This window comes from Sphingorhabdus sp. (assembly GCF_040079335.1).
In the GTDB taxonomy this organism is placed as follows: domain Bacteria; phylum Pseudomonadota; class Alphaproteobacteria; order Sphingomonadales; family Sphingomonadaceae; genus Sphingorhabdus_B.
In genome coordinates, this window is record NZ_JBEBKL010000003.1 from 1 (window position 1) to 55,427 (window position 55,427).

Sequence of the window (55,427 nt, forward strand, 5' to 3'; positions counted from 1 at the left end):
TGATGGATTTTGCCGCACCAGCCTACCTGACATCTACGCCATCGGCGATTGCGCAGCGCATGCCAACGGTTTTGCAGGCGGTGCGACGATCCGGCTGGAATCGGTGCAAAATGCCAATGATCAGGCGACTGTCGCCGCGAAAACCATCTGCGGTGCAGATGCCCAGCCTTATAAGGCAACGCCCTGGTTCTGGTCGAACCAATATGATCTCAAATTGCAGACCGTTGGCCTGTCGATCGGGCATGATTCGACCGTGCTGCGCGGTGATCCGGCAACGCGCAGTTTTTCGGTGATTTACCTGAAAGATGGCATGATCATCGCGCTCGATTGCGTGAATATGATGAAAGACTATGTGCAGGGTCGCAAGCTGGTCGAGGCGGGAGCAGTTCTCCCTGTAGTGCAACTGGCAGACACTTCGATACTGCTGAAAGACCTGATCATCGCTTAATCAACACTAGCTCTTTGGCGGCGATGGGAATTGTCCTAAGGCGACTATATTGAGTCCTATGAAAAGAGAGACGACATGCGTCAGATAGATCATTTCCTTGTGGGCGGTGCGCCTGCGGCTTCGCGGTTCAGCGACATCATGGACCCCAATAATGGCGGTGTGCAGGGGCGAGTGGCGCTCGGCGATGCGGCGGTTCTCGATCTGGCTGTGGCCGCCGCACAAAAGGCGCAACCGGGCTGGGCAGCTATGAACCCGCAACGCCGTGCGCGCGTGATGTTCGATTTCAAGGTGCTGATCGAAAAGCATATGGACGAACTGGCGCACATGCTCTCCGCCGAACATGGCAAGGTTATTGCCGACAGCAAGGGCGATATCCAGCGTGGGTTGGAGGTCGTCGAATTCTGCTGCGGCCTGCCGCATGTGCTGAAGGGTGAATATACGCAAGGTGCTGGCCCGGGCATCGATGTCTATTCGATGCGCCAGCCGCTCGGAATTGGAGCCGGCATCACACCGTTCAACTTCCCCGCAATGATTCCATTGTGGATGGGCGCGGTGTGCACCAGCGTCGGCAACGCCTTCATCCTGAAGCCATCTGAGCGAGATCCGAGCGTGCCCAATCGCATCGCTGAACTGTTCCTTGAGGCAGGCATGCCCGAAGGCATCTTTCAGGTCGTGCATGGCGACAAGGAAATGGTCGATGCGATCCTCGACCATCCGGCGATCAGCGCGATCAGCTTTGTGGGCTCCTCCGACATCGCGCACTATGTGTATAACCGCGGTGTCGCCGCCGGAAAGCGCGTGCAGGCGATGGGCGGGGCGAAGAACCACGGTATCGTGATGCCCGACGCAGATCTAGATCAGGTGGTGAATGATTTGACGGGGGCTGCCTTTGGTTCAGCGGGTGAACGCTGCATGGCGCTCCCTGTGGTCGTGCCGGTGGGTGAGGATACCGCCGAACGCCTCAAGGAAAAGCTGATCCCTGCGATCCATGCGCTCAAGCTTGGCATCTCGACCGATCCCGAGGCGCATTATGGCCCAGTGGTCACCGCACAGCACAAGGCAAAGGTCGAAGGCTGGATCCAGAAATGCGCCGATGAAGGCGCCGAACTGGTCATCGACGGGCGCGGCTATAAGCTGCAGGGGCATGAGGAAGGCTATTTCATCGGCCCGACCCTGTTTGACCATGTCACCACCGACATGGAAAGCTATAAGGAAGAGATTTTCGGCCCCGTGCTGCAGATGGTGCGTGCGAAGGATTTTGAGGAGGCGGTAAGCCTTCCCAGCAAGCATCAATATGGCAATGGCGTCGCGATCTTCACCCGCAATGGCCATGCGGCGCGCGAATTTGCCGCCCGTGTCAATGTCGGCATGGTCGGCATCAACGTGCCGATCCCGGTGCCGGTTGCCTATCACAGCTTTGGCGGCTGGAAACGCTCCGGCTTTGGCGACACCGACCAATATGGCATGGAAGGCATCAAATTCTGGACCAAGGTCAAGAAGGTCACGGCCCGCTGGCCCGATGGTTCGCCCGACGGGACCAATGCATTCATCATTCCGACGATGGGGTGAAGCCGTGCGGCTACTGCTCCTGCTTTGCGCAATATGGGCGTTAGCGGTTCCTGCCAGCGCGCAAAAACGCATTGCGCTGAGCTTTGACGACGTGCCTCGTGGGCGGGGCGCGTTTTTCTCGCCCGACGAACGCAGCAAGCGGCTGATTGCCCAGCTAAAAAAGGCAAAGGTCAAGCAGGCGGCATTCTTCCTCAATCCGGGAAAGCTGAGCGATCCGGACGGCCTGGGCGGAGAGGCACGTATCAAGGCCTATGTCCGGGCCGGGCATGTGATCGCCAACCACAGCTATTCGCACCCACAACTGACCGACTCCACCGTCGAAGCCTATCTCGCCGATATCGATCAGGCCGACGCTTGGCTGAAAGACCGCAAGGGTACCCGTCCTTGGTTCCGCTATCCTTATTTGAACGAAGGCCGCAGTGATAAGGAAAAGCGCGACGCCGTTCGGGCAGGCCTGAAAGCGCGAGGCCTTCGCAACGGCTACGTCACCGTTGATGGCTGCGACTGGCATATCGAAGCGCTGACAAGCAAGGCCAAGGCGGATGGCAAGCCAATGGATATGGAAGCGCTGCGAAATTTCTATGTCACAACGCATGTCGAAGCGGCCAATTTCTATGATCAGCTGGCCGTAAAGACGACTGGCAGGTCGCCTGCGCATATGCTTCTGCTGCACGAAACCGATATTGCTGCATTGTTTATCGGCGATCTTGTTTCCGCCTTGCGGGCAGACGGGTGGGCGATTGTTTCGGCCGATACTGCTTATGCCGATCCGATCGGCGACGTGCTGACCGACGTGCCTTCGCATCAGGGAACGTTGACTGAATTGATGGCATGGCAGAAAGGCTTGCCAGCTCCGCGCTGGTATGCGCGCAACGATACAAAATTGATGACGGCTCTGTTCAACGAACAGGTGCTGAAGGAAAAGTAGAGCAATGACCAACCAGTTCGACCTTACTGACGATCAGCGTGCCATTCAGGATATGGCGCGCAAATTCACCGCAGATCGCATCACGCCCTTTGCGGGGGAGTGGGACGAGAAAAGCCATTATCCGGTCGATGTCTGGAAAGCCGCCGGAGAGCTTGGCTTTGGGGCAATCTATATCTCGGAAGAGAATGGCGGTATTGGCCTTGGGCGGCTCGAGGCGGCGTTGATCATGGAAGCGATGGCCTATGGCTGTCCCGCGACCAGCGCCTATATCTCAATCCACAATATGGCCGCCTGGATGATCGACACTTTTGGTTCGGCGGAGTTGAAAGCGCGCTATCTTCCCGACTTGGTCAGCATGGAAAAGATTGCCAGCTATTGCCTCACCGAGCCTGGTTCTGGATCGGACGCAGCGGCGCTCAAAACGAGCGCCAAGCTCGATGGCGATCATTATGTCCTCAATGGCACCAAGCAGTTCATCAGTGGCGCGGGCTATAACGACATTTATGTCGTGATGGTGCGTACCGGTGATGAAAAGGCAAAAGGCATCAGTTGCCTACTCGTCGACAAGGATACGCCCGGCCTCAGCTTTGGCGCACCGGAAAAGAAGCTCGGCTGGAATGCATCGCCCACCGCGCAGGTGATTTTCGAGGATTGCCGCGTGCCGGTCGCCAACCGTGTAGGCGCCGAAGGCGATGGGTTCCGCTTTGCCATGGCGGGGCTCGATGGCGGACGGCTGAATATCGGCGCTTGCTCGCTCGGTGGGGCGCAACGCTGCCTCGACGAGGCGGTCAAATACACCAAGGAACGCCAGCAATTTGGTCAGCCGATTGCCGACTTCCAGAACACACAGTTCATGCTTGCCGACATGGCGACCGACCTCGAAGCGGCGCGCGCGCTGCTCTATATGGCGGCGTGCAAGGTCAACGCCAAAGCGCCCGATAAGAGCCGTTTCTCCGCAATGGCCAAACGCCTCGCGACCGACAATGGCAGCGAGATTGTCAACAAGGCGCTGCAGCTGTTCGGCGGCTATGGCTATTTGCGCGACTATCCGATCGAGCGTTTCTGGCGCGACCTGCGCGTCCACTCGATCCTCGAAGGCACCAATCAGGTGATGCGGATGATCGTCGGAAGGGATTTATTACGCCAATGAAAATAGCCTTTATCGGTCTCGGCAATATGGGCGGTGGGATGGCCGCGAACCTTGTGAAGGCGGGGCACAGCGTGAACGCGTTCGATCTGTCTGCAGAAGCGTTGGCGCGGGCGCAGGACAATGGCTGTGTGCCGTTCACCAGCGTGCGCGAGACTGTTGCCGATGCGGAAGCGGTGGTCTCAATGCTCCCCAACGGTAAGATTGTCGACGCCGTCTACGAAGGTGACGTCATCGGCCATGCACCCAAAGGTGCGATCCTGCTCGATTGCTCGACCATCGATGTCGATACCGCCCGCAAGGTAACCGCGGATGCGACGGCGGCAGGCTATGAAATGGTCGATGCGCCGGTATCGGGCGGTATAGCAGCTGCCAATGGCGGCACGCTGACCTTCATGGTTGGCGGCACCGAAAGCGCCTTTGCGCGCGCCGAACCCATCCTTGCCGCGATGGGCAAGGCTGTGATCCATGCAGGCGAATCGGGCGCAGGGCAGGCCGCGAAGATTTGCAACAATATGCTGCTCGGCGCATCGATGATCGCAACGTGCGAGGCGTTCATGCTGGCGGAGAAACTCGGTCTCGATCTGCAGACCTTCTACGACATCTCGTCCAAGGCATCGGGCCAGAACTGGTCGATGACCAGCTATTGCCCCGTCCCCGGCGTTGGCCCGCAATCGCCTGCGGACAATGACTATCGGGGCGGCTTTGCCACCGCATTGATGCTAAAGGATTTGAAGCTGGCGATGGAAGCTGCGGCCTCGGTCGATGCCGATGTGCCGATGGGAGCGAAAGCGGCTGCGCTCTACGACGCCTTTGAAAAGGCCGGGCAGGGCGGTCTCGACTTCTCGGCGATCATCAAGACGCTGTAAGCAAAAGGGGCGGCCAGTTACAGGCCGCCCCCTATTAAGACTTAAATCCGTTCGATGATGACCGCCGGGGCCATGCCACCAGCAGCGCACATCGTGATCAGGCCATAACGGCCGCCCGAACGCTCAAGTTCGTCAAGCGCCGTGCCGATCAGGATTGAACCGGTGGCGCCGATCGGGTGGCCCAATGCGCATGCACCGCCATTGATATTCACCTTGTCGCGATCAAGATGCAGGTCGCGGATGAATTTTTCGGCGACAACGGCAAAGGCTTCGTTGATTTCCCAGACGTCGATATCTTCGACCTTCAGACCTGCTTTTTCGAGTACCTTTTTCGCTGCCGGAACCGGTGCGTTGAGCATCAGCGTCGGGCAATCGCCAATATTGGCATAAGCGACGATTTTCCCACGCGGTTTTAGACCGTTTTTGTCGGCATAGTCCTTCGAGGTGATCAGCAATGCTGCCGCGCCGTCAACCACGCCCGAGCTGTTGCCTGCGTGGTGGAAATGCTCGATCTTCAGATCGGGATAGCGGCGGTTGATTTGATTGCGGAAGCTGTTGCCTCCGCCAAGATCGAAATCCGCTATGCCCGCAAAGCTGGGCTTCAATGCCGCAAGTCCCTCTGCGGTCGTTTCCGGACGGGGGAATTCTTCATGATCGAGCGCGACGGTACCGTCTTCGTTATACACCGTAACGACTGAATGGTCGAAGCGGCCTTCACGAATGGCGCGGGCGGCCTTTTCCTGGCTCGAAAGCGCGAGCGCGTCGAGTTCTTCGCGGGTGATACCTTCCATGCTGGCAATGGCATCGCCACAAATTCCCTGATGGCTCTGCGGATGGATGGCGTCGAGCGCGGCATTGCCCGAACCCATGCCGAGCGGCTTGATGCCCGCATTGGCGAGTTCTGCGCCATAGGCAGCGGTAAAGCTCATCATTTCGGTGCCGCCTGCGATCACGCAATCTTCCATACCCGACATGACGGTTGCTGCCGCGAGGTTCACCGAGGTGATGCCACCGCCGCAGAAGCGATCAAGCGTGGTGCCAGAGGCCGAAATGTCATAGCCTGCGGCCAGCGCCGCCATACGGCCCATATCGCCGCCCTGTTTGCCATTCTGGCTGGAGGTCGACCAGATGATGTCGTCGACGGTCGAGGTGTCGAGATTGTTACGATCCTTGATCGCCTTCAGCACGGTCGCGGCGAGGTGCTGCGGGTGGAGGTGCGAAAGCGCGCCTTTGCCGGGCTTGCCAACCCCGCGCGGGGTGCGGACGGCGTCAATGATATAGGCTTCTGCCATGGGAATATCCTTTCAGTTGAATTAGCGGGGGGCCATGCGACCACCCCGAGGTTTAACGAGGGGCCATGCGTATCGCGCCGTCGAGGCGGAGGCATTGGCCGTTGAAATAGGTGTTGCGGTTCAATTCAAGCACCAGACTGCCAAACTCCTCGGGCTTGCCAAGGCGCTTGGGGAAGGGCACCGATGCAGCGAGGCTGTCGAGCACATTTTGCGGAGCACCGAGCATCAGCGGGGTGGCGAAAATGCCGGGCATGATCGAGTTGCAGCGGATGCCAAGGTCCATCAGGTCACGGGCCAGCGGCAAGACAAGGCCGTTTACGCCCGCCTTGGCCGAACCATAAATCACCTGACCGATCTGCGCGTCTTGTGCGGCGACCGATGCAGTGAGTGTGATGCAGCCGCGTTCACCGTCTTCCATCGGCTCCAATTCGCTCATGCCGAGCGCGGAAAGCGACGCGAGGCGATAGGAGGCGACGAGAATACCGTGCACTCCAAATTCATAGTCAGCCGTCGAGGTTCGCTTGTACTTCCCCGTTTCCTTGTCGAACGACAGCGTCTTCCCGCGCTTGGACGTCATCGCGCAGTGGACAAGTACGCGTTCCTGCCCGTGCGCAGCGCGCGCCTTTGCAAAGCCCGCAACAACGCTTTCTTCGCTGGTGATATCCACCTTGCAGAATATGCCGCCAATCTTGGCTGCAACCTCTTCACCCTGCGCCTCGTTGATGTCGAAAATAGCCACTTTCGCGCCGGCGTAGGCAAGTGCTTCTGCGCTGGCCCGGCCAAGGCCCGATGCGCCGCCGGTAACGACCGCGGCGATACTGCTGTCGATCTTCACGTCCTTCTCCCGATTTCTGTCAATTATCGAACGGCAACAGAATAGCCGGGAAATTTAATCGCGCAATTAAATTGAGTCAAAAGGCGCAAGTTTTTTGCCGCATAGCGCGCAAATGCACGAGCTGCCACTAAGTCGATTGCAAGGGGATAGGTGGTGAGCCCTGCTGGATTCGAACCAGCGACCTACTGATTAAAAGTCAGTTGCTCTACCGACTGAGCTAAGGGCCCATCACGGCGCGGAAAAACCCGCGCGCTCAGGAGCGCTCCCCCTAATGCGGGCTTTGCAAACGGTCAAGCGGCTTGGGGCGGTTGAGGCGATGAAAAAGTTGACGAATGGTCAGGTTGGTCAACGGATCAACCCAATCATGTGCGATTTCGGTTGCCGGGCCAAGCACGAAGTTGCGTTCGCGCATCGCTGCATGCGGAATGGCCAGCGTGGGGCACTCACCTGACCAGATCCCGCCTGACCATAAGAGAATATCGAGATCGAGCGTACGCGCACGCCAGCGTTGCCCGATGCGCCGACGGCCAAAATGGGTTTCGACCGACTGCAGGCGGTGCAGCAAAGCGGGGGGATCAAGATCACTCGCGATGACCGCAACTGCGTTGGCATAGCGGCGCCTTGATGCGCCAATCGCTGCACTTTCGATGATCGAAGACTGCGCGAAAACGTCAACATCGGGCATTTCGAGGGCTTCTATGGCCTGCTCGATGATTTTTCGCGGATGGCCTGCGAGTTCGTGGCGCTGGTTTGAACCGAGCGCGATCAGATAGAGCGACTGGCTCAGATATCCTCCACCAGCCGCCCATAAAGCTGCGGCCTGCGATCGCGGAAGAAGCCCATGCTGGCGCGGTGCAGTTGCGCCTGATCCAGATCGAAGCTGGCGACGAGCACACCGGTTTCGCTGTCATCCAGATCGCAGACGATATCGCCCCATTCATTTGCGATGAAGCTCGTGCCGTAAAATTTTTGCGCTGTTCCGCCACGATCGGATTCCGCGCCAACGCGGTTGGCGGCGATCACCGGCATGCAATTGGATACCGCATGGCCAACCATCGCGCGGCGCCACATATGGTGGGTGTCCAGCGTTGCGTCCTGTGGCTCCGCGCCAATCGCTGTGGGATAGAAGAGCATTTCCGCCCCCATCAATGCCATCGCGCGGGCGCATTCGGGATACCACTGGTCCCAGCAGATGCCAACGCCGATGCGCGTGCCGAACACATCCCAAACCTTGAAGCCGGTGTTGCCGGGGCGGAAATAATATTTCTCCTGATAGCCGGGGCCATCGGGGATGTGGCTCTTGCGGTACTGCCCGATAATTTCGCCGTCGGCGCCGATCATCGCAACTGTGTTATAGAAATGCGAACCGTCGCGTTCGAAGAAGCTGGTTGGGATCGCGATCTTCAGCTTCTTGGCCAGTTTCGCCATAGCCTGCACCGATGGGTGCTCCAACGTGGGGCGAGCGAGCGCGAAATGCGCCTCTTCTTGTGTCTTGCAGAAATAGGGGCCAGAAAAAAGCTCTGGTGGCAGGATGATTTGCGCGCCGTCGCTTGCCGCTTTCTCGACCAGTCCGGAAACGGCTTCGATATTCTCGCTCTCACTGCCCTGTAGGGGCAGTTGGAGCGCGGCGACGGTAATAGTGCGTGTCATGTCTTGCCTATAGCCGCACGCCGAAACGCGCGGCAATCCCGATTGTCAGCAGATAGAGGATGAAGGTTAGGGCAATGCCGGCGGTCAGAGCCACCCAGAAATTCTGTCCGCCGCGCAGCATTGCCGGCACCAGCAGGAACATCGGTAGGCTGGGGAGCACATACCAGAAGGTCGCCTCTGCATGATCGGCGAGCAATTTCGCGTCACCGGTATCGCGCCACAGCCAGATCATTCCTAGGATCGAAATCAGAGGCAGCGATGCAACCAGCGCCGCCAGGGCAGGGGCTTTCCTGCCGATGACGGCGATGGCAGCAATGATCAGCCCCGAAAGCAGGGCGCGGATAAGAAACTCGCCGTTCAAGGACGCTTCTTGAAGAGCAAGGTCATGCGGTCACTTTCGCCGATCGCTTCATATTTGGCCTTGTCGACATCCTTCAGACGCAGCGCGGGGGGCAGCGTCCAGACGCCGTCGGGCCAGTTGGCGCTGTCCTTAGGGTTGGCATTGACTTCGCTTTTGGCGACCAATTCAAAACCGTTCACTTCCATAAACTTGATGACATCGGCTTCGCGTAGATAGCCCTTGTTGCCATCGGCATAGCTATAAGGCGCATCGGTCTTGGCACGATGCTGTTCGATGCCGAGCAGGCCATCGTCCTTTAGCAATTCACGCATGCGCTTGATTTCCTGATCGGCCATGTTCCAGCGCATCAGATTGTGCATCATACGCATGACGATGATCCGGTCGAAGGTGCCTTTGGCGCCCTCTGGAACGGCATCGAGTGTGAAGGCACGATAGTCGGTCGCAGGCTTGCCGGTGACTTTCGCGACGTCATCGGGGAATTTAGCGGCGCCGGCCTTTACGGCTTCACGGGTCTTTTCATCAGCAAAGACGGTGGTGCTGAAATATAGGCCGTTAAACGTGCCGCTGCCTTCCATATAGCGCCCGAGCGTCCGCGAGATCCATTCTCCGCCGGGGGCATATTCGCCGACGACATGGTCGGGATGAATGCGGAAAAACTCGAAGGTTTCGGCAGGGTGGCGATATTTGTCGCGCTTTGCATCTTCGGCACGCGAAGGATCCGCGAGGATTTTGACCATTCGTTGCTGATGCGCCTTGTGCATCGCGGCATGTGCCTTGTCGTGCTTATGGCCATGATTTTCCGCAATAGCGGGCGCGGAAAGGGCGGTGGCTGCCAAGGCAAGTAATAGCGTCATTTTCATAGGGGAGGTCCTCTCTCTCGAATTCATGTCAGCCTTATGCGTCAGCTTGCGTAACAAAGGAATACAGTCAAATTGGTATTTGCTGGCTGGAGCAATGGAAGCTGCCGCCACCGGTCAGCACCGCATCGGCGCGCAGGCCGATGATCTTTCTGCCGGGGAACAATGTTTCCAGTGCGGACAAAGCCGCATCGTCATAACGGCTGCCATATACTGGAACCACAACGGCGCTGTTGCCGATGTAGAAGTTCATATAGCTCGCTGGTACCGCTTCTCCATCCTGCTCGAAGCGACCGACCGAGGGCAGGGCGGTGACCTTGCAACCAAAGGCTTCAGCCAGGCGTTGGGCGTCGGCATAGACCGCCGCATTGGGGTCATCGGCATCGCGCGCTTCGGGGATGACCAGATGGCTTGCCGCCACAAAACGGGCGAGATTGTCGACATGGCCGTCAGTATGGTCGTTGGCGAGGCCATCACCAAGCCAGAGCAAGCGGTCGATACCAAGATCGCGGGCCAGCAGCGCTTCGATGGCTGGACGATCAAGCGCTGGATTGCGGTTGAGGTGGAGCAGGCAGTCGACCGTGGTGACAGCCAAGCCTTCGCCATCGACGTCGATAGACCCGCCTTCGAGCACCCAGTCGCAATCGGTCACCGGAAAGCCAGCTGCTTCCGCCAGCTCACGCCCGATTGTCTGGTCGCCCTCATAATCGAAGCGATTGCCCCAGCCGTTGAAGCCGAAATTGCGGGCAATGCGATCCGAGCCGCTGCCCGCCAGGATACATCCGGTGTCGCGCAGCCAGATGTCTCCGATCAGCCGGTCTTCGATGATAACGCCATCGTCGCACAGATCACGGGCGCGCGCCGTGGCTTCGGCTCCCTTGGCGATCAAGTGCACCGTCTCGCCCCTACCACCATCATGCACAGCGTTGGCGAACGCGGCTATCTGGCGTTGCGCCTCGGCCAAAGGCTCGCCCCACGCGACGGGATCGGATGGAAAGCCGATCCAGACGCGTTCATGCGGGTCCCATTCGGGCAACATGCGGAGCGACATATAGTGCTTACTTCGCTTCGCGGCTCTTGTCGCGGATTGCGCGGAACTCGTCGCCCTCGACCCAATTGGGCCATGCGCTGGTCATCGCGAGCATGCGACCGACGCGATAGTAGAGCCGCAGGTCAGACATTACGCCTGACCAATCCCAGCTTTCGTCAAATTCGTCGCCCGGGGCATGGTAGCGGTTTTCCTCATAGTCCTTGGCGGCCTTTTCGGCAGCTTCCTTGCCGCCATTGACCAGATCGTCGCCACCTTCAAAATAGACCATCGGCACGCCCAGCTTGGCGAAGCTGAAATGGTCTGAGCGGTAGTAGAAGCCCTTTTCCGGGGTCGGTTCGCGTTCAGGCGTGCGTCCCTCGATTTTTGCGGCTGCATTCAGATAGGTGTCGAGGTCTGACTTGCCCATGCCGATCACGGTCAGGTTCTTGGCCGGACCTGACATCGAAAAGGCATCCATATTGACCCCGCCGACGGTCTTGGAGAGTGGATAGATGGGGTTTTCCGCATAATATTTGGAACCGAGCAATCCCGATTCCTCAGCGGTCACAGCAAGGAAGACGATGCTGCGGTCTGGAGCGCCAGCTTTTTTGTGCGCTTCAGCCAAAGCGACCAGCGCTGCTGTGCCGGTGGCATTGTCGACCGCGCCATTGCAGATTTCATCGCCAGCAACCGGCGTGCAGCGGCCGAGGTGATCCCAGTGGCCGGTATAGAGCACATATTCATCCGGCCGCTTCGCACCCTTCAATATGCCGACAATGTTGCGGCTGTTTTTCTTCGAGATCGCATTTTCAAAGCTCACCCCGGCTTTCAGCCCGAGCGGAACGGCTTTGAAGCCCTTTTTCTTGGCAGCAGCCATCGCCTTGGTCAGATCCTGACCGCCTGCGGCCATGATCTTGGCAGCAACGTCCTTCTGCACCCAGCCATTGGCTTTGGTCTGGTCCGCACCGCTATTTTTCGATTGAGCGAGGAATTGCGGGCCGGTCCAACTCGAATTGACCACATTCCAGCCATAGGCTGCAGGTTCGGTGTCATGGACGATCAGCGCGGCGGCAGCACCCTGACGTGCAGCTTCCTCGAATTTGTAAGTCCAGCGGCCATAATAGGTCATCGCCTTGCCACCAAATGGCCCCTCAAGGCCGGAAGTTTCAAAGTCGGGATCGTTGACGAGGATGAGGACGGTTTTGCCCTTCACATCGACACCGGCATAGTCGTTCCAGCCCTTTTCAGGGGCATTGATGCCATAGCCGACGAAGACGACATCGCTATCCTTGATGTCGATCTTAGCCTGCTCCTGATAGCTGCCAGCGACATATTCGCTGCCATAGGCGAAGCTCATCGCCTTGCCGTCCTTGCCGGTAATCGTGAGCGGTGAGAAATTCTTTGCCGCGATCTCGACGAGCGGCACGTCCTGCGTCCAACCGCCATCCTTGGCGCTGGAGGGATTGCCGGGCTCAAGCCCCGCAGCCTTGAACTTTTCAACCATCAGGGCGACGGTCTTTTCCTCGCCAGCAGTTCCCGGCGCGCGGCCTTCAAATGCGTCGGAGGAGAGCGTGCGGGTGATGTCCTTCATCGTCGTTTCGGACAGTTCGGGGACGGGAACTTCGGGTAGTGCGGTTGCGTCGGGGCCATCGACTTTCTTGCAGCCCGCCAATGCGAGTGCCGAAACAAGGGTAAGCGTCAAAAGGCGCATGTCATTCTCCAGAAAACGAATGCCGCGCTTCTGCCAGAGGCGAGGCTGTTGCTCAAACGAAATTGAGCTTTGCCAAATCATATTGCCCGGCGCTTGCAAACTCGGCGTGGTTCATTTAATGAGTGATAACTCAGTGAGTCGTTAATCAGTTTAAGGCAGGCATCATGGTTGGTATAAGGGCAGTGCAGCGCGCCGCAACGCGGCAGCAGATTTTGGAGGCCGGGCTAGAGCTTGTCCGTCAGTCGGGCTTTGGGAAAACGACCACTGGCGAAATCGCAAAACTGATCGGGAAGGCGCACGGAACAATCTTTGTTCATTTTGCGACTCGCGATGCGCTTGTGATGGAGATCATAAAGGCGATCGGGAGCGGTCTGACCGATCATCTTGCCCGAATGTCGAGCGACAGCTTCGGCCTTGGCCAATTCCTCGATGCGCATCTTGCGGTGCTGCGGGAAGCTGAGGAGTTGCACAGTGCCCTGTTGCAAGAAATGTCGAGCTTGCCCGCAAGTGCGCGTGCTTATGTCATGGCCATGCAGTCCGGCGTGTCTGCGCGTCTAGGTCGCGCACTGCAGGTCGATATCGACAAGGGGTTGGCTCGCCCGTTCGATAAGGTGGCACTGGCGAATATCTGGATCGCGCTGACGAACCATTATCTGTTGAACAGCGATCTGTTTGCACCCGGCGAGAGTGTAATCGTGCGGCATGGTGCCGCACTCAAATCGCAACTTTTGGCTATCATTGAAAAGGAGCCAATCCATGTCTGATATTCACTGCCCGTCCTGTGGGTCGTGCGGCTTTCCCATGGAAAGCGAAGACGATTTTGCCGGCGGGAATCGCGATGCGTCTTATTGTTCGACCTGTGCCGACAGTAACGGTCATCTGAAACCGTTCGACACCGTTGTCGCACTTAATGCGGACTATTTTGTCCGGCATCAGGGTATTGATCTGAGTGCCGCTGTCGAACTCGCACGCACGCTTTTGCAATCGATGCCGGCCTGGGCCGGTAAGCAATCGACGCTGCAATAAGGGCGACACATGAAGCATCCCTACCTCTTTGTACCGAGCATCTTGCTGTCCGCGACTATGGTTTCTGCATCAGATGAAGCTGCGACGCAGCCCCAGGGCGAGGCTGCGATCACGATGTTGCACGCGATTAACCACCGCATGCTCGACTCACGCTATGGCCAACGCAGCGAATTTGCGGAACGCCTGGCTGCCGACGATTTTTTTGGCATCGGCCGTGACGGCGGCTGGATGGATAAATCAGCTTTTCTACAGCGATTGAACAATGATCAGCCGCCTGTCGAAATCTATTATGATAATGTACAGGTGCGCGTGTTCGATGGCGTCGCCCTGATCGAAGGTGTAGCCACAATTGCGCGCCAGGATGGCGATAGAACGCGCATTCGTTACACGGACAGCTATGTGTGGCGCCGCAACGCCTGGTGGCTGATCGCATCACAGGAGACTCGGCTGAACGCGACGGCGGGTGAGGATATTGTCACGCGGCGCAAGCCTGCCGGTCTGGATTGGGACGGAGTTGATCCGAAAGGGGAGGATATTTGGGTGTTGGAACAGCTCAATGGCCAATATGTCGATGCTTTCCGGCGGGCTGATGCAGGCTGGTTCGATGCACATTTGGCTGACGATTATGTTGTGACCTTCGGCGATGGCAGCTTTCATGATCGCGGTGATGCGCTGGCCGACTTTCAAATTCCCTATTTTGAACAGAATATCCGCAGTTTTCCAGTGGACGCGGTGCGCATCCGCCGTTTTGGCGACGTTGCGCTGATTCATGCGGAAAATGACTTTGAGCTGAAAGACGGGCGTAAAGGGATCAACCGCTACACCGATATATGGCGCAAAATCGGCGATGAATGGAAATGTCTGTCGGCGCACATTACGGTTTTCAAACCGCCTGCATGAAAAAAGGCGGCCCCATTGCTGGAGCCGCCCCGTCTTTTTCAGATGGTTGTGAAGCTTAGAACTTCACGCCGATGCCAACGCCTGCGGCGTTCAGATCGGTGCCGTTCAGGAAGTAACGGCGATATTCGACCTTGCCGAACACCTTGTCGTTGAAGCTGTGCTGATAGCCAACGCCTGCATTGATTTCTTCAATGTCGTTCACTTCATAGCCAGCTGCAATGTACAGCTTGCCCTTTTCGCCAACCTTGGCGCCCAGACGGCCGCCCAGATTGACCAGATCGGCACCGTCAAAGTTGGTGTCATATGAAACTTCGGGGCCAGCAAAGGCAGTCTCGCCGAGGTCAAAATCGTACCCAGCAGCGACGCCCGCGAAGAAATCATCGGAGCCACCGCCCCAGCCAATTGCACCACGGCCTTCGACGCGGCCTTCGCCTGCGGCCATCGCCGGCGTTGCAATCACGGCAGCAGCGGCCGAAGCAAGAATGAGAAGTTTCTTCATTTTTATATCCTTGATTTATTGGGAGATAAACCACGTCTGTGGTTGACCCTTATGTAGGAAGCCAATTCTTGCTGGCCAATGAATGTTACATACGAAAGTAAGATAAAACCCAGATAATGTTGTAATATTGCAACAGATTTGATGCGGTTTTCGACGAACGGCTCTCGTTCAAGGACAAAAAAAGAGCGGCCGAAGCCGCTCTTTCGAACATTTGCGATGGACCGCTGATTAACGCGAATAAAATTCGACGACCAGATTGGGTTCCATCTTCACCGGATAGGGCACTTCGTCGAGCGTCGGGACGCGCGCGAAGGTCACCTTGTCATTGCCATCGGGGCTGACATATTCGGGAATGTCGCGCTCGGCCAGACCCTGCGCTTCGATTACGAGCGCCATTTCCTTGGCCTTGTTGCCGAGGCTGATTACGCTGCCGACGTCAACCTGACGGCTGGCAATGTTGCACTTCACGCCATTGACGCGGATGTGGCCGTGGCTGACGATTTGGCGCGCGGCAAAGATGGTCGGAGCGAACTTGGCGCGATACACGATCATGTCCAGACGACGCTCGAGCAGACCGATAAGGTTCTGCGAGGTATCGCCTTTCATGCGGTTCGCTTCCTGATAGGCGCGCTTGAACTGCTTTTCGGTGATGTCGCCATAATAGCCCTTGAGCTTCTGCTTGGCGCGGAGTTGCAGGCCATAGTCGGAAATCTTGCCCTTGCGGCGCTGACCGTGCTGGCCGGGGCCATATTCGCGACGGTTGACGGGCGATTTGGGGCGGCCCCAGATATTTTCGCCAAGGCGACGGTCAATTTTATACTTCGAATTCTGACGCTTCGACATGTGTCAAAGTCCTTTCAACTTGCTAACATCAATGTTGTTTACCCTCCTTGATCCGAAAACCGGTTCCCACTTTTCGGGGAAGGTAAATAGTCCCGGATCGCACCACCAAGCCAATTTGCCAGATGCGGCCGCCACTTCACCGGGGTGTGGGGCCAATTGCGAAGGCGCGCCTATGGCGGGGAGTGTGGATAAAGTCAAGTATCGGCTCGACAGAAAGCCGACTGAACCCTAATGGCGCGGGCCATGACAATAGAAACTTCTCCCCAAGGTATAAAACACCCAGCGGATTGCACCGATATGGCCGAGGTTCGCGCGGGTGTCGACGATGTTGATGCGCAGCTCGTGCAGCTTCTTGCCCGGCGTTTCGGCTATATGGAAGCAGCAGCGCGAATCAAACGGGATCGCGACACGGTGCGTGATGAGGTTCGCAAGGCGCAGGTTATCGCAAATGCCCGCAAGGCGGCACTCGATCTACGTATCCCGCAGGATGTTATTGCAGACATGTGGGAAACGCTGGTCGAAGGCTCGATAGCCTATGAATATGGCCGCTGGGACGCTCTCCGCGGCTGAACGCTGCAGTCTCAGCGCTTGCGTTCCTTGAACGCACTCAGCACCCCCCGCAACGTGCGGATTTCGAGACTGTTCCAGCTGGGCTTGGTGAGTAGATTGCGCAGCGTTTGCTGGGTCACGCTGGTGCGCTCCGGCGGGAAAAAGAAACCGCGCTGATCGAGCATATCGAATAGCTGCAGGATCATCCCGTCGAGCTCCACTTGCGGGGCAGGGGGATCGAGCTCGACTTTGGGCGGGCTTTCGAGCGACTGGTGCTTCGACCATTCATAGGCGCACAATATCACGGCCTGCGCCAGATTGAGCGAACCGAATTCTGGATTGATCGGTACCGTGATGATGCTGCGCGCGATAGCAACTTCGTCGGTTTCCAGACCTGACCGTTCGGCACCGAACAGGATAGCACTGCGGCCCGGTGCACGAATTATTTCATTGGCGGCCGCTTCAGGTGTCAGCACAGGCTTGGTTACGCCACGCTTGCGGACGGTTGTGGCATAGACATGTCTGATGTCGGCAGTCGCCTCGGCCAGCGTATCGAAGACCTCAGCCTGCTCCAATACAATGTCCGCTCCCGACGCGGCAGGGCCAGCGGCAGGATTGGGCCAGCCATCGCGAGGATTGACTATCCGCAATTCTGTCAGCCCGAAATTGAGCATGGCGCGCGCAGCCTTGCCGATGTTTTCACCCAGCTGCGGCCGGGCGAGAATGATGATGGGGGCCTCGCTCACTTCTTCGCGGCTTCGGCGACGTTGCCGGCAAACTCCTCGAAATCCTTGGCCTCGGCAAATTCCTTGTAGACGCTGGCAAAGCGGATATAGGCGACGGTGTCGAGGCCCTTGAGGCCGTCCATCACAAATTGGCCGATACGCGCGGATTCGATTTCAGTTTCGCCCAGCGTTTCCAGCTGGCGCTGGATGCCGGACACCAGTTTTTCGATTTGCGCCTGCTCGATCGGGCGCTTGCGGCACGCAACAGAGACCGAACGCTCCAGCTTTTCGCGCTCGAAAGGCTCGCGTCGACCCTCGGTTTTCAAGACCGTCAGCTCGCGCAACTGAATGCGTTCAAAGGTCGTGAAGCGCGCGCCACAGCCTTCGCACTGCCGCCGTCTGCGAATGGCGGCACCATCCTCGGTCGGGCGACTGTCTTTTACCTGGCTGTCATCATGTCCGCAAAAGGGGCAGCGCATTATTTCTCTTTTTCTTGGTTCTTTTTCTTGTTCACATGGCGGTAGGCGACGATGCCCGCGCCGATGACTGCTCCAGTGGCTAAGCCAATGGGTGCTAGAATGCTGGCAGCGGCACCAATTGCGGCACCGCCCGCAACTTTTTTCACCGTATCCTGATCGGCCAAATGCTTTCCGGTATGGAATGCGTCCTTGGTTGCACCCCACAGCTCATCGGCTGCTTCGCCGACATAATGCTTCGCCTGGTTCGGTATGCTTTCTTCTGAGAGCTTTTCCGGCGTCTTCGCACCACAACTCGGGCAGAATTTCATGCCGTCGCTGATCTCGGTCGCACATTCATTGCACATCTGGGACATTATCCGTCTCCCTTCATCTCTGTATTAGATGAGTAAGTCACTTTCCCATTTCAAGTGCGAATATAACTCAGGACGGATAAATCGGGAAGCGGGCACATAGGGCCTCGGCTTCTTCCTTCACTCGCGCTTCAATCTGCCCATCGCCAGCTTCGCCATTTTTGCGCAAGCCTTCGACGACATCGGCGATCATGCGACCGATTTCGCGGAATTCGGCGGGACCAAATCCCCGCGTCGTGCCAGCCGGGGTACCCAGGCGCAGGCCCGATGTGACGAAGGGCTTTTCGGGGTCGTAGGGGATCGCATTTTTGTTGCAGGTGATCGACGCACGGTCGAGAGCCTGTTCGGCATGCTTCCCCTTTGCCTGCTTGGGGCGAAGATCGACAAGCATCGAATGGTTGTCTGTACCGCCCGACACGATATCGAGACCCTGTTCCTGCAGGCTGGCCGCCAATGCCCTTGAATTTTCGACCACGCTTGCGGCATAGGTTTTGAATTCTGGACGCATTGCTTCAGCAAAGCAGACTGCCTTGGCAGCGACAACATGCATCAGCGGACCGCCCTGCAGGCCGGGGAAGATCGCCGAGTTCATTTTCTTCGCAATGGCTTCGTCGTTCGACAGGATCACACCAGAACGCGGACCGCGCAGCGATTTGTGCGTGGTGGTGGTCACGACATGGGCGTGCGGGATGGGGGAGGGGTGCGCGCCGCCCGCTACCAGCCCTGAAATATGCGACATGTCGACCAGCAGGAGCGCGCCCACTTCATCGGCGATCGCACGGAAGGCCGCCCAATCCCAGATGCGTGAATAGGCAGTGCCGCCTGCGATAATCAGCTTGGGCTTGTTTTCACGGGCGATGCGGGCGACCTCATTCAGATCGATGCGATGGCTTTCGCGGTCAACACCATAGGAAACCGGGTTGAACCATTTGCCCGACATGTTGACCGGGCTGCCGTGCGTCAGGTGACCACCAGCGGCCAAGTCCAGCCCCATGAAGGTGTCGCCGGGTTGCAGCAGCGCCAGAAACACCGCTTGGTTCATCTGACTGCCCGAATTGGGCTGCACATTGGCAAATCCGCATCCAAAGAGATTCTTTGCACGCTCGATCGCGATCGTTTCGATCTCATCGACAAATTCGCATCCGCCATAATAGCGCTTGCCCGGATAGCCTTCGGCATATTTGTTTGTCAGCACCGATCCGGTTGCTTCGAGTACCGCTCGCGAAGTGATGTTTTCGGAAGCGATCAGTTCGATCTTTTCCTGCTGTCGTTGCAGTTCTTTTCCGATCCAGCCCGCGATTTCAGGGTCCCGCTCAGCCAGGCTCTCGGTGAAGAAACCGTCCGGCTGGACGTCGTTGGCGGCAGAGGCGGTCATGCTGGATCCTTTGCGAAATCGGGATTGGATAGCTTGCCCACGCGGCGGACATGGCGGTCCCCGGCAAAAGGCGTGGAAAGGAATGTGTCGAGGCAGGCCTTGGCCATATCGATACCGGTCAGCCGCGCGCCCATGGCGATTACATTGGCATCATTATGCTCGCGCGCCAGCTTGGCCGAAAGGGGCTCGGAAACCAGAGCAGCTCGGCAAGCGGGATTGCGGTTGACGGCAATCGAGATGCCGATGCCCGAACCGCAAAGGGCTACGCCATATTCCGCTTCGCCAGCGGCAACGCTTGCGGCAAGCTTATAGCCATAATCGGGATAATCGACCGAGCTTTCGTCATAGGGGCCCAAGTCAGCCACTTCATGCCCGCCAGCCTGCAGATGCGCAACCAGCGCGGATTTCAGCGCAAGGGCGGCATGGTCTGAGGCAATGGCAATACGCATGGCGGCGGCCTTTCCACTCCGGCGAGTCGGGATTGCGCGCTCTCTAGGATAGGGCCCGACAAAAGACCATGCCGAATTTGGCTGGTATCGCGGCTTGACCTGCACCTTCCACAGCTTTTATCGAAGGTGAATGATGGCTGCCATCCTTTCCATCGCCATGCTGGGCGGTTTCGCTCTGCTTTGGGGCGCCTGGAAACTGTGGAAGCGCGACGGGTTGGGCCAAAAAATCTGGCTTATGCTGGCAGCTGCGCTGGTGCTGTTCGCCAATGTGGCGATCTGGACGGTTCCGGACGATCAGGGGCGGTCGCTAGTGCAATCCAGCGACCAACCCCAATAAATCACTTGATCGGACAGGCCGGGTCGAGCCGCATGTCGAGATAATTCTCGACCGAGCCGAGCAGCAATTCCATTTCATTTTCATAGAAATGGTTGGCGCGCGGGATTTCATCATGGTGGATCGTGATGTGTTTCTGCGTGCGCAGCTTGTCGACCAGCTTCTGCACCGAATTGGGCGAAACCACCTCGTCCTGCGCGCCGTGAATGATGATTCCCGAAGAGGGGCAAGGCGCGAGGAAGCTGAAATCATACATGTTGGCGGGCGGCGAGACCGAGATGAAGCCGCGCACTTCGGGGCGACGCATCAGCAACTGCATGCCGATCCATGCACCGAAACTGAAACCGGCAATCCAGGTCGAGCTGGCTTCGGGATGGAAGGCCTGCACCCAGTCGAGTGCTGCTGCGGCATCGGAAAGTTCGCCAATGCCATTATCGAATTCGCCTTCGCTGCGGCCCACGCCGCGGAAGTTGAAGCGCAGAACGGCAAAGCCACGCGCGACGAAAATTTTGTACATCGCCTGCGTGATGCGGTCGTTCATTGTACCGCCTGCTTGCGGATGCGGATGCAGGATCATCGCCACCGGAGCCCTAGGGCGCGGCGGCGGCGAGAAACGGGCTTCGATACGGCCTTCAGGACCGGGAATGGCAATTGCGGGCATAAGATGTTTCTAAACAGAGGAAATCTAAGGCAGCCTCACCCTTCGGGCTAGGCAGCGGTCGACCTGCTATATAGAAGCGAAAGCGATTTTCGCAACCTTAACGGACAGCTTAGCCTGTAATGAAGCCCGATCGTCTCTATCTCGACCATGCCGCGACGACTCCAGTCGTGCCCGCGGCGCGCGAAGCGGTTGTGGACGCGCTGGAGCGTTGGGCCAACCCGTCGAGCCCGCATGGCGAGGGGCGGGCGGCACGTGCAGCGCTGGAAGCTGCGCGCGGGCGGATAGGCAAGGCATTGGGATGGGATGGCGAAATCCTGTTCACCAGCGGCGCGAGCGAAGCGATTGCGTTGGCCCTGAACGGCTTCGATTCCGTCGCGAGTGCAGTCGAACATGATGCAGTGTTGGCTGCGGCGGGTGACGAGACGAGGTTATCGGTTGACGCAAATGGCAACGTGCAACTGGGCAAGATTGCGAAAGGTCGGCGCTATGCGATCCAGCAGGTCAATAACGAAACCGGCGTGATCCAGCCACTGGCCGAACTTGGCGCGGCCATTCGCGAAAGTGGTGGTCTGTTGGTTGCCGATTGTTCGCAGGGTGCCGGAAAGCTGTCGCTGCCCGACGCGGACATAATCATTCTGTCGGCGCACAAATTGGGCGGCCCTCCCGGTTTGGGGGCCCTGCTGGTAAAGGACCTAGCCTTGTTGCGACCAACTGGCGGGCAGGAAAAAGGCTATCGGCGCGGGACCGAGAATTTGCCTGCCGTGGCTGGTCTTGCTGCGGCGCTGGAGGCGGGCTTCGGCTGGCTGGACGATGCGGCACGGCTGCGCGCGAAGCTGGACATGGCTATCGAGGCGGCAGGCGGGGAGGTAGTTGCCAAGGCTGCACCGCGTCTCGCCACTATCGGTAGCTACCGGATGCCGGAAATATCGGCGTCGAGCCAGTTGATTGCGTTCGATCTCGCGGGAATTTCGGTATCTGCGGGAAGTGCCTGTTCGTCGGGCACACTCAAGGCCAGCCATGTGCTGACTGCTATGGGGTGGGATGCCAAGGCAGCAGGCGAAGTCGTTCGCGTCAGCTTTGGCCCGCTGACCAGCGAGGATGATATTGAGCGGTTCATGGCTGCGTGGAAAGCCATCCGCGAGCGTGCGCAGGCGGCATGAGCGAGAGCATCTATCTTGACTATCAGGCGACCACGCCAATGGCACCCGAGGTATTCGCGGCGATGGAGCCTTGGCTGAAGGACCAGTTCTGGAACCCGCACAGCGCGCATACAGGCGGACGCAAGGCAGCGGCGGCGGTGGAGGCGGCGCGAGAGCAGGTCGCCACACTGCTTCCCGCAGGCGGGCGGGTGATATTTACCTCGGGCGCAACCGAGGCGCTGAACCTTGCGATCAAGGGCTGCGGTTTACCGGTTTCTGCATTGGCCACCGAGCATGCGGCGGTGCTCGACTGTGTTGACCAAGTTGGCGGCGAAACACTCTCGGTCGGCCATGACGGCATATGCGAGATGCAATATTGGGAGAATGGGCTGGCGGCCTGCATGCTGGTCAATAATGAAATTGGCACAATCCAGCCGATCGCGGATATTGCGGATGCAATGCACGACGCAGGCGGGCTGCTGCTGTGCGATGCGGTGCAGGGCTTTGGACGCTTAGTGCTGCCGGATGGTCCTGACATGATTGCGGTCTCCGCGCACAAGATACATGGCCCCAAAGGCATAGGTGCACTCTGGGTGCGCGATGGGATAGGGATGGAGCCGCTGCTGCACGGGGGCGGACAGGAACAGGGGCTTCGATCGGGAACGCTGTCACCTGCCTTGTGTGTTGGCTTTGGCGCCGCCGCGCGATTGGCAGCCGAGCGCATGGCCGATGATTGGGCGCATGTAGAGGCACTATGGACTCGCGCTAACGAATTGTTCGCCGATTGGACGATCAACGGGTCGGAACGGTTTCGCTATAAAGGCAATCTCAACATCCGCCGCAATGGTGTGGATGTCGCCCGCCTGATGTCCGAATGTCGCGAGGTCATGTTTTCTGCCGGAAGCGCTTGCGCCAGCGGCTCTGGCCGCCCCAGCCATGTGCTGCGCGCTATCGGCTTGACCGAGCAACAAGCAAAATCCTCTATCCGCCTTGGTTGGGGGCGCTATACGACAGTGGAAGAAATCGAACGCGCCGCAACGCTGATCAATGCGGCGGCGGAAAGGCAATATGCGTGAAAGTCCATTTCATCAGCCCTGATGGCGAAACAACGCAGACGGTCGAAGCAAAGCCTGGGGAGAACCTGCTCGCGGTCGGCCAGAATGCGGGGCAACCGCTGGAAGGCACCTGCGAGGGGCAGATGGCCTGTTCGACCTGCCATGTGGTTATCGCAAAGGAGTGGTTCGACAAGCTTCCTGCGGCGAGCGAGGATGAGGAAGACATGCTCGATCTTGCCAGCGGCGCACGCCGGACCAGTCGGCTCTCTTGCCAGATCGATCTGACGGCGGAAATGGACGGGTTGGTTGTGCATATTCCCGCCGAGAGCCGGAACATGCAGGGAATTTGAGTTCCTTCACTTCCCATTCACCCAAAACCGACTATATAGGTTGCGTTCGCTTCGGCGGACTATGGCGATAAATTGCGGCGTGCAATAGACGCAGCGGACCCGGGGGCGGTACCCGGCAGCTCCACCATAACCCCTGAAGTTCAGGGGATTTTGACGGGGCTGAACTAGGATCGACGTGTGTTGAAAAGCGCTGTTTTTGCCCGGCATGAATAAGCCGTGAAATGGTTCAAAACTCATAAGTGCCAACGATAACGAAGCACTTGCTCTCGCAGCATAATTCCGGGCCTCACGGTCTAGAATTATTCTAAAAGAACGCGGCCGAGCCGGCCGGGCAACAGAAAGGTCACAGCGGCTTGGGGGGCGCCGGGCAACAGAAGCCCCCTACTTCCCCGCAGCATTTTCAGAAAAAGTGGGAACCGGTCTTCCGGTTCGAAAATGCGTCAATAAATAACCGAGCCGGGCAACAGAATCCGGGGAACTAATCGTTCCCGAACATTTGTTGTAGTTCGACTGCTTGAAGCATCTTTGCCGCTGCCACTACGACGGCGCCCAGACAGCAGGCAAAGAGCATTTTGCCACCAAAACCCGGATATTGCGTCAGATAGGCTTCGCCGCGCTTCACTGCACCCAGCCCTAGTGCATAGGTGATGAGGAAGACCTCGGTCTTGGTCTTGATCTGAAACAGGCGCGCGACTTTTTTCATAGGTTAACACGCGTATAGGCAAACCACGTGCCAGTTCAGCATTGCTGCGGAAGACGATGGTTAACGCAAAGGCAGTTTGTAAAGCCTTTCGACAGTCAGGCGAGGTCAGACAAGTCACACGCTTTTAGGAGGGCGAGACGCGCATCCTGAACCTGTTTGACCAGGGCGGGGTCACTTAACTGGTCTGGCGCGATGCTTTCGGGCCAGTGCGCGGCGATTACCGCTGCCATTCGGTCAAGTTTCGCTTCGTCTGCGATGAATCGCTGGTCCACGGTCGTAGGATCCGCGACTACGCGCAGCCGCAAACAAGCAGGGCCGCCCCCATTGGCCATTGATTGGCGCACATCGACAGGAACCAGCCGACGGATCGGACCGTTGCCAGCCACATGCTCCTCTAGCCAACCCCAGACACGACTATTGGCTTTGGCTTCGGTCGGCAGGATTAGTGCCATTTCGCCCGATGGAAGCGTGACCAATTGGGCGTTGAACAAATAACTTTGCACGGCATCGGCGAGGCTCACCCGGTCTGCCGGAACTATGACGATTTCTGCCTCGGGCATTTTCGCGCGGATTGCGGCATAGGCGGCCTCGGGATCCTCAAACGCCTGTTCGTGGGTGAAGAGAACGCGTTCATTGGCAACCGCGACAACGTCATTGTGGAAGGCGCCTGCCGCTATCGCGATTTCGGATTGCTGGATGAACAGGGTTCGTTCGGGATTTAGCTGGTGCCGTCGAGCAATGGCTTTTGATGCCTCGATATGCTGTCGCGCTGGGAAGGGGCCGCCCGATTTGCCATAGACGAAAATTTCAATCCCGGCTTCGCCGTGTGAAGGGCAAAGGCGCATGTGGTTTGCCGCACCTTCGTCTCCAAATGGTGGCAGAACCGGCATGTGAAGTGCAAAATGGTCCTTGTCGGCAAATGCGAGCGCAAGCTGTGCCATCGTGCCGGGAGATTCATGGCTGCGATGCGGCATCGTTACTAGATTTGCCGGTGTCAGGTGGCACAGACCGCCCCGACAGTCCGGGGCAGGCGAGACCGTCGCAGCATTTGCTGCCCACATCGCGGAAGCTGAAAACGCGGCGGCTTGAATATGTGACTCAGCCCTGACCATGTCCGTGCCAAGACTATCGAGCCACCACAAATTCGGTCGATCAAGCGGCATGAAAAAGCCCTGCGCAAGGCCCAACCGCAGATTGGCGCGCATCTTCTCCAAACCTTGAAGTGCGGCCGCACGGGGTTGCGAAACCGCCCCGGCATTGCTGGCTGAAGCGATATTGCCCGGGCTCAATCCCGCATAATTGTGGCTGGGGCCGATGACGCCATCGAAATTGATTTCAACCAGTGCCATCACTCACCACCGCGGGACGAAGGTGATGGTGTCACCGGTCAGGACGCCCAGATTTTCGGCGCATTGCGCATCAAGGATCACGCCATTCTCATGCTCGGCCACCCAGCCATAGGATGCACGGAAATCTTCAAGAAAGCCATGCGTGACTAGCATCTTGGTGCCGCCAGCCTTGCCCTCATGCGGGTCGCCCAGCGCGTTGCTGATCTCGACAATCGGCGCATCCTTGGCTTCGCGCACGCTGCGAATCTGATCGGTGCGTGTGGTCATCGTCGGCCCGCCATCGAAGATGTCGATGTAATTTTCCCAGGCGAAACCTTCTTCTTCCAGCATTCGCATTGCTGCGCGGCCGGTGGGGTGGGGGACGCCGATGACATGGCGTGCTGCTTCGGACAGCATCGCGATGTAAACAGGGTGTTTGGGCATCAGATCGGCGATGAACTGGTTGCCGAACTTGGCATTAAATTCATCGGCGTCCTGAAAATTCATTCCGAAGAAGCGACCGGCGACACCGTCCCAGAATGGCGATCCACCCGCTTCGTCGATAACCCCACGCAATTCGGCCAGTGTGCGGTCGGCAAAACGAGCGCGGTGGTTGCGGATGAACAGATAGCGGCTGCGTGCGATGAGCAGGCCAAGCCCGCCCGCGCGTTCCCCGGGGTGGAGGAATAGACCGCCAACCTCTGTCGCGCCTTCCAGATCGGTCGACAGATTGAGGATGTCGGCGCGGAAGGTGCGCTCCAGTTCGACACTGTGCTGGGTCAAAGCACCGATGCGATAGCTGTAAAAGGGCCATTTCTGGCCAACTGCAGAGAAAATCTGGCAAGTGCCACGCACTTCGCCGGTTTCGCGATTTTCCAGCACAAATACGAACAAATCATCGCCGACGGTGTCGCCAAGGCGGGCAAAACCTTCCGCCGAGCGCTCAAGCTTTGCTGTCAGCGCCTTTCGGTCAGGCGGAAGATTCGTGAACCCGCCGCCGGTGCGTTTGGCCATTTCATACATGGGTTGCAGGTCTGACAGATTCGCCGGACGTATAATGAAACTCATATTGCCCCTTTTTGTGCGATCCGAAGCAGGGTGAGGGCGGAGAGTTTGGCGCGCTCTACCAGGCTTTCGGTTATCAGAAATTCGTCGCTGCTGTGGATGCTGCCCCCTCGTACGCCCATCGTATCGACGACAGGGACGCCGCATGCCGCGATATTATTGCCATCACATACGCCGCCAGTCGACACCCAGCCTATAGAAAGGCCCAAATCCTCGCCACAGCTTTTGACAAGGCCAAACAGCTTTTCAGCCTCGGCTGTCAGTGGCTTGGGAGGGCGGTTGAAATGGCCGTGCAGGTGGATCAAAACTTCATGTTCCTGCTCAATAGTCGAAATCAACATTTTGATTTCATTATAGGCTATGTCCTGCAGTTCCAGGCTGTGCGGGCGCAGATTGACGCGCAAGACAGCATGATCGGGCACCACATTGTTCGGGCTGCCACCATCGATCTTGGCTGGATTGACGGAAAGTCCGTCACGGGTCAGCGCCTTTAGCCGAAGCGCAAGGTCAGCAGCAGCGAGCACCGCATTGCGGCCTTCTTGCGGATTGCGTCCGGCATGCGCGCTTCGTCCTGTGATGATAATGGAAAAATTGCCGCTCCCCGCCCTTGCGCCCGCCAATGTTCCATCGGGCAGCGCGGATGGCTCATAGGTCAAGGCCGCCAATTTACCCCGTGCGAGGCGCTTGATAAGCTCAGCCGAAGAGGCGGAACCGGTTTCTTCATCGCTGTTGATCAGCACATGATAACCGACCTGCTGAAATTCTGGCGCCGTTTCCGCCGCAGAAAGCGCGGCAAGCATGACGGCGATGCCGCCCTTCATGTCGGCAACCCCGGGTCCGTTCAGCACACCTTCGTCGAGCCAGCGTTGTTCCTGAAACGGATGATCGACCGCGAAGACCGTGTCCATATGGCCAGTCAGAAGCAACTGAATCGGCGCGTCTGGGCGTACCGTTGTGACCAGATGGCGGCCATGCGCCACTTCGACAATTGTTCCGTCGGCAAGCACCTTTTCGACGAGAGCCGGTTCGACCAATTCGACATCACCGTGCAGAGAAGTGAAGGCATCAGCCAGAAGGCTTGCCGTGGTGGCCAGCCCTTTAAGATTGCCGGTTCCGCTGTTGATCCCGGCCCAGATCTGCACCTGCGCCAACATCCGATCTTGGTCTGGCCGTTCGAGCGCCGCGAGCTCCGATTTTGAAAGCGGTTGCATTTGATACCTGTAGCGGGGCGCAACGCGTTGCGCCACCCCTAGCGGAGCGTTTCGAGCAGCCTAGCCAGTTCAAGCCATTCTTCGATTTCGAGCGTTTCCGGGCGCCGTTCGGCCGCAATTCCGGCCTGCTCCATCGCTTCCGCCGCGCCGCGAACGCCCTTCAGGCTTTGGCGCAACATTTTGCGGCGTTGACCAAATGCCGCGCCGGTCAGTGCTTCAAGCGTCGCCATGCGCACACCATCTGGCTGTTGCTTCGGTGTCAGGTGCACGACGGCTGACATCACCTTCGGCGGCGGCGTGAACGCGCTGCGGTGCACGGGCATGGCAATGCGCGCATCGCAGCGCCATTGGGCTAGAATCGCTAGCCGCCCATAGGCGTCGGTGCCGGGCTTGGCGACAATACGGTCGGCAACTTCACGCTGGAACATCAGGGTAAGCGACTTCCAGGCCGGTGGCCATTCCTCACCACTTAGCCAGCCGACAGCAAGTGCAGTGCCGACATTATAGGGAAGGTTTGACGCAATATGGAACGGCTCGTCGATTTCGTGGAACGGATCGATTTTCATAGCGTCGTCTTCGATGACGCGCAGTTGCCCCGGGAAAGCCTCCGAAAGCTCTTCAAGTGCGGGAAGGCAGCGGCGGTCACGCTCGACGGCGGTGACTTTGGCTCCGGCACGCAGCAGTGCGCGGGTCAGGCCGCCGGGGCCGGGTCCGACTTCATATACATTTTCTCCGGCGAGCGGGCCGGGAATAGCAGCAATCCGGTCGAGCAGTTGCTCGTCGAACAGGAAATTCTGTCCAAGTGCTTTGCTTGCAGAAAGTCCATGTCGTGCAATAACCTCACGCAGCGGAGGGAGCTGAGGCTGGCTCATGCCGGGCAGGCAGCGGCTTCGGCAAAGGCCTTTCGGTTGGCCACTGCTTCGCCGGCCATGCGGATCGCGGCAATCATCGAATCGGATCGCGCTTCGCCTTTACCGGCAATACCAAATGCTGTGCCGTGGTCCGGTGACGTGCGGATAACCGGCAAGCCGAGCGTGATGTTGACGGCTTCGTGGAAATATAGCGTCTTCAGGGGGATCAACGCCTGATCGTGATAAGCGCATAGTGCCGCGTCGAAATGCCGCCGTGCCTCCGCATGGAACATCGTATCGGCGGGTAGGGGGCCGATTACATCGAAGCCTTCATTGGCGATCGAAGCGATTGCAGGCGCAAAAATGTCAATCTCTTCACGCCCAAGATTGCCGCTCTCGCCAGCATGTGGGTTGAAACCGGCTAAAGCCAGCCGCGGGTTAGGAATTCCAAAATCGCGAGCCAATCCTTTTGCAGTCGCCCTGATGCGGCGCCGTATCAAGCGGACATCGAGTTGCGAAGCTACGCTGGCGAGCGGAATATGAGTTGTCATGGGAACGACGCGCAGGTCAGGCCCCGCCAGCATCATTACAGCATTTCGTCGCTCAACTCCGCACCGTTCGGCCACAAATTCGGTCTGCCCGGGATAGTTGAAACCGATGGCGTAGAGTTGCGCCTTTGAAACTGGCCCTGTGACCAGACCTGCCACCGTTCCTGACCGGGCAAAACCGGTTGCCAGTTCAAGCGCTTGCAAGGCGCAGTGCGCGCCATCCAGATCGGGGGTGCCCGGGATGATCGACGTGCAGTCATGCACATGAAAAACTGGCAGTGCGTCATCGAAACGCTCGGTGACCTGATCCGGATTATCGATCCGCACGACCGGCCCGTCCCAATGATGGGCAAAACTGGCTATGTCGCCGATGGCAAAGAAGCTTTTGAGCTTTTGCTTCTTGCGCGCTTCCCACGCTTTGCCGATGATTTCGGGGCCGACTCCCGCCGGATCACCGCTGGATATTGCCAGCGGCAAATGGGTATCGGCCCCTGCCATCAATTATATTCGATGATCGCGTCGCGGCGAAGGTCGCGCAGGTAGAGGCGCGCGCGCTTGTTGATGCGGTCATCTTCGATGCGCGACATCACTTGATCAAATGATTCTTGCGTCGTTGCATCGGGGGCGTCGCGACCGCAAAGAACGAAAACGCGTATGCCATCTTCCATCGAGCCATAAGGCGGCGTCGATTGGCCGATGGGCAAGTCGAGCATGATCTGCTGCAACGGTCCCGGCAGATCGCGTACCTTGATGCCGTCGCGATTGACCACATCTGCGCCAAGTATCTTCGCGGTATCGTCGGCGGTTCCGCAACCCCGGATTTTCTGCGTTTCGCTGTTAAAGCGGGCCACTGCCTCGCCAGCCTTGGCTTCGGTCGTTCCCGCAGGAAAGGAAATGGCCAGCTGTTTCAAGCTGAGCACCGAATCACGCGGGTCCGTGGTCGCGACCTGCCGCTTGTCGATCAGCAAAAGCAGCGAAATACCACCCGGCGCCGGAACAGCGACGATTTCATTCTCGCTCATTTGTGAGGCAGCGGTCGCCAAGGATTGCGGCAATTGCTCGATCCGAACCCAGCCCAGATCGCCACCGACAGCAGCGGTAGAGGCTTCCGAAAACTGGCGGGCATAGGCTGTGAATGAGCCGCCTTGCTGGATCTGTTCCAGAATTTTCTTCGCATTGGCGAATACCTGTTCCTGATTTTCCGATGTTGCGGACAGGTAGATTTCGCCAAGTCGATATTCGGTGGTGCCTTTGGTGAGATTGATGCGTTCCATGATCGCATTCACCTCATCATCGCTGACGTTGATGAAGGGACGAACATTCCGGCTCAGCAAACGATTCCACGCCAATTCAGCCTTTATCTGGCGCTTCAGCGTAGCAATTGAGCTGCCTTTAGATGTCAGATATTTGTCCGTGTCAGCGACCGAACGCTTGAAATTCTGTTCGGCGACGCGTTCGAAATACTGGGTTACCTCTGCATCGGTAACTTCGATTTCGTTGGCTGCGGCCTCCTGAATCTGCAACGCTTCGTCGATCAGATTGGTGAGAATCTGCGAGCGAAAGCGGGCTACTTCTTCGGGAGGCAATTGGCCATCATTGGCGAGGATGATCAGCGAAAGGCGCTCGTCAACCTCTGTGCCCGTGATAATTTCGCCATTCACAATTGCTGTGGCCTTGCGCACATTGGGATCGCTGGGCTTGGCCAGCAATTGGCCGCCCCCCGGAATGTCCAATGACGCTTCGGGAACGGATTCGTCCGCAACGGTCTGGCTGCTCGCAGGCGTCATAGCCAGAACAGCAGCGGTACTAGTCACCAGTGCAAGACGGTAAATGCTTTTCATTTCCTACTTCCATGAATGGTCGAAGAGACCGCGCGCAATAAGGCGGACTGGCTGAACGATAGCTGACAAGCCAAATACCCCCGTGGTGGACTTCCTTAGACGCCCAGATTTTTAAATTCCAGCCTGAACAGGAATGTGTTGCCTTGGCGGGCGTCACCTGTTGGCTGATAGTCGCGGCGCCAGGTGACCGCAATCGAGAGGCAATCATCGTCATAAGCCACGCCGAGCCGGTGGCGTATCGGTTCATAGCCGTCAGAAATCGAGAATGGGTCTTCGTTCTGGTCGGTCAGGTCGATGATCGTCGATCCGAACAACGACCAGTATCGGGCGAGCCGCACGCGCCCTGCGAGGCGGATTTCTTCACGATCGGCGAGGTCTTCGATATTTGCACCGATATCGCGGTTCAGGCGCAGATATCCGGCTTGCACATAAGTGCCGCGCGTTCCGATCGTCGCGTCAAGTTCGTTGCGCCGAATAGCGAAACTGTCCTTATCCAGCCGGAAGCGATGGGTCAGCTTTACCATGTCACGAAAACGGAACTCGCTGCGACCGACAATATCGGAGACCTTGCCCGAAAGCCCGGTTCCGTCCGGGAAAATTGCGGTCTTGTTGGACAAGCGATAGCTTTGGCCGATATTGAAATCGAAGCTCGATTCCTTACCCTTGATCGACCAGTCCAAACCGTAGGTCAGGCGGACATTGTCCTCGATCCGGTCATAGCCTGCGAAACGATTGAGCGCGAAAAGGTTGCTGTCCTCCAAATCAACAGCCCGCGCATCTTCATTGGGCATTTTGAGGTTGGACGAGGTGTAAGCACTAACCAGTTGCACACGCGGCGTTACGATCTGGGTGCCGCCAAAGGCTTCGCCAACGAATGGCCAGCGCATATCGACCGCCGCCGCCGCACTGCCGCGCCCCTGCCAGCCGCTTTCTCCGCGATAGCTGGGCGTTATCGTCGTCAGGTTTTCGTCGCTGTGATAGACATCACCGCGACCAAGCACAGTGAAGTTCACTTCTTGTCCAAGGCCGGTCAGCGTGCGCAGATCCCATCGGCCCGAAGCAAAGGCGCGGCGTGTATCTTGTCCCGACGTGCGGCCGATCAGTAGGCTGTTGGCCTGCAGTTGTACCTTGCCGCCCAGCACCGGGTCGGTAAGGCGCAAGCGGTAGTCGATTTCTGGCAATGCTATGGGCTGTAAAGCCTGCCGGTCGCCGGTGCGGAGTGTCTGCACACCCCAGCCGTTGAAGGCAAAATAGCTGTTTTCGTCGATCCGCTCGACGTTGATATTATTCCGCAGCCGGTCGTCTCGGCTGATGTCATAACGGCGCAGGAAGGTCCGGTCTGTGGCAAGGCGCACCGAGGCCGATGCCGACCAGTTCGGCGTGAACTGGAACTTGCCAGCACCATCGATATAGCCGCGGAACACATCCTTTCCGATCGCGCCGGTGCCCGATGTCGAGACTTTCTGACTATAGGTTGCATAGCCGGTGATCTGGAAAGCACCTTTGTCTTCCCATGCGCGGTACCGCGCCTGCGCCATGGGAGCGACATCGCTGAAGATATGGGCCGACAGCAGCAGATCGCGGTTTTCGGACAGGCGCCAGTAATAGCCCTGTTCGATTTCGACACCGTTGTTGCGGGAAAAGCGCAAATTGGGGACCAGAAATCCGCTGCCCGCGGCTGTCTCTGCAGGATGTGAGAGGCCGGGTAGGGGGATAACAGGCAAGCCAAAAAGCTCGATCCGTGCCCCTTCATATTTGACGCGTTTCTTGACCGGATCATAAACGACCTTGACCGCCTTGACCTGCCAGCTGGGATCCTTGGGGCAGCCGTCGGGGCCCTCGACCGCGCAGGGCGTATAGGCGGCACCTTCAAGCGTCATCTTGCCATCAACGCGGGTGCCTTTGTTGGCTGCAAGTCGGCTGCCATCTTTCAGGACAAGCAGCATATTTTCTATGATCCCGTCGCGAAGGGATTCGGTGACTTCAATCGAATCGCCATAGGCAGTATCGCCTTCGGGGCCGACCGATCGGATATTGCCCGATGCCATCACCTTGCCCGACCGTCGATCCCACGAAATCGCATCGGCACGCAAAGTATAGCCTTCACGCCGCGCGATTACATTTCCACTGGCTTTTACGGTGTCGGTTGCAAATTCATAGTCGAGCTTGTCTGCGGAAAAGGCAATTTCATCGGTGGCTTTGCTTTCGGCTGTCGGTGTTTCCTGAGCCGACGCTGTGCTTTCCAGGCCCAGGACAAGCAACAGCGAAGCGCACAATGCACCGGTTGGGCTGGCAAGTCTGGAAGAAAGGATGGCCATGGATCTGTTCGGGTCCTTTATCGCTGCATTCCGGCAGGGTCCAGTGCCGCATTCAGCCAATTTCATAGCTCATGGACGTTAAGCCTTGGTCACCGCAACCATCTTTTGCTTTAATCCGGCCTGAATGTTTGCTTATAGCGTTCACCAGATCGAATGCGGACCGTATTCCGCGACCATCACACAATAATCGCTGAAAGGCAGTTTCCAGATGCAGGTAAGTTTTGCCGCCGACCGTCCCGCCGATACCGATGTAATCGGCTTTGTCATTCCAAAGAGTTCTTGGGAAAGCTTCATCTTCCCGCTCGAAAATGCCGATGCGGCGAGGGAAACGGCCAAACTCGCCCGTTTTGAAGGCAATGCTGGGCAAAGCTTCCTTTATTTCGCGCAGGAAGGCGGACGCACGATCCGCATAGCGCTGATCGCCGTTGCCGATGGTGACGCAGCGGATTATCCTCGCGCAGGTGGCGATCTGCTCGCCAAGGTGCAGACTTGCGGCGCCAAGACCATCGCGCTGCACGCTGCCAATCTTGATGCAAAGGCGGCGGCCGAGGTGGCTTATGGTGCAACGCTGCGCAACTGGCGCATCGACAAATACCGCACCAAGCTGCCCGAAACGTCGAAGCCGACAATTACCGGGTTGACCGTGGTCGGCGCGCCCGCCGCAGCGGAAGCGTTGTGGGCCAGCTATGCGGCGATTGCCGATGGTGTCGCGCTGACCAAGGAGTTGGTCAGCGAACCGGCCAATATCATCTACCCCGAAAGCTTCGTCGAACGTTGCCAGCATCTGCAGGCGCTGGGTGTCGAAATCGACGTTCTTGATGACAAGGAAATGGCGAAGCTCGGCATGGGCGCGCTGCTGGGCGTTGCACAGGGTTCGGTCCGTCCGGCGCGTATGCTGGTGATGAAATGGGATGGCACTGGCGGCAAACAGGAAAAGCCGGTGGTGTTCGTGGGCAAGGGCGTGACCTTTGATACCGGCGGTATCTCGATCAAGCCCGCTGCGGGCATGGAAGACATGAAGTGGGATATGGGCGGCGCAGGCGCGGTTGCGGGTGCCATGAAGGCGCTGGCAGGTCGTAAGGCCAAGGCGCATGTCGTTGGCATCTGCGGGCTCGTCGAGAATATGCCCGATGGCAACGCACAACGCCCGGGCGATGTTGTCACCAGCATGTCGGGCCAGACGATCGAGGTGATCAACACCGATGCCGAAGGTCGTTTAGTGCTGTGCGATGCACTTCATTATGCGCAGGAAAAGTTCAAGCCGGACACCATCATCGACTTGGCTACGCTTACCGGTGCGATCATCATCTCGCTGGGCAAGGAACATGCAGGCTTGTTTTCGAACAGCGATGAACTTTCGGACAAGCTGCTGGCGGCAGGCAAAGCGACGGGCGACAAATTGTGGCGTCTGCCGGTGGGCCCCGCCTATGACAAACTGATCGACAGCCCGATTGCCGACATCAAAAATGTCGGCCCGCGCGATGCCGGTTCGATCACCGCAGCCCAATTCCTGCTGCGCTTCATCCAGGATGGCGTCAAATGGGCCCACCTCGACATCGCGGGCATGGCTTGGGGCGACAAGGATGGCCCGACCTGGGCTAAGGGCGCAACCGGCTATGGTGTGAAGCTGCTCGACCGTTTTGTCGCCGATAATTACGAAGCCTAATCGAAAAGGCCGATGCAGGTCGATTTCTACCAATTGACCCGTGATCCTGCGGAACAGGTCATTTCCGCCATTGCCCAGAAAATTCTGGACGATGGCGGGAGGTTGCTTGTGGTCAGTGACGACGAAGCCCAACTCGGCAGAGTCTCGGCTTCGCTTTGGAGCGCAAGGCCAGAAAGCTTCATCGCCCATGAAAAAGCGGGCGAGGGTGACGACAGTCTGCAACCCGTCTTGCTGGCGGGGGAACTAGTCGCTACCAACAGTGCGCGGATGATTGCACTTGCCGATGGCGAGTGGCGCGATCAAGCGCTCGGCTTTGACCGCGCCTTTTACCTGTTTCCCCCAGCCAAGACCGACAATGCTCGGTCTGCTTGGCGTGCGCTGGCGGACAAGCCCGATGTCGAGCGGCGTTACTGGAAACAGGATGGCGGTAAATGGCGGCAAGGGCCTTGAGCTTCAAAATTTCAGCGATATTCTAAACGCATATGGGGTCGCAGCCATTTCGGGAGAATATGATGAAGAAACTTGCCCTGCTATTTGCGACCGCCGCGCTGGCTTCATGCGGCTCAGAGCCAACCACTACGGTTACTACCTCTGACGGTAAATCGGTCGAAGTGACCAAAAACGGCCAAAGCGAAGCAACGATCAAAGCCGAAGATGGCACCACCGCCACATTCTCCACTGGGGCTGCAGCTGCAAAGGACCTCCCTTTGGGAATTCCGGCTTATCCAGGCGCCGCGGTTACGGCAAACATCTCGGGCAACCGCCCGGATGGCAAAGGCGGGGCGATGGTGACCATGACCACATCCGACGCGCCCGACAAGGTAACCGCATTCTACAAGGCCGAAGCGGCAAAGCGCGGGATGACTTCCAAGGTGCAAGAGTCGATCATGGGCAGCATGGCTAGTTTCTCTGCCGAAAATGAAACAGGAGAGAAGCTTGTCGCAACAGCCACTCCTGGCGGCGAAGGGAAAACTCAAATCATGTTGGTGATTGAGACCAAATAGCCTCCGCAGCTGCTACTTGCTTTCACTGCCCCGTGCGGTTAGAGGCGCGCGCAATCTCAATCCCCCAGCAAATGGAGTTCTCCCATGGCGGTTACCCGCACCTTTTCGATCATCAAGCCTGACGCCACCCGTCGCAACCTAACCGGCGCCGTCACCAAAATGCTGGAAGAAGCCGGCCTGCGCGTCGTTGCTTCAAAGCGCATCCACATGACCAAGGAACAGGCCGAAGGCTTTTATGCGGTCCACAAGGAACGCCCCTTCTTCGGTGAGTTGGTAGAGTTCATGATGAGCGAACCCGTTGTCGTGCAGGTATTGGAAGGCGAAGACGCCGTCACCCGCAACCGCGACATCATGGGCGCCACCAACCCCGCCGAAGCCGCTGAAGGCACGATCCGCAAGACCCATGCGCTTTCGATCGGTGAAAACACCGTCCACGGTAGCGACAGCGAAGAAAACGCCGCGATCGAAATCGCCTATTTTTTCAAGCCGGAAGAAATCGTCGGCTGATCCACCAATCAAGCAATTTGAAAAGGGCCGTCCGCGCAATCGGGCGGCCCTTTTTGTTGCACCCGCCGCAACACGCGTTATGCCAATTGCAAAGAGGAGATATGCATGCTGGGAATGGGTGAGGGCGAAGACTGCCCCTTTCAGTTCAATTTTGATCCGCCGACCTTCAAGGTCGGCGACACAGTGAGCTACCGCGTCACCGGCAGCCTTGCTGACTTTCCCTTTGTCGGTACGCTGCTCGAAGTGCATGACGATTATGTCGTCATTTCGCCCGGCGAAACCGAACCTGACGCGCGCTACAAGGCGACGCGGGAGAGCAGGCCGTTGGTGGACGAGAGCGAGCTTTAGAACTCGTCTGCAATATCCAACAGCTTGACCAGCTTTTTAGACGCCACCGCGCGCCAGCTTTTGGCGATCCATTGGCCAATATGGTCCCAGTCATTGTCGCCTAGATCGAGCCTGATGCCGACCCAGCCGTCGCCAAAATAGGCTGGGCGGAAATAGCGGGCTTCGTCCTGCTCGATCAGCATAGCCTGTTCTTCAGCGCCGCTGATCTTGACAAGCAAAGCGGTGCGCCCGTCGCCATGGTGGTCGTGCGAGAAATAGGCGAATTTCTTGCCGCCGATGATGCCGAAACAAGGCATGCCGTGGCTTGCCACCTCGTCAGCCTCAGCTTGCGCCAGCGCATGTTCGCGGACGCGATTGAGCCAATATTCGGGCGTGTTTTCGCGCGCCACCCATTGCGCTAGCACCCGTGAATAGAGCTGATGCTCGGCAATCAGCACACGTGCGGCGAGGCTGTCTGCAGTGTCGCCGGGCAGGATTGCTACCGGAGTCTGCTGTAGGATTGGTCCGTCATCAAGTTCGGCAGTGACGAGATGCACACTACACCCACCGTGGCTATCGCCCGCCTCGATCGCGCGCTCATGCGTGTGCAGCCCTTTATATTTGGGTAGCAGGCTGGGGTGGATGTTGAGCATCCGGCCTTCCCATTGGCTCACAAATTCAGGTGTCAGGATGCGCATATAGCCTGCGAGCGCGACAAATTCGGTTTTCGCCGCGACCAGCGCGTCGTGCATGATGCCGTCATGCGCCTCGCGGCTAAGCCCTTTATGCGGATGGGCGAACGTCGCGATACCCTCCGCCTCGGCGAGTTTTAGCCCTGCGGCATCAGGATTGTTGCTGGCGACCAGCACAATCTCATAAGGGCATTCCGCCGCTTTGGCTGCATAGAGCAGGGCCGCCATGTTGGTTCCGGTCCCCGAAATCAGCACGGCGACGCGGGCCTTAGCCATGATGCGTCGCACTCCAGTGGGCCTTGGCGCTCCATGTTTCCAGTGAACCCGAAACGGTGCAGCCTTTCTCACCCTTGGCGATATGGCCGATGCGATGCACAGTTTCACCGGCTGCTTCGAGCGCAGCAATAGCATCAGCGACATCTGGTTCAGCGACCACAACCGCCATACCAACGCCGCAGTTGAAGGTGCGCGCCATTTCCTCGGGCTCGATATTGCCCTGTGCCTGCAGAAACGCCATCAGCCGTGGCTGGGCCCATGCATCGGCATCGACATGCGCGTGCAGGCCATCGGGCATCACGCGCGGGATGTTTTCCAGCAGCCCGCCACCGGTGATGTGTGCCATCGCATGCACTTTGCCGGTGCGGACAAGCGGCAGCAGAGATTTCACATAGATGCGGGTCGGCGCCATCAGTGCGTCAATCAGCAGCGTGTCGATATCGAACAGGGCAGGGCGATCAAGTTTCCAGCCCTTGTCTGCAGCCAAACGGCGCACCAGCGAAAAGCCGTTCGAATGCACGCCCGAAGAGGCAAGCCCGAGGATGACATCGCCCTCAGCGACTTTGTCCGCAGTCAGCACCTGATCGCGCTCGACCGCGCCAACGCAGAAACCGGCAAGGTCGTAGTCGCCTACGGAATACATGCCCGGCATCTCTGCGGTTTCGCCGCCGATCAGCGCGCAGCCTGCCTGTTTACAGCCCTCCGCAATGCTCGCGACTACGGCTGTGGCGATGTCATTGTCGAGCTTTCCGGTCGCATAATAATCGAGGAAGAAAAGCGGTTCGGCACCCTGCACGATCAGATCATTGGCGCACATCGCAACGAGATCGATGCCGACACCGTCATGCTTGCCGGTTTCGATCGCGAGTTTGAGCTTGGTTCCCACGCCATCATTGGCCGCAACCAGCAACGGATCATTGAACCCTGCTGCTTTCAGGTCAAAAAAACCGCCAAATCCGCCCAGATCGGCATCCGCACCGGCGCGCCGGGTGGCCTTTGCAAGCGGTGCAATTGCGCGCACCAAGGCATTGCCGGTTTCGATCGAGACGCCCGCCTTGGCGTAAGTGTAAGACTCATTGTCGCTCATTTTACCGCCGCTAGCGACTTCCCCCTTGGATTTCCAATCATAAGTCGCCAAAAGGCGCGCAATGAGGGTCCGCATTTCAAAGTCTCTGTGGAAATATGCGCTCGCGGTGCCGCTATTGGTCGGCAGCGGCGTGCTCGTGCATGCGCAGATTGAGGGGCCGAAGCGCGGAATCCCGCCAATCGCTAGCAATGGTGACTTCGAAGTGACCGGCGTTGTGGTCAACGCGACCGGCAAAAATGCCGAAGAGGCGCGTCGTGCCGGATGGGAAGAGGCGCAGCGCAAGGCATGGAGCATGTTATGGGCCAAAACCCATGGCGGTTCGGGCTCGTCGTTGTCGGATTCGACACTCGATGGCATCGTTTCTGCCATAATCGTCGAGGAAGAACAGATCGGCCCGCGACGCTATATTGCAAAGCTGGGCGTATCCTTTGATCGCGCGCGTGCAGGGCAGTTGCTTGGCGTGAAGGGTGTCGGCCGCAAATCGGCACCGCTGCTCGTGATTCCAGTGATGTACAGCAACGGGTCGCCTTATGTTTTCGAGCGCCAGACGCCTTGGCAGGCAGCCTGGGCCAAGTTCCGCACCTCGGATAGCCTGATCGACTATGTCAGGCCCTTCGGCGGCGGCGGCGAATCGCTTCTGCTCAATGCGGGCCAGATGGACCGACGCAGTCGCACCTGGTGGCGCGTGATTCTTGACCAGTTCGGCGCTGCAGACGTGATCTATCCAATTGTGCGACTGGAACGGCAATATCCTGGCGGCCCTGTGATCGGCAAATTTGCGGCGCGCTACGGCCCGGAAAACCGCTTTCTGGGCAGTTTCACCCTGCGTGCGCAAAATTCCGAGGGCATCCCGGCGATGATGGCCGAAGGCGCGCGCAAGACCGATGAGCTTCTGCAGCAGGCCTTTGCTGCCGGTCGACTGCGCGCCGAAGCGTCGCTGCTGCTCGAAGAGATCGATGAAGAGGATCTGGAAGAATTGGAAGAAGAGGCCGAAGTTGCCGCCGAAGAGGAAAAGGATCCCCTGGCGGCTGCGGTTGATTCGGTCTCCGGTCGTGCTGAAGGCGAGCAGGGCGATCGCCCGAATCCGGCAACTCCAGCACAGCAGGTGACCGTCAATGTTCAGGTCAGCACACCTACCCCCGAAGCTGTCGACAAGGCTGAAGCATCGCTGCGGGGTATTCCCGGTGTTCGTTCGGTTTCGACGACCAGTCTGGCATTGGGCGGAACATCGGTAATGCGGGTAACCTTCCAAGGTGATCCGGCAGCGCTGAATGCGGCGCTGCAGGCGCGCGGTTTCCGATAAGATTGAGAGGTCGCCCGGGCGCGGCCAAGCCAGCATGAAACAGATCGCGCTACCCTTTGACGAACTCAATCCGGAACGGACCGACGATTGCCTAATCGTCACGCCTTCGAATGCGGTCGCCTTTGCAGCTTTGGGTAACAGCGCGAATTGGCCTGGCCATTGTGCCTTGCTGCTTGGCCCTGCACGCTCGGGCAAAAGCCTGATGGCGCGCTATTTTGCGGTTCAGGGTGGCAGAGTGATCGATGATGCCGACCGGTTGTCTGCCGAAGACCTGTTTCATCAATGGAATGCGGCCAAAAATATGGGTGAAGCGCTGCTACTCGTTTCGGGAAGGGCTCCAGGAGAATGGGATATCGAGCTTCCTGACCTGCGGTCGCGTTTGGGGGCCGCGCAATTGCTTGAAATTCGCGAACTCGATGATGAGCTAGCCGAACAATTGCTACTCAAATTCCTGCGCGACCGCGGCACGTCCATCGGCCCCGAGGCGTTGGCCTTTGTCGTGCGCCGGATCGAACGAAGCCATGTAGCCGTCGAGGATTTTGCCAAAAAGGCCAATGCGCTGGCGCTGGCCGAAGGCTCAGCGATTACGTTGCCGCTCGTTCGGCGGCTGATGCCCGCCTAACCGCAATTGATGCGGATGATTTTTCGCGCTTCGTCGATGAAAATATTCAGGCGGACCGGGCTATAGTCCATCGTGATCGCGCCGTTGTGTGGCGCGACGCGGACGACCGATGCCTTGGCATCGCTTTTCAGTTTCGCCTCAAATTCGCTGTTTAGTGTTTTGCCAACCGACTGTTCGAGACCTGCGGCATCGCACGAACCCGCCTGTTCGGGTGGAATCTGCCCAGCCTCGGCATTTTCGGTCGCTGGAATGCAACCCGATAGTGAAACAAGAGCCAGCGGTAGTGCCAATGCCATTGCCAGATTTCGTTTCATGCCTCGACTGTCTCCGTTCTGGTCATCTTCAATTTGCCATTCACCACCGCGAATGCCAGCCGCCCTTCAACCAGATCGAGCGCATCATGCCCGAATTGTTCATAGCGCCAGCCCTTGAGCAGTTCGAGGCCTTCGCGGTCTCCCGCTGCCAGCCTCTCGAGCTCTTCGCTACGGGTGATTAGACGCGAGGCGACATTGATTTCGCGTGAACGAATTTTGAGCAGCAGTTTAAGCAGATCTGCAACCAGCGCGCCCTCTTTGCCGCCACCGGTTCCATTATGGTTCCGGTCAGGCATTTCGTCTTTGGACAGAGGCTGCGCATCGGCGAGCGTCGCCATCAGCCGTGCACCGATTTCGTTATCGCGCCATGCCGGGGAAAGTCCGCGCACCTTGGGGAGTTCGGCCTGTGCCTTGGGCGGGTGGGAGGCGATATCGGCGATTGTCTCGTCTTTCATGATCCGCCCGCGCGGGATATTTTTGCGCTGCGCCTCACGCTCACGCCAGGCGCCGAGTGCCTTTAACCGGCCCAGAACGTCGGCCTTGCGTGACTGCATCTTGATGCGCCGCCAGATGGTTTCGGGGTCGTTGCGGTAGTTGTCCGCATCGGCCAGCCGCTCCATCTCGTCATTCAGCCATTCGCCACGACCGGTTTTAACCAGCTTTTCCAGCATCCTCGGGAAAATGTCAGCCAAATGGGTGACGTCGCCTATGGCATAATCGATTTGCCGTTTATCGAGCGGGCGGCGTGACCAGTCGGTAAAGCGTGCGCCTTTGTCGAGTTGGATGCCGAGCCAGAGGTCGACGAGGTTCGAATAACCAATCTGCTCGCCTTGCCCTAAAGCCATTGCGGCGATTTGTGTGTCGAACAGCGGGTGCGGGGTGCGTCCGGTCAGGTTGAAGAAGATTTCGATATCCTGCCCGCCGGCATGAAAGACCTTCAAGACATCCTCATTGTTGCAGATAAGCTCCAGCATCGGGGTAAGATCGAGTCCTTCGGCCTTCGGATCGACTGCTGCCGCCTCGTTCACATCTGCAAGTTGCACAAGGCAAAGCTCTGGATAATATGTGTTTTCACGCATAAACTCGGTATCGACCGCGACGAAGTCGGACTTCGAAATACGGGCGCAAAAATCGGCGAGCTGTTTGCTATCGGTGATGAGTGGATGTATCTGCATGCAAGGCCGCCCATAACAGCCATTCGCAACTTGACAAAGGGGCGTTGCAAGGGTCTAGCGCCGCGTTCATATTTTCCTGTCGAAAACCCAAAGAAAAAGAACAAAAATGCACGCTTATCGTACCCATAAATGCGCAGAACTCCGCGCTTCGCACGTCGGTGAAACCGTCCGCCTCTCGGGCTGGGTGCACCGCAAGCGCGACCATGGCGGCGTTCTTTTCGTCGACCTGCGCGACCATTATGGCATGACCCAGATAGTTGCGGACAGCGACAGCCCGGCACTTCCGGTACTCGAGGGCCTGCGCCTTGAAAGCGTTGTGACCATCGACGGCGATGTAAAGGCGCGCAGCGAAGCGACGGTCAATGCGAACCTGCCAACGGGCGCGATCGAAGTTTTCGCCCGCTCTGCAACCGTACTCAGCCGCGCAGACGAATTGCCGCTGCCGGTGGCAGGCGAGCAGGAATATCCAGAGGAAATTCGTCTCAAATACCGCTTCCTCGACCTGCGCCGCGAAACGCTGCACGCGAATATCGTCAAGCGCACACAGATCATCCGCGAAACGCGTCGCCGGATGGAAGATATCGGTTTCACCGAATATTCGACGCCGATCCTTACCGCGTCTTCGCCAGAAGGCGCGCGCGATTTCCTCGTGCCCAGCCGCATCCATGCAGGCAAATTTTTCGCGCTTCCGCAAGCACCGCAACAATATAAGCAGTTGCTGATGGTCGCCGGTTTCGACCGCTATTTCCAGATCGCCCCCTGCTTTCGCGATGAAGACCCGCGCGCCGACCGTCTGCCGGGCGAATTCTACCAGCTTGACCTAGAAATGAGCTTCGTCACGCAAGAAGAGGTTTGGGAGACGATGGAGCCGGTGATGGCCGGCATATTCGAAACTTTTGCCGAAGGCCGCAAAGTAACCCCCGCAGGTGAATTTCCGCGCATTCCTTATGCAAAAGCGATGCTCGATTATGGCACCGACAAACCTGACCTACGTAACCCGCTGATCATTCGTGACGTGACCGACGAGTTCCGCGTATCTGGCTTTGGTTTGTTTGAAAAGATTGTTGGCACAGGCGGCGTTGTCCGGCTGATTCCTGCGCCGGAAACAGCAAGCCTGAGCCGTAAGTTCTTCGACGATATGAATGAATGGGCGCGTGGCGAAGGACATGCAGGTCTTGGCTATGCCACCCGTAAAGACGGTGTCTTCGGCGGACCGATTGCCAAGAATCACGGCGAAGACAATATGGCAGCACTTTGGGATTTGATTGGTCTTGGACCCAATGACGGCGCATTCTTTGCGGCGGGCAAGGAAGATCAGGCAGCCAAGCTGGCCGGTGCCGCGCGCACCCGCATTGGTGAGCAGCTCGACATTGTTGAGAAGGATGCCTTCCGCTTCTGCTGGATTATCGACTTCCCCTTCTACGAATGGAGCGAGGAAGAGAAAAAAGTCGACTTTGCGCACAACCCCTTCTCGATGCCGCAGGGCGGGCTGGAGGCGCTCGAAACGCAGGATCCGCTGACAATCAAGGCCTATCAATATGATATGGTCTGCAATGGCTATGAACTGGCGTCGGGTTCGATCCGCAACCAGCATCCCGATCTGATGGTCAAGGCGTTCGAACTGACTGGCCTGACGCAGGCTGATGTCGAGGAACGCTTTGGCGGCATGTACCGTGCTTTCCAGTTTGGCGCACCGCCGCATGGCGGGATGGCGGCTGGTGTTGACCGTATGGTCATGCTGCTCTGCGGTGTGCAGAACCTGCGCGAAATAACGTTGTTTCCGATGAACCAGCGAGCAGAAGACCTGCTGATGGGAGCCCCGTCGCCCGCCATGGTCAAGCAGTTGCGCGAACTGCACATCCGCGTCGTGGAGCCGCCCAAGGCTTGAGCAAGCCGGTCGAACATCACTTTGCAGCACCGGGCGGTGAACTGTGCTGGTTTGAATGGGGCAGCGCAGGCGCGCATCCCACGCTGCTCCTGCTTCATGCCACCGGTTTTCATGCACGTTGCTGGGATGCGACGATCAAGGCGTTGCCAGAAGATTGGCACTATATTGCGCTCGACTTGCGCGGGCATGGTCGCAGCTATCGACCGGATTCGCTGTCTGACTGGCTAGTGACGGCAGACGATGTTGCTGCATTTGCGCAAGAAAAGCTGCATAAGCCTGTCTTCGCTATAGGGCACAGCATGGGTGGCTATGTGGCTGCTCGCACGGCTGTACTGGAGCCAGATAAGGTCGCCGGTTTACTGCTGGTTGATCCGGTAATGATGACGCCGGAAACCTATGCGGTCGAACCGGAAAACCTTATTGGATCACCTTCCGACCATCCAGTGGCGCGCCGTCGCAACGCGTGGGAAAGTGCCGAGCAGATGACGGCACATTTTGCCAATCGCGAACCCTATGCCCGTTGGCGGTTGGACGTGCTGTCAGATTATTGCCTTCATGGTCTTGTCCCCGCGGCCAACGGAGAGGGTTTCGAACTGGCTTGCCCCCCGGCGCTGGAGGCGTCTGCCTATATGGGGTCGTGGCGCAACAACCCTTATGGATGGATAGGCGAGATCAAATGTCCGACCACCGTGTTGCGTGCCCGCAATGCCGAGCGCGCAGGGCCTATGGATTTTTCGATCAGTCCGACTGCCCAAGACTTGGCAACGCAAATTTCCGGCGCGACTGACATTCATTGGAACGAGGTGTCACACTTCATTCCGATGGAAGAGCCTGATCGTCTCGCACTATTGATTAAGCAATTGATCAGTCCGGATAGCTAATCCCGACGATTTCCCATTCCTTGGGTCCGCTAGGCAATTGCACCGTTCGTAGATCACCTAAACGCGCACCGCGCAACGCTTTGGCAAGCGGAGAGTTCCAGCCGATACGTCCGGCTGTCGCATCTGCTTCATCGTCGCCGACGATTGTCACGCTGCGCTGATTGTCGTCTTCGTCGGCCAATACCACCGTCGAGCCAAAATACACCTGGCTACGGTCATCTTGATGGGACGGGTCGATGACCTTTGCGAATTTCATCTGCTTCGATAACCGCCCAAGCTTGCGGTCGATTTCGCGCAGGCGCTGACGTCCATAGATATAGTCGCCATTTTCGCTGCGGTCGCCATTGCCTGCGGCCCAACTGACGATCTCGACAACCTTCGGTCGCTCGACTGCGAACAATTGCTCATATTCGGCGCGCAAGCTCGCAAACCCCTGTGGGGTTATAGGGTTGGTCCGTTCGCTCATTATATTGGATTCAGCCGACTGAACGGCGACCCAGATAGTGGCTCAACGGCGTATTGTTGCGATACCGCGCTTTGTCAGGGTTGAGATGATCATACATCACCGCATTTTCGAGGACTCGCTGCACATAGTTGCGCGTTTCGAAGATCGGAATCTGCTCTATCCAGTCAAGAATATCGATACCGCCACTTCGCGGATCGCCGTTGCGGGCGAGCCATTTGTTCACATTACCCGGGCCTGCGTTATAGGCGGCGACCGCGAGCGGATAGCTGCCATTATAATAGCTCAGCATGCGCTGAAAATAGGTTGAGCCCAGTTGGATGTTGTAGGTCGTGTCGCTGTTGAGTGCTTCGGGTCGATAGGCGAGGGCGATTTTGCCAGATGTCTCACGCGCAGTTCCGGGCATCAACTGCATCAGCCCGCGGGCGCCAGCATGGCTGGTGGCGTTGCGGTCAAACTGGCTTTCCTGTCGTGCGATAGCGTGGATGAAGGTCCAGTTGCCCGTATGTTCGGGCGGTACAGCGACGGTTGGATAACCAAGGCGGATCAGGCCGTCATGCCCCTCGATCCGAGCGCTGCGGGCTGCGATCACCGACAGGTCCGGGCGTCCGATCATGCTGGACCATGCGAACAGGTTTTTAAAATCGCTCTCGGTTTTTGCCGAGTTGGACAGTGCTTTCATGAAGCTGTTCGAATCCCGCCAGCCCGGGAAAGATGAAGACATCCGCGCTGCCGTATAGGTCGGCGGCACTGCATTGGCGGCCAATTGCGGCAATGCGGGTGCTGGCGGAACGGCGGGCATCGATTTTCCGAGTGCTTCCAAAGCCAATTGTCCGTGGAAGAAATCGTAGAAGCGGGCGGCTTCGGCAAAATATTGCTGCGCCAATTGCTGATCACCGGCCTTTTTGGCGGCCCGGCCTGCCCAATATAGACCTTTGGCGCGGGTTTGCGGGGTACGCGCGCCAGCGGTGTAAAGCTTGAACGCCTCAATGGCTTCGCGTGGACGGCCAAGTTTGTAATAGGCCGCTTCGCCAGCCAGCCAAGCCAGGCTGGTGTAGGTGTCGCGGGTTGCCAGATCGAGCTTGGTGATGTCGGTACCGGCCGGAAATGCGTCGGTCAGTTTCGACGCGATGCGATAGGCGGTGTCAAACTGGCCATCAGTTTCTGCCGCTTCAGCGTTGGTTAGCAAGACTTTCAGCCAATCCCGCGCAACATGCGGCGGACCAGAAAGTTGCGGGCGGCTGGCAAGCAGGTCACGCGCAAACCAGCTATTGCCTGCAGCACGAAGTGCCGCAACCCGTTCCATCAACAGCCCGGCATCGCTTAGACCCGCCTGGCCAACTGCCGCAAATTTGGCTGCAGAATCAGGCGCTTTGAGCTCGTGTGCCAGTTGCGCTTCCAGAACCGGACGGCGTTCCGATGAAGTATAAGGCAGCCATTTCTTTGCGGCGCGGGAAGCATTCGACCACAACAGTCGGCTCGTGCGTGCGTCATGATCGGCGGCGGTCAACTTTCCCGCCAGCATTTGGAACAGCCGGTTTTCGTCATCGTCGGTCAGCGGCCCTTCGCGCCAGGCACGACGGCCCCATTGTTCGGCACGCGTCTTGTCGCCGGTTGTCGCTAGCGCCAGCGCGAATTTTGCGCGCCCGCCATTGGTGGTCGGTGCCAGCCGGTCGAAATAGGCGACGACTTGATTGGGCGACCAGCTCAGCACATTGATGGCCTGTTCGGCATTCTTGCGCATTTCGTCAGTGTTTGGCCAGTCCGGATAGGTCATCAGGAAAGAGGCGTATTCGGAAAAGCTGTACTGGCCCGACTGGCTGAGCATCCGCCAGCGCTGCAACGCGGCAGGCACATTACCACCGCTGGGATCGACCATTGCGGTAGGCACATTGCTGGCCTCACCAATGCCCGTGCGCCAGATGACCTCGGGCGCCTCAGGCGTGTTGGCGGCGAATGCAGAAGCTGGAATTGCCAGCAGCGAAGCGGAAATCAGGTGCTTTACCATGCGCGACATATTAAGGGCTGCCTCCTTAGTGGGCGATGAACCATGCACCCCTGCGGTCCATCGAACATATTATTCGGTCTATTTGGCTAGTTTTGAAGGCGATTTCCATGTTTACGGGCTCAATACCGGCTCTGGTGACTCCTTTTTGCGACGGAACGTTTTCCGAGTCGCATTTTCGCGCGCTGGTGGATTGGCAAATCGAGCAGGGATCGTCTGCGCTAGTTCCGTGCGGAACGACTGGCGAAGCGCCGACCTTGTCCTTTGACGAGCATTATCGGGTCATTTCTATCTGCATCGAACAGGCCGCGGGCCGAGTGCCGGTGATTGCAGGCTGCGGCTCGAACGATACCGCGACTGCGGTGCGCCACATGGAGTTTGCCAAGGCAGAAGGCGCGGCAGCTGCGCTGGTTGTTGCGCCTTATTACAACCGGCCCAATCAGGACGGGATATATGCGCATTATGCGCATCTCGCCGAAAAAAGCGATTTGCCGATCATCGTCTATAACGTCCCGGCACGCACCGTGACCGACATACAGCCAGCCACACTGGCGCGGCTAGCTGAAATTCCGACAATCGTAGGCGTCAAGGATGCGAGTGGCCAGATTGCCCGCGTGGGTGAGCATCGCCTTGGGTGCGGTGTCGATTTTTGCCAGCTTTCGGGTAATGACGATATGGCGTTGGCATTTAATGCCGCCGGTGGCGTCGGCTGTATTTCGGTGACCGCGAATGTGGCACCCAAGCAATGTGCCGAGTTCCAGAAGGCTTGCTCCGACGGCGACTATCGGTTGGCACGTGATCTCAATGATCGGCTCCATCCGCTTCATACTGCACTGTTTACTGATGCGTCGCCCGGACCGGTGAAATATGCGATGGCGCGGGTTATTGAAGGCTTTCCAGAAGAAATGCGACTGCCGCTTGTTCCGGCATCTGCCGCCAGTAAGGCTGCGGTCGATGCTGCGCTGGAGATCGCAGGACTTATCTGATGGCCCGCCCCAAACCCGAAGCATTTCAGAAGACCAAGGTCGTCGCCGAAAACCGGCGCGCGCGTTATGATTATCATATCGAAGACAAATATGAGGCGGGGATCGCGCTGACCGGAACCGAGGTCAAATCGCTGCGGTTCGGCGAAGGGTCGATCGCGGAAAGCTATGCCGAGGTGAAGGATGGCGGCGAAATCTGGCTGGTGAACGCCAATATTCCAGAGTTCAGCCACGGAAACCGCTTCAACCACGAACCCAAGCGGCCCCGTAAATTGCTCCTTAATGTGCGCGAGATAAATAAATTGCATGGCGCGGTGGCCCGGCAGGGGATGACATTGGTTCCACTGTCCATATATTTTAACAACCGTGGGCGAGCTAAGGTCGAACTGGCGCTTGCCAAGGGTAAGAAGGCGCCGGACAAAAGGGCGACCGAAAAAGAGCGGGACTGGAAGCGGGAACAAGGGCGGATAATGCGGGATCGCGGATGAACGGATTGACCAAGTGGATTCATGACCAGGCACCGTCTCGGGAGAGTTTCGAGCGGAGCCGTTTCTTGCGTCCATTTGCCCATCGCGTTTTCCATCCCGCACTTTGGCGCTTTACCCGCCGTTCGGTGCCGCGTGGAGTCGCTTTGGGGTTGCTGGTGGGGATTTTCCTGCTGATTCCCGGCGTGCAAATTGCCGGGGTAGCTCTTTTGGCGCTTCCGGTGCGGGCCAATATACCTTTGGGCGCGGCGATGACCTTTCTCAGCATGCCTGCAACAACGCCCTTTATCTTGGCCGCGTCGGTCTATGTGGGCAATACGATGCTCGGGCTTCACGCCGATGTCGCACGCTTCCAGACACTAATTAGCAGCGGTGCCGGTTTTTCGGAATGGAGCGCTTGGTTGCTCTCCGACGCGGCCCCTGCGATGCTGTTTGGCCTTTTCGTGATTTCGGTGATGAGCGCAGCGATCGGCTATGTCGTATCGGCCTGGTTCTGGCGTTGGCGGATTGGCAGCAAATGGCGTCGTCGGTCGAAAGCACATGCCGCTGGTGGATCGGAATATTAATTTAGCCCGATTTTTTGATTAGTTGGTCCCAGTGCGAGTCGGAACGGTCTCGCTTCCAACTGGGGAGTTTTCAAAGATGATTTCATTGAGGAAGCTGGCAGTGGTTGCCAGCGTTTCGCTGTCAGCCATCGCCACCGCGTCACCCGCTGCTGCCAATACAGCAGGGGAGACTACAGCCACTAAGGACGGGCCCGAATTGGGCAGCTTTGGCTTTGACGAAAAAGGCATGGACCGCGCCACTGCACCCGGCGACAATTTCTATCAGTTCGCAAATGGCGAATGGCTGAAGAAAACCGAAATTCCGGCGGACAAATCCAATTATGGCATGTTCACCAAGCTCGACGATTTGTCGAAGGCACGGGTGAAGGGCTTGCTCGAAGCGGCGGCCAAAGACCCCAAAAGTAAGATGGGCGTCGCTTACGCCACATATCTTGACGAAGCTGCGATCGAGAAAAAGGGGATCACGCCGATCCAGCCGATTCTGAAACAGGTTCGCGCGGTCAAGACGCACAAACAGTTTGAAGCCCTGCTGCCCAAGCTGGCACCGAAGGGTATCGGTGCGCTTTTCGGCGGTTTTGTCGGGCAGGACGACAAAAACCCAGACGCCTATATTTTCCAGATTTTCCAGGGCGGCACTGGCTTGCCCGATCGTGACATGTATCTTGTCGATAATCCGAAGTTTGAAGAGATCCGGACGGCCTATAAGTCCTATCTCGCCAAAATGCTGACGCATGCGGGTGAGAAAAATGCCGAAGCGCGCGCAAATGCCATTTTCGAAACCGAAAAGAAGATCGCCGAAATGCAATGGACCCGCGAGGAAAGCTCCGATGCAACCAAGGTGTATAACAAGCTGACGCTGGTCGAGCTCGACGCACTGGCTCCGCAAATTGGCATGTCGGCTTTGCTGAAGAAAATAAGCCCGAAGATCGGCAACGTCCTTGTTGCCCAGCCTAGTGCGGTTGCCGCCACCGCTAGGATTTTCGCTGAAACCGATATCGGCGTGTTCAAAGACCAGGTGATGGTTGGCGCGCTCGCCAATTATTCTGGCGCGCTGCCCAAGGCGATCGACAACACGGTGTTCGCCTTTTACGGAACGACTTTGGGTGGCACGCCGCAACAGCAGGCGCGCTGGAAACGCGGCATCGGTTTTGTCGAAGGCGCGCTGACCGATGAAATCGGCAAGGCCTATGCGGCGAAATATTTTCCGCCCGAAACTAAGGCGGCGGCGAATGAACTGGTCCGCAATGTGGTCGCAGCAATGGGCCGTCGCATCGAAGGTCTCGACTGGATGCAGTCTGAAACCAAGGTGAAGGCGAAGCAGAAGCTGGCCAATTTCACCACCAAGATCGGTTATCCTGACCAATGGCACGATTATGCCAAGCTGAAGATCGTCAGAGGCGATGCCTTTGGCAATGCCGTGCGCGCCAATGAATTCGGTTTTGCCGACAATATCAGCAAGCTGGGTCAGCCGATCCGCCGCTGGGAATGGGGCATGCTGCCGCAAACGATCAACGCCTATGCGAATTTCAGCATGAACGAGATCGTCTTTCCAGCCGCGATCCTTCAGCCGCCTTTCTTTGATCCAAAGGCAGATCCAGCTATCAACTATGGCGGTATCGGAGCGGTTATCGGGCATGAGATCAGCCATCATTTCGACGACCAGGGTTCGAAATACGACCAAAATGGTCGACTGTCTGACTGGTGGACCGAGGCGGATGTTGCGGCTTTCAAGAAGTCGAGCGAAACACTGGTCAAGCAGTACGACGCCTATGAAATCTTCCCCGGTGCCAATGTGAAAGGCGAGTTCACGCTGGGTGAGAATATCGGCGATCTGGCAGGCCTGACCGTCGCTTATGAAGCCTATAAGGCCTCGCTGGGCGGCAAAGAAGCCCCGGTCCTAGATGGTTTCACCGGCGACCAGCGCTTCTTTCTGGGCTGGGCGCAGGTGTGGCGGCGCAACTATCGCGAGGCCAACCTCAGAAACCGGTTGATAACCGACCCGCATAGCCCGTCTGAACAGCGCGTATGGGTGGTGCGCAACCTTGACAAATGGTATGAGGCGTTCCAGCCGAAGGACGGACAAAAACTGTACCTCGCACCCGGGGCACGCGTTCGTATCTGGTAACAAGGAAACCCTAGATTGGCTGGCAGCCTTCCATCTTCGCAATTCGGCAAAACGGGGCGTGAAGGTGGCGAGGCTGCCGAAGCCGACAGGTTGCATCTCGGCATAATTGCAGCCGCCATCGCGATGTCATTGCTGCTGGTATGGTTAGTAACCAGCGACCCAATGTTGCTGGCTGTCACCGCCGCTGGCCTGATCGGTTTGGGTGGTTTCATTCTGGTAGCCGCGCGTATCCAGCGACCAGCAGCCGAAGCGAACGAAACGTCGCCGCCCGATTGGTCGGTTGCCTATTCCGCCATCGAATTGGATCGCGCCGCCGTGGCCGTCAGCGACAGGGCGGGGCGCCTGCTGTGCGCCAATGGTCGGTTCAACCTGTGGTTCGAAGGGCTGCAGGCGCCGCCGGACCTTGGCCTAGGCGAAGCCGAGCGTGAATTACTACTCAAGGCTGGCCGCACCGCCTGGCGCGACGGGCGGGCCAATATCGACGCAATCGTAAAGCGTGGGACAAGCTACCGGGTAGAAGTGCAGCGCACAGGTGCGGCGGACGAATATCTGCTCTGGCGCTTGGCACCGGTGGAAACGCTGAGCGTCGAGGCGCAGGCGATCGATCTGGTTGGCGGCCGGATCGGCAGGGCGCTGGCGATGGCGGGCGTCATGGCGGTGACTGTAGGGCCGGAGGGCCGCATCCGAACTTCAAACCCGGCATTTGCATTGCGCGCCGCAGGAAGCGAGACGGCCAACATCTCCAACCGAGAATGTGCCGCACTGTTGCGCGTCGACGACAAGGGCAGCGTCTATTTCACGCGTGAGGGCAAGCATGCCTCTCCGGTGCGTCTGCTGCACGTTCCGCTGGCGAATGACGGAGCAGATGGCGCGGCCATGTTGCTAGCCCTTGACGATGATGGGCGTGGCGTGGCCGATAGCGCCGGGCAGGTGCATGTCGAACAGTTGCTCTCGAACCTACCGCTTGGGCTGGCGCTGGTCGATCGCGACGGGCGCTTCCTCTTTGCCAATGATGCTTTCATGCGCGTGGCCGGAGTGCAGCAAGACAAGCTGCCGCCTTATCCCGGCGATCTGGTGGTTCCTGAAGACAAGGCGGCTGTTTCGGATACCGTGCGCCGCTATGCTGGCGGGCAGTCGATGTCGGGCGATATTGCCGTTCGGTTGAAAGACCAATCTGACGAAGCAATTGCACTATCAATCGCGGGTTTGCGCGGTTTTGGCACAGCGGCTGTCCTTCTTGGCCTTAAGGACAATAGTGAGGAAACCAAGCTCAAGCGGCAGGTTGCACAGGCGACCAAGATGCAGGCGGTGGGGCAGTTGGCCGGCGGCGTCGCGCATGATTTCAACAATATCCTGACCGCAATCATCGGCTATTGCGATCTGATGCTGTTGCGCCATCCGCCGGGCGACAGCGACTATGACGATATCCAGCAGATCAAGAACAACTCCAACCGCGCCGCCAGCCTGACGCGGCAATTGCTCGCATTCTCGCGTCAGCAGACGCTGCGGCCGCAGATATTGCAGCTGCCCGATGTGGTGGCAGAAGTGTCGCATCTGCTCAAACGCCTGCTCGGGGAGAGCGTGCAGCTAGAGGTCAACCATATGCGCGGAATTGGTGCCGTACGCGCCGATCCGGGTCAGCTCGAGCAGGTGATCATCAACCTTGGCGTCAACGCGCGCGACGCGATGCCCAAGGGCGGCATACTCAGGATTGAAACGCGCCCCGTCTCGCCAGCGGATGTGCGTGCCATGCGCAGCGAGATTTTGCCCATCGGTGAATATGCACTGCTGTCGGTATCCGATAGCGGGACCGGCATAGCCAAGGAGAATCTGGGCAAGATATTCGAGCCCTTCTTCACCACGAAGGAAGTGGGGAAGGGGACGGGCCTTGGTCTGTCGACCGTTTACGGCATCGTCAAACAATCGGGTGGCTTCATCTTTGCCGATTCGGCGATCGGCAAAGGCACGCGTTTCGACATTTACCTGCCGACGCATGTTGGCGAAGTCGCGTCAACTTCCGCTGCAAAATCTGATGCTGCAACAAAAGCGCCCGAACCCGAAGAGATGTGGGGCAATGCGACGATCCTGCTTGTTGAGGATGAGGATATGGTGCGCGCAGTTGCCGAACGCGCTCTGGTGCGGCAGGGCTATACGGTGGAGACCGCGCGTGATGGCGAGGAAGGGTTGCAGCATTTTGTTGATGGCAAACGCTATGACCTTATCGTTTCCGATGTGGTGATGCCTAATATGGACGGGCCGGCGATGGCGCGGAAATTACGTGCCGATTATGGCGATGTGCGGATATTGTTCATGTCTGGCTATGCCGAGGAGCAATTGCGGCAGTCGATCAATCTCGACAATGTCCACTTCCTGCCCAAACCCTTTTCGGTGCAGCAGATCGCTGAAGCCGTCAAAAATGCGCTGAAAAAGCGAAAGCATTGAATATTAAGGAATATAATTTACTGTTCCACTCTTGTTCCGTAAGAACAAAGGCGATACATAATCGTCAGTTCCGGTAATGTTCTGGTGGTGAACATAAGGAACCGACACGCTATCCAAGGAGTGGAACAATGGCAGCAAGTCTCAAAGTCATCCAAGGGGATCAGGCAAAAACCATGAATAATGCAGAACGTGAACGCGCGCTCGAAGCGGCGCTGGCGCAGATTGACCGCGCATTCGGCAAGGGATCGGCAATGAAGCTGGGCAGCCGTGAGGCTGTGCAGATGGAGGCGATTTCAACCGGCTCGCTGGGGCTAGATATAGCGCTCGGCATTGGTGGCCTGCCCAAAGGCCGCGTCATCGAAATTTACGGCCCGGAAAGCTCGGGCAAGACGACGCTGACATTGCACGCCATTGCCGAAGCGCAAAAGCTTGGCGGAACGGCGGCGTTCATCGATGCCGAACATGCGCTCGATCCGGCTTATGCGAAGAAGTTGGGTGTCGACATCGACAATCTCATCGTTTCGCAGCCTGACACCGGCGAGCAAGCGCTCGAAATCGCCGATACGCTGGTGCGTTCAAATGCCGTCGACATCCTCGTGATCGACTCGGTGGCGGCACTGGTGCCGCGCGCTGAAATCGAAGGCGAAATGGGCGACAGCCATGTCGGTCTGCAGGCCCGCTTGATGAGCCAGGCGCTGCGCAAGATCACCGGTTCGATCAGCCGTTCGAATTGCATGGTGATCTTCATCAACCAGATCCGCATGAAGATCGGCGTGATGTACGGTTCGCCCGAAACCACGACCGGCGGCAACGCGCTCAAATTCTACGCCTCGGTCCGTCTCGACATTCGCCGTACCGGCCAGATCAAGGACCGGGAAGACATTGTCGGCAACACCACCCGCGTGAAGGTCGTCAAGAACAAGGTCGCACCGCCGTTCAAGCAGGTCGAATTCGACATCATGTATGGCGAAGGCATCTCCAAGACCGGCGAGCTGCTCGACATTGGTGTCAAGGCCGGGCTCGTCGAGAAATCGGGCAGCTGGTTCAGCTATGACTCGATCCGTATCGGACAGGGCCGCGAAAATGCCAAAATCTGGCTGAAGGAAAATCCGGAAATGGCCGCCAAGCTCGAAACCGCGATCCGCGGCAAGACCGATGAGGTTGCTGAGGAAATGATGGTTGGCTCGGACGCTGAAAGCGACAGCGACAGCGACAGCGATACCGACACTGATAGCACGGAAGTCTGACCCCCAAGGCTCTCTCCCAAGGAGCCGATAGCGCACCACGCCTGATCGGTGCGCAACCGGCCCGCCCTGGACC

The 55,427-nt window shown here is 58.1% G+C and carries 58 protein-coding genes, 1 tRNA gene and 1 other RNA gene; 29 read left to right on the forward strand and 31 right to left on the reverse strand.

All coding sequences use genetic code 11. The features are described 5' to 3' along the window. The 5 genes from ABL922_RS01475 to mmsB all read left to right on the forward strand — a co-directional run. Positions 1 to 448 (forward strand): oxidoreductase C-terminal domain-containing protein (locus ABL922_RS01475; RefSeq protein ID WP_349022435.1); only part of this gene is annotated, 448 nt, incomplete at its 5' end. Positions 449 to 523: 75 nt separating this feature from the next. Further along, positions 524 to 2,017 (forward strand): CoA-acylating methylmalonate-semialdehyde dehydrogenase, encoded by a 1,494-nt coding sequence (locus ABL922_RS01480; RefSeq protein ID WP_349022436.1) that lies wholly within the window; start codon positions 524 to 526, stop codon positions 2,015 to 2,017. Positions 2,018 to 2,021: 4 nt separating this feature from the next. Then, positions 2,022 to 2,945 (forward strand): polysaccharide deacetylase family protein, encoded by a 924-nt coding sequence (locus ABL922_RS01485; RefSeq protein WP_349022437.1) that lies wholly within the window; start codon positions 2,022 to 2,024, stop codon positions 2,943 to 2,945. 4 nt (positions 2,946 to 2,949) lie between these two features. Then, a complete protein-coding gene (locus tag ABL922_RS01490; protein ID WP_349022438.1) occupies positions 2,950 to 4,095 on the forward strand; it encodes an acyl-CoA dehydrogenase family protein in 1,146 nt (381 codons plus the stop codon). Next, on the forward strand, positions 4,092 to 4,961 hold the full coding sequence (gene mmsB / locus ABL922_RS01495; protein WP_349022439.1) for a 3-hydroxyisobutyrate dehydrogenase: 870 nt from the start codon (positions 4,092 to 4,094) through the stop codon (positions 4,959 to 4,961). Before ABL922_RS01490 ends, mmsB begins: the two co-directional genes overlap by 4 nt. A 41-nt stretch (positions 4,962 to 5,002) precedes the next feature. Here mmsB and ABL922_RS01500 read toward each other — a convergent pair whose 3' ends face one another. The 9 genes from ABL922_RS01500 to ABL922_RS01540 all read right to left on the reverse strand — a co-directional run bounded on the left by ABL922_RS01500 (position 5,003) and on the right by ABL922_RS01540 (position 12,697). Then, entirely contained in the window at positions 5,003 to 6,253 is a 1,251-nt protein-coding gene (locus ABL922_RS01500) for an acetyl-CoA C-acetyltransferase (protein ID WP_349022440.1), read from the reverse strand. A gap of 52 nt (positions 6,254 to 6,305) precedes the next feature. After that, a complete protein-coding gene (locus ABL922_RS01505; RefSeq protein WP_349022441.1) occupies positions 6,306 to 7,088 on the reverse strand; it encodes an SDR family oxidoreductase in 783 nt (260 codons plus the stop codon). 151 nt (positions 7,089 to 7,239) lie between these two features. After that, positions 7,240 to 7,315 (reverse strand) — tRNA-Lys (locus ABL922_RS01510). Between the two features lie 41 nt (positions 7,316 to 7,356). Continuing rightward, positions 7,357 to 7,875 carry a 2-amino-4-hydroxy-6-hydroxymethyldihydropteridine diphosphokinase gene (folK, locus tag ABL922_RS01515; protein WP_349022581.1) on the reverse strand — a complete coding sequence of 173 codons (519 nt, stop codon included), beginning with the start codon at positions 7,873 to 7,875 and terminating at the stop codon, positions 7,357 to 7,359. Continuing rightward, complete coding sequence (gene aguB, locus ABL922_RS01520) at positions 7,872 to 8,738, reverse strand: N-carbamoylputrescine amidase (protein WP_349022442.1); 867 nt, start codon at positions 8,736 to 8,738, stop codon at positions 7,872 to 7,874. Before aguB ends, folK begins: the two co-directional genes overlap by 4 nt. A gap of 7 nt (positions 8,739 to 8,745) precedes the next feature. Beyond that, a complete protein-coding gene (locus ABL922_RS01525; RefSeq protein ID WP_349022443.1) occupies positions 8,746 to 9,099 on the reverse strand; it encodes a DUF3147 family protein in 354 nt (117 codons plus the stop codon). After that, on the reverse strand, positions 9,096 to 9,959 hold the full coding sequence (locus ABL922_RS01530) for a methyltransferase (protein WP_349022444.1): 864 nt from the start codon (positions 9,957 to 9,959) through the stop codon (positions 9,096 to 9,098). The genes ABL922_RS01525 and ABL922_RS01530 overlap by 4 nt, the downstream gene beginning before the upstream one ends. A 67-nt stretch (positions 9,960 to 10,026) precedes the next feature. Then, positions 10,027 to 11,007 carry an agmatine deiminase family protein gene (locus ABL922_RS01535; protein WP_349022445.1) on the reverse strand — a complete coding sequence of 327 codons (981 nt, stop codon included), beginning with the start codon at positions 11,005 to 11,007 and terminating at the stop codon, positions 10,027 to 10,029. 7 nt (positions 11,008 to 11,014) lie between these two features. Further along, positions 11,015 to 12,697: a M28 family metallopeptidase gene (locus ABL922_RS01540; protein ID WP_349022446.1), complete on the reverse strand. Its 1,683-nt coding sequence runs from the start codon at positions 12,695 to 12,697 to the stop codon at positions 11,015 to 11,017. Positions 12,698 to 12,861: 164 nt separating this feature from the next. On the opposite strand from ABL922_RS01540, the gene ABL922_RS01545 reads away from it, so the two are divergent. The 3 genes from ABL922_RS01545 to ABL922_RS01555 are packed head-to-tail and all read left to right on the forward strand — an operon-like array spanning position 12,862 to position 14,623. After that, positions 12,862 to 13,461 (forward strand): TetR/AcrR family transcriptional regulator, encoded by a 600-nt coding sequence (locus ABL922_RS01545; RefSeq protein WP_349022447.1) that lies wholly within the window; start codon positions 12,862 to 12,864, stop codon positions 13,459 to 13,461. After that, positions 13,454 to 13,723, forward strand: coding sequence for a zinc ribbon domain-containing protein (locus tag ABL922_RS01550; RefSeq protein WP_349022448.1), 270 nt, complete (start codon positions 13,454 to 13,456; stop codon positions 13,721 to 13,723). The genes ABL922_RS01545 and ABL922_RS01550 overlap by 8 nt, the downstream gene beginning before the upstream one ends. A gap of 9 nt (positions 13,724 to 13,732) precedes the next feature. After that, a complete protein-coding gene (locus ABL922_RS01555) occupies positions 13,733 to 14,623 on the forward strand; it encodes a nuclear transport factor 2 family protein (RefSeq protein WP_349022449.1) in 891 nt (296 codons plus the stop codon). A gap of 55 nt (positions 14,624 to 14,678) precedes the next feature. On the opposite strand, the gene ABL922_RS01560 is transcribed toward ABL922_RS01555, so the two are convergent. Together ABL922_RS01560 and rpsD are read right to left on the reverse strand one after the other, a co-directional pair. Next, positions 14,679 to 15,122, reverse strand: coding sequence for a hypothetical protein (locus ABL922_RS01560; RefSeq protein ID WP_349022450.1), 444 nt, complete (start codon positions 15,120 to 15,122; stop codon positions 14,679 to 14,681). Between the two features lie 228 nt (positions 15,123 to 15,350). After that, positions 15,351 to 15,965 (reverse strand): 30S ribosomal protein S4, encoded by a 615-nt coding sequence (gene rpsD / locus ABL922_RS01565; RefSeq protein ID WP_349022451.1) that lies wholly within the window; start codon positions 15,963 to 15,965, stop codon positions 15,351 to 15,353. Positions 15,966 to 16,262: 297 nt separating this feature from the next. On the opposite strand from rpsD, the gene ABL922_RS01570 reads away from it, so the two are divergent. Beyond that, entirely contained in the window at positions 16,263 to 16,535 is a 273-nt protein-coding gene (locus tag ABL922_RS01570; RefSeq protein ID WP_349022452.1) for a chorismate mutase, read from the forward strand. An 11-nt stretch (positions 16,536 to 16,546) separates the two neighbouring features. On the opposite strand, the gene ABL922_RS01575 is transcribed toward ABL922_RS01570, so the two are convergent. The 5 genes from ABL922_RS01575 to rpiB all read right to left on the reverse strand — a co-directional run bounded on the left by ABL922_RS01575 (position 16,547) and on the right by rpiB (position 19,892). Further along, the gene (locus ABL922_RS01575; RefSeq protein WP_349022453.1) at positions 16,547 to 17,260 is read right to left on the reverse strand and encodes an RNA methyltransferase; all 714 of its coding nucleotides are present in this window, start codon (positions 17,258 to 17,260) and stop codon (positions 16,547 to 16,549) included. Further along, positions 17,257 to 17,718, reverse strand: a complete 462-nt coding sequence (gene nrdR / locus ABL922_RS01580) for a transcriptional regulator NrdR (RefSeq protein WP_349022454.1) — start codon at positions 17,716 to 17,718, stop codon at positions 17,257 to 17,259. The genes ABL922_RS01575 and nrdR overlap by 4 nt, the downstream gene beginning before the upstream one ends. Then, entirely contained in the window at positions 17,718 to 18,071 is a 354-nt protein-coding gene (locus ABL922_RS01585) for a zinc ribbon domain-containing protein (protein ID WP_349022455.1), read from the reverse strand. The genes nrdR and ABL922_RS01585 overlap by 1 nt, the downstream gene beginning before the upstream one ends. A gap of 67 nt (positions 18,072 to 18,138) precedes the next feature. Further along, a complete protein-coding gene (gene glyA, locus ABL922_RS01590) occupies positions 18,139 to 19,443 on the reverse strand; it encodes a serine hydroxymethyltransferase (protein WP_349022456.1) in 1,305 nt (434 codons plus the stop codon). Then, positions 19,440 to 19,892, reverse strand: a complete 453-nt coding sequence (gene rpiB, locus ABL922_RS01595; RefSeq protein ID WP_349022457.1) for a ribose 5-phosphate isomerase B — start codon at positions 19,890 to 19,892, stop codon at positions 19,440 to 19,442. Before rpiB ends, glyA begins: the two co-directional genes overlap by 4 nt. A gap of 130 nt (positions 19,893 to 20,022) precedes the next feature. On the opposite strand from rpiB, the gene ABL922_RS01600 reads away from it, so the two are divergent. Further along, a complete protein-coding gene (locus ABL922_RS01600; RefSeq protein ID WP_349022458.1) occupies positions 20,023 to 20,229 on the forward strand; it encodes a hypothetical protein in 207 nt (68 codons plus the stop codon). Position 20,230: 1 nt separating this feature from the next. Here the strand turns inward: ABL922_RS01600 and ABL922_RS01605 are convergent, their stop codons facing one another. Continuing rightward, positions 20,231 to 20,887, reverse strand: a complete 657-nt coding sequence (locus tag ABL922_RS01605; protein ID WP_349022459.1) for an alpha/beta hydrolase — start codon at positions 20,885 to 20,887, stop codon at positions 20,231 to 20,233. Between the two features lie 119 nt (positions 20,888 to 21,006). On the opposite strand from ABL922_RS01605, the gene ABL922_RS01610 reads away from it, so the two are divergent. The 4 genes from ABL922_RS01610 to ssrA all read left to right on the forward strand — a co-directional run bounded on the left by ABL922_RS01610 (position 21,007) and on the right by ssrA (position 23,817). Continuing rightward, the gene (locus ABL922_RS01610) at positions 21,007 to 22,047 is read left to right on the forward strand and encodes an aminotransferase class V-fold PLP-dependent enzyme (protein ID WP_349022460.1); all 1,041 of its coding nucleotides are present in this window, start codon (positions 21,007 to 21,009) and stop codon (positions 22,045 to 22,047) included. Beyond that, positions 22,044 to 23,102 (forward strand): cysteine desulfurase family protein, encoded by a 1,059-nt coding sequence (locus ABL922_RS01615; protein WP_349022461.1) that lies wholly within the window; start codon positions 22,044 to 22,046, stop codon positions 23,100 to 23,102. The genes ABL922_RS01610 and ABL922_RS01615 overlap by 4 nt, the downstream gene beginning before the upstream one ends. Continuing rightward, complete coding sequence (locus ABL922_RS01620) at positions 23,099 to 23,431, forward strand: 2Fe-2S iron-sulfur cluster-binding protein (protein WP_349022462.1); 333 nt, start codon at positions 23,099 to 23,101, stop codon at positions 23,429 to 23,431. Before ABL922_RS01615 ends, ABL922_RS01620 begins: the two co-directional genes overlap by 4 nt. A 6-nt stretch (positions 23,432 to 23,437) precedes the next feature. Next, positions 23,438 to 23,817, forward strand: a transfer-messenger RNA (tmRNA) gene (gene ssrA / locus ABL922_RS01625). A gap of 92 nt (positions 23,818 to 23,909) precedes the next feature. On the opposite strand, the gene ABL922_RS01630 is transcribed toward ssrA, so the two are convergent. From ABL922_RS01630 to lptD, 8 genes are all read right to left on the reverse strand, one after another. Next, positions 23,910 to 24,134, reverse strand: a complete 225-nt coding sequence (locus tag ABL922_RS01630) for a hypothetical protein (protein WP_349022463.1) — start codon at positions 24,132 to 24,134, stop codon at positions 23,910 to 23,912. Positions 24,135 to 24,229: 95 nt separating this feature from the next. Then, positions 24,230 to 25,483, reverse strand: coding sequence for an N-succinylarginine dihydrolase (locus ABL922_RS01635; protein WP_349022464.1), 1,254 nt, complete (start codon positions 25,481 to 25,483; stop codon positions 24,230 to 24,232). Between the two features lie 3 nt (positions 25,484 to 25,486). Beyond that, positions 25,487 to 26,530, reverse strand: a complete 1,044-nt coding sequence (locus ABL922_RS01640) for an arginine N-succinyltransferase (protein ID WP_349022465.1) — start codon at positions 26,528 to 26,530, stop codon at positions 25,487 to 25,489. Further along, positions 26,527 to 27,738 (reverse strand): hydrolase, encoded by a 1,212-nt coding sequence (locus ABL922_RS01645; protein WP_349022466.1) that lies wholly within the window; start codon positions 27,736 to 27,738, stop codon positions 26,527 to 26,529. The genes ABL922_RS01640 and ABL922_RS01645 overlap by 4 nt, the downstream gene beginning before the upstream one ends. Positions 27,739 to 27,776: 38 nt before the next feature. Then, positions 27,777 to 28,610, reverse strand: coding sequence for a 16S rRNA (adenine(1518)-N(6)/adenine(1519)-N(6))-dimethyltransferase RsmA (rsmA, locus tag ABL922_RS01650; RefSeq protein WP_349022467.1), 834 nt, complete (start codon positions 28,608 to 28,610; stop codon positions 27,777 to 27,779). Further along, positions 28,607 to 29,635: a 4-hydroxythreonine-4-phosphate dehydrogenase PdxA gene (pdxA, locus tag ABL922_RS01655; RefSeq protein WP_349022468.1), complete on the reverse strand. Its 1,029-nt coding sequence runs from the start codon at positions 29,633 to 29,635 to the stop codon at positions 28,607 to 28,609. Before pdxA ends, rsmA begins: the two co-directional genes overlap by 4 nt. Further along, positions 29,635 to 30,924: a peptidylprolyl isomerase gene (locus ABL922_RS01660; RefSeq protein WP_349022469.1), complete on the reverse strand. Its 1,290-nt coding sequence runs from the start codon at positions 30,922 to 30,924 to the stop codon at positions 29,635 to 29,637. The genes pdxA and ABL922_RS01660 overlap by 1 nt, the downstream gene beginning before the upstream one ends. A 149-nt stretch (positions 30,925 to 31,073) precedes the next feature. Next, entirely contained in the window at positions 31,074 to 33,296 is a 2,223-nt protein-coding gene (gene lptD, locus ABL922_RS01665; RefSeq protein ID WP_349022470.1) for an LPS assembly protein LptD, read from the reverse strand. 208 nt (positions 33,297 to 33,504) lie between these two features. Here lptD and ABL922_RS01670 point away from each other — a divergent pair, with 208 nt between their 5' ends. The 5 genes from ABL922_RS01670 to ABL922_RS01690 all read left to right on the forward strand — a co-directional run bounded on the left by ABL922_RS01670 (position 33,505) and on the right by ABL922_RS01690 (position 36,821). Further along, positions 33,505 to 34,962: a leucyl aminopeptidase gene (locus ABL922_RS01670; protein ID WP_349022471.1), complete on the forward strand. Its 1,458-nt coding sequence runs from the start codon at positions 33,505 to 33,507 to the stop codon at positions 34,960 to 34,962. A gap of 12 nt (positions 34,963 to 34,974) precedes the next feature. Then, the gene (locus tag ABL922_RS01675; RefSeq protein ID WP_349022472.1) at positions 34,975 to 35,412 is read left to right on the forward strand and encodes a DNA polymerase III subunit chi; all 438 of its coding nucleotides are present in this window, start codon (positions 34,975 to 34,977) and stop codon (positions 35,410 to 35,412) included. A 59-nt stretch (positions 35,413 to 35,471) separates the two neighbouring features. Next, positions 35,472 to 35,966: a hypothetical protein gene (locus ABL922_RS01680; RefSeq protein WP_349022473.1), complete on the forward strand. Its 495-nt coding sequence runs from the start codon at positions 35,472 to 35,474 to the stop codon at positions 35,964 to 35,966. Between the two features lie 84 nt (positions 35,967 to 36,050). Further along, positions 36,051 to 36,473 carry a nucleoside-diphosphate kinase gene (gene ndk / locus ABL922_RS01685; protein ID WP_349022474.1) on the forward strand — a complete coding sequence of 141 codons (423 nt, stop codon included), beginning with the start codon at positions 36,051 to 36,053 and terminating at the stop codon, positions 36,471 to 36,473. Positions 36,474 to 36,578: 105 nt separating this feature from the next. Continuing rightward, positions 36,579 to 36,821, forward strand: coding sequence for a hypothetical protein (locus ABL922_RS01690; protein ID WP_349022475.1), 243 nt, complete (start codon positions 36,579 to 36,581; stop codon positions 36,819 to 36,821). On the opposite strand, the gene purN is transcribed toward ABL922_RS01690, so the two are convergent. Both purN and purM read right to left on the reverse strand, forming a co-directional pair. Further along, positions 36,818 to 37,768 (reverse strand): phosphoribosylglycinamide formyltransferase, encoded by a 951-nt coding sequence (purN, locus tag ABL922_RS01695; RefSeq protein WP_349022476.1) that lies wholly within the window; start codon positions 37,766 to 37,768, stop codon positions 36,818 to 36,820. The genes ABL922_RS01690 and purN overlap by 4 nt on opposite strands. Continuing rightward, positions 37,761 to 38,855, reverse strand: a complete 1,095-nt coding sequence (gene purM / locus ABL922_RS01700; protein ID WP_349022477.1) for a phosphoribosylformylglycinamidine cyclo-ligase — start codon at positions 38,853 to 38,855, stop codon at positions 37,761 to 37,763. Before purM ends, purN begins: the two co-directional genes overlap by 8 nt. Positions 38,856 to 38,916: 61 nt before the next feature. Between purM and ABL922_RS01705 the strand changes: the two genes are divergently transcribed. Together ABL922_RS01705 and ABL922_RS01710 are read left to right on the forward strand one after the other, a co-directional pair. Further along, positions 38,917 to 40,158, forward strand: coding sequence for a heavy-metal-associated domain-containing protein (locus ABL922_RS01705; protein WP_349022478.1), 1,242 nt, complete (start codon positions 38,917 to 38,919; stop codon positions 40,156 to 40,158). Positions 40,159 to 40,192: 34 nt separating this feature from the next. Beyond that, a complete protein-coding gene (locus ABL922_RS01710; RefSeq protein WP_349022479.1) occupies positions 40,193 to 40,780 on the forward strand; it encodes a DnaA/Hda family protein in 588 nt (195 codons plus the stop codon). Here the strand turns inward: ABL922_RS01710 and ABL922_RS01715 are convergent. Beyond that, a complete protein-coding gene (locus tag ABL922_RS01715; protein WP_349022480.1) occupies positions 40,777 to 41,094 on the reverse strand; it encodes an I78 family peptidase inhibitor in 318 nt (105 codons plus the stop codon). The two genes, ABL922_RS01710 and ABL922_RS01715, sit on opposite strands and share 4 nt — an antisense overlap. Next, the gene (gene rnd, locus ABL922_RS01720; RefSeq protein ID WP_349022481.1) at positions 41,091 to 42,269 is read right to left on the reverse strand and encodes a ribonuclease D; all 1,179 of its coding nucleotides are present in this window, start codon (positions 42,267 to 42,269) and stop codon (positions 41,091 to 41,093) included. The genes ABL922_RS01715 and rnd overlap by 4 nt, the downstream gene beginning before the upstream one ends. 106 nt (positions 42,270 to 42,375) lie before the next feature. Between rnd and aspS the strand changes: the two genes are divergently transcribed. Both aspS and ABL922_RS01730 read left to right on the forward strand, forming a co-directional pair. Beyond that, positions 42,376 to 44,157 carry an aspartate--tRNA ligase gene (gene aspS / locus ABL922_RS01725; RefSeq protein WP_349022482.1) on the forward strand — a complete coding sequence of 594 codons (1,782 nt, stop codon included), beginning with the start codon at positions 42,376 to 42,378 and terminating at the stop codon, positions 44,155 to 44,157. Beyond that, on the forward strand, positions 44,154 to 45,038 hold the full coding sequence (locus ABL922_RS01730; RefSeq protein WP_349022483.1) for an alpha/beta hydrolase: 885 nt from the start codon (positions 44,154 to 44,156) through the stop codon (positions 45,036 to 45,038). Before aspS ends, ABL922_RS01730 begins: the two co-directional genes overlap by 4 nt. Here the strand turns inward: ABL922_RS01730 and greB are convergent. Continuing rightward, positions 45,022 to 45,504 carry a transcription elongation factor GreB gene (greB, locus tag ABL922_RS01735; protein WP_349022484.1) on the reverse strand — a complete coding sequence of 161 codons (483 nt, stop codon included), beginning with the start codon at positions 45,502 to 45,504 and terminating at the stop codon, positions 45,022 to 45,024. The genes ABL922_RS01730 and greB overlap by 17 nt on opposite strands. Before the next feature lie 10 nt (positions 45,505 to 45,514). Next, complete coding sequence (locus ABL922_RS01740) at positions 45,515 to 47,518, reverse strand: lytic transglycosylase domain-containing protein (protein ID WP_349022485.1); 2,004 nt, start codon at positions 47,516 to 47,518, stop codon at positions 45,515 to 45,517. 98 nt (positions 47,519 to 47,616) lie between these two features. Between ABL922_RS01740 and dapA the strand changes: the two genes are divergently transcribed. The 6 genes from dapA to recA all read left to right on the forward strand — a co-directional run bounded on the left by dapA (position 47,617) and on the right by recA (position 55,354). Further along, positions 47,617 to 48,492 (forward strand): 4-hydroxy-tetrahydrodipicolinate synthase, encoded by an 876-nt coding sequence (gene dapA, locus ABL922_RS01745; RefSeq protein ID WP_349022486.1) that lies wholly within the window; start codon positions 47,617 to 47,619, stop codon positions 48,490 to 48,492. Beyond that, positions 48,492 to 48,977: an SsrA-binding protein SmpB gene (smpB, locus tag ABL922_RS01750; RefSeq protein WP_349022487.1), complete on the forward strand. Its 486-nt coding sequence runs from the start codon at positions 48,492 to 48,494 to the stop codon at positions 48,975 to 48,977. The genes dapA and smpB overlap by 1 nt, the downstream gene beginning before the upstream one ends. Next, positions 48,974 to 49,540 carry a DUF2062 domain-containing protein gene (locus tag ABL922_RS01755; RefSeq protein ID WP_349022488.1) on the forward strand — a complete coding sequence of 189 codons (567 nt, stop codon included), beginning with the start codon at positions 48,974 to 48,976 and terminating at the stop codon, positions 49,538 to 49,540. Before smpB ends, ABL922_RS01755 begins: the two co-directional genes overlap by 4 nt. A 76-nt stretch (positions 49,541 to 49,616) precedes the next feature. Next, positions 49,617 to 51,665: a M13 family metallopeptidase gene (locus tag ABL922_RS01760; RefSeq protein ID WP_349022489.1), complete on the forward strand. Its 2,049-nt coding sequence runs from the start codon at positions 49,617 to 49,619 to the stop codon at positions 51,663 to 51,665. Positions 51,666 to 51,788: 123 nt separating this feature from the next. After that, positions 51,789 to 54,107, forward strand: coding sequence for a response regulator (locus ABL922_RS01765; protein ID WP_349022582.1), 2,319 nt, complete (start codon positions 51,789 to 51,791; stop codon positions 54,105 to 54,107). A gap of 128 nt (positions 54,108 to 54,235) precedes the next feature. Beyond that, complete coding sequence (gene recA / locus ABL922_RS01770) at positions 54,236 to 55,354, forward strand: recombinase RecA (RefSeq protein ID WP_349022490.1); 1,119 nt, start codon at positions 54,236 to 54,238, stop codon at positions 55,352 to 55,354. Positions 55,355 to 55,427 lie beyond the last annotated feature (73 nt).

Bases quoted from the DNA above. Each gene is read 5' to 3' on its own strand.
- ABL922_RS01480 (WP_349022436.1), top strand. From the start codon at position 524: ATGCGTCAGATAGATCATTTCCTTGTGGGCGGTGCGCCTGCGGCTTCG.
- ABL922_RS01490 (WP_349022438.1), top strand. From the start codon at position 2,950: ATGACCAACCAGTTCGACCTTACTGACGATCAGCGTGCCATTCAGGAT.
- mmsB (WP_349022439.1), top strand. From the start codon at position 4,092: ATGAAAATAGCCTTTATCGGTCTCGGCAATATGGGCGGTGGGATGGCC.
- ABL922_RS01500 (WP_349022440.1), bottom strand. From the start codon at position 6,253: ATGGCAGAAGCCTATATCATTGACGCCGTCCGCACCCCGCGCGGGGTT.
- aguB (WP_349022442.1), bottom strand. From the start codon at position 8,738: ATGACACGCACTATTACCGTCGCCGCGCTCCAACTGCCCCTACAGGGC.
- ABL922_RS01530 (WP_349022444.1), bottom strand. From the start codon at position 9,959: ATGAAAATGACGCTATTACTTGCCTTGGCAGCCACCGCCCTTTCCGCG.
- ABL922_RS01535 (WP_349022445.1), bottom strand. From the start codon at position 11,007: ATGTCGCTCCGCATGTTGCCCGAATGGGACCCGCATGAACGCGTCTGG.
- ABL922_RS01540 (WP_349022446.1), bottom strand. From the start codon at position 12,697: ATGCGCCTTTTGACGCTTACCCTTGTTTCGGCACTCGCATTGGCGGGC.
- ABL922_RS01545 (WP_349022447.1), top strand. From the start codon at position 12,862: ATGGTTGGTATAAGGGCAGTGCAGCGCGCCGCAACGCGGCAGCAGATT.
- ABL922_RS01550 (WP_349022448.1), top strand. From the start codon at position 13,454: ATGTCTGATATTCACTGCCCGTCCTGTGGGTCGTGCGGCTTTCCCATG.
- ABL922_RS01555 (WP_349022449.1), top strand. From the start codon at position 13,733: ATGAAGCATCCCTACCTCTTTGTACCGAGCATCTTGCTGTCCGCGACT.
- ABL922_RS01560 (WP_349022450.1), bottom strand. From the start codon at position 15,122: ATGAAGAAACTTCTCATTCTTGCTTCGGCCGCTGCTGCCGTGATTGCA.
- rpsD (WP_349022451.1), bottom strand. From the start codon at position 15,965: ATGTCGAAGCGTCAGAATTCGAAGTATAAAATTGACCGTCGCCTTGGC.
- ABL922_RS01570 (WP_349022452.1), top strand. From the start codon at position 16,263: ATGGCCGAGGTTCGCGCGGGTGTCGACGATGTTGATGCGCAGCTCGTG.
- nrdR (WP_349022454.1), bottom strand. From the start codon at position 17,718: ATGCGCTGCCCCTTTTGCGGACATGATGACAGCCAGGTAAAAGACAGT.
- ABL922_RS01585 (WP_349022455.1), bottom strand. From the start codon at position 18,071: ATGTCCCAGATGTGCAATGAATGTGCGACCGAGATCAGCGACGGCATG.
- glyA (WP_349022456.1), bottom strand. From the start codon at position 19,443: ATGACCGCCTCTGCCGCCAACGACGTCCAGCCGGACGGTTTCTTCACC.
- rpiB (WP_349022457.1), bottom strand. From the start codon at position 19,892: ATGCGTATTGCCATTGCCTCAGACCATGCCGCCCTTGCGCTGAAATCC.
- ABL922_RS01600 (WP_349022458.1), top strand. From the start codon at position 20,023: ATGATGGCTGCCATCCTTTCCATCGCCATGCTGGGCGGTTTCGCTCTG.
- ABL922_RS01605 (WP_349022459.1), bottom strand. From the start codon at position 20,887: ATGCCCGCAATTGCCATTCCCGGTCCTGAAGGCCGTATCGAAGCCCGT.
- ABL922_RS01610 (WP_349022460.1), top strand. From the start codon at position 21,007: ATGAAGCCCGATCGTCTCTATCTCGACCATGCCGCGACGACTCCAGTC.
- ABL922_RS01615 (WP_349022461.1), top strand. From the start codon at position 22,044: ATGAGCGAGAGCATCTATCTTGACTATCAGGCGACCACGCCAATGGCA.
- ABL922_RS01630 (WP_349022463.1), bottom strand. From the start codon at position 24,134: ATGAAAAAAGTCGCGCGCCTGTTTCAGATCAAGACCAAGACCGAGGTC.
- ABL922_RS01635 (WP_349022464.1), bottom strand. From the start codon at position 25,483: ATGGCACTGGTTGAAATCAATTTCGATGGCGTCATCGGCCCCAGCCAC.
- ABL922_RS01640 (WP_349022465.1), bottom strand. From the start codon at position 26,530: ATGAGTTTCATTATACGTCCGGCGAATCTGTCAGACCTGCAACCCATG.
- ABL922_RS01645 (WP_349022466.1), bottom strand. From the start codon at position 27,738: ATGCAACCGCTTTCAAAATCGGAGCTCGCGGCGCTCGAACGGCCAGAC.
- rsmA (WP_349022467.1), bottom strand. From the start codon at position 28,610: ATGAGCCAGCCTCAGCTCCCTCCGCTGCGTGAGGTTATTGCACGACAT.
- pdxA (WP_349022468.1), bottom strand. From the start codon at position 29,635: ATGGCAGGGGCCGATACCCATTTGCCGCTGGCAATATCCAGCGGTGAT.
- ABL922_RS01660 (WP_349022469.1), bottom strand. From the start codon at position 30,924: ATGACGCCTGCGAGCAGCCAGACCGTTGCGGACGAATCCGTTCCCGAA.
- lptD (WP_349022470.1), bottom strand. From the start codon at position 33,296: ATGGCCATCCTTTCTTCCAGACTTGCCAGCCCAACCGGTGCATTGTGC.
- ABL922_RS01670 (WP_349022471.1), top strand. From the start codon at position 33,505: ATGCAGGTAAGTTTTGCCGCCGACCGTCCCGCCGATACCGATGTAATC.
- ABL922_RS01675 (WP_349022472.1), top strand. From the start codon at position 34,975: ATGCAGGTCGATTTCTACCAATTGACCCGTGATCCTGCGGAACAGGTC.
- ABL922_RS01680 (WP_349022473.1), top strand. From the start codon at position 35,472: ATGATGAAGAAACTTGCCCTGCTATTTGCGACCGCCGCGCTGGCTTCA.
- ndk (WP_349022474.1), top strand. From the start codon at position 36,051: ATGGCGGTTACCCGCACCTTTTCGATCATCAAGCCTGACGCCACCCGT.
- ABL922_RS01690 (WP_349022475.1), top strand. From the start codon at position 36,579: ATGCTGGGAATGGGTGAGGGCGAAGACTGCCCCTTTCAGTTCAATTTT.
- purN (WP_349022476.1), bottom strand. From the start codon at position 37,768: ATGGCTAAGGCCCGCGTCGCCGTGCTGATTTCGGGGACCGGAACCAAC.
- purM (WP_349022477.1), bottom strand. From the start codon at position 38,855: ATGAGCGACAATGAGTCTTACACTTACGCCAAGGCGGGCGTCTCGATC.
- ABL922_RS01705 (WP_349022478.1), top strand. From the start codon at position 38,917: ATGAGGGTCCGCATTTCAAAGTCTCTGTGGAAATATGCGCTCGCGGTG.
- ABL922_RS01710 (WP_349022479.1), top strand. From the start codon at position 40,193: ATGAAACAGATCGCGCTACCCTTTGACGAACTCAATCCGGAACGGACC.
- ABL922_RS01715 (WP_349022480.1), bottom strand. From the start codon at position 41,094: ATGAAACGAAATCTGGCAATGGCATTGGCACTACCGCTGGCTCTTGTT.
- rnd (WP_349022481.1), bottom strand. From the start codon at position 42,269: ATGCAGATACATCCACTCATCACCGATAGCAAACAGCTCGCCGATTTT.
- aspS (WP_349022482.1), top strand. From the start codon at position 42,376: ATGCACGCTTATCGTACCCATAAATGCGCAGAACTCCGCGCTTCGCAC.
- greB (WP_349022484.1), bottom strand. From the start codon at position 45,504: ATGAGCGAACGGACCAACCCTATAACCCCACAGGGGTTTGCGAGCTTG.
- ABL922_RS01740 (WP_349022485.1), bottom strand. From the start codon at position 47,518: ATGTCGCGCATGGTAAAGCACCTGATTTCCGCTTCGCTGCTGGCAATT.
- dapA (WP_349022486.1), top strand. From the start codon at position 47,617: ATGTTTACGGGCTCAATACCGGCTCTGGTGACTCCTTTTTGCGACGGA.
- smpB (WP_349022487.1), top strand. From the start codon at position 48,492: ATGGCCCGCCCCAAACCCGAAGCATTTCAGAAGACCAAGGTCGTCGCC.
- ABL922_RS01755 (WP_349022488.1), top strand. From the start codon at position 48,974: ATGAACGGATTGACCAAGTGGATTCATGACCAGGCACCGTCTCGGGAG.
- ABL922_RS01760 (WP_349022489.1), top strand. From the start codon at position 49,617: ATGATTTCATTGAGGAAGCTGGCAGTGGTTGCCAGCGTTTCGCTGTCA.
- ABL922_RS01765 (WP_349022582.1), top strand. From the start codon at position 51,789: ATGTCATTGCTGCTGGTATGGTTAGTAACCAGCGACCCAATGTTGCTG.
- recA (WP_349022490.1), top strand. From the start codon at position 54,236: ATGGCAGCAAGTCTCAAAGTCATCCAAGGGGATCAGGCAAAAACCATG.